General features: G+C 63.2%; 56 protein-coding genes, 1 tRNA gene and 2 pseudogenes (2 of these 59 only partly in view). 20 read left to right on the plus strand and 39 right to left on the minus strand.

Features of this window, described 5'->3' with window-relative positions; genetic code table 11:
- The 4 genes from LPA34_RS14095 to LPA34_RS14110 form a co-directional block, all read right to left on the minus strand.
- Positions 1-218: the start of a penicillin-binding protein activator LpoB gene (locus LPA34_RS14095; RefSeq protein ID WP_228979089.1), read on the minus strand. It extends 334 nt beyond the left edge of the window; 218 of the gene's 552 nt are visible here — the first part of the coding sequence; the start codon lies at positions 216-218; the stop codon falls past the left edge of the window.
- Between the two features lie 95 nt (positions 219-313).
- A complete protein-coding gene (locus LPA34_RS14100; protein ID WP_228979091.1) occupies positions 314-4288 on the minus strand; it encodes a tetratricopeptide repeat protein in 3975 nt (1324 codons plus the stop codon).
- A gap of 1 nt (position 4289) precedes the next feature.
- Positions 4290-6998 (minus strand): sugar ABC transporter, encoded by a 2709-nt coding sequence (locus LPA34_RS14105; protein WP_411178992.1) that lies wholly within the window; start codon positions 6996-6998, stop codon positions 4290-4292.
- A gap of 1009 nt (positions 6999-8007) precedes the next feature.
- Positions 8008-8424, minus strand: a complete 417-nt coding sequence (locus tag LPA34_RS14110; protein WP_228979095.1) for a hypothetical protein — start codon at positions 8422-8424, stop codon at positions 8008-8010.
- A 41-nt stretch (positions 8425-8465) separates the two neighbouring features.
- On the opposite strand from LPA34_RS14110, the gene LPA34_RS14115 reads away from it, so the two are divergent.
- The 5 genes from LPA34_RS14115 (at position 8466) to LPA34_RS14135 (ending at position 11831) form a co-directional block, all read left to right on the plus strand.
- Positions 8466-8627 (plus strand): DUF1328 family protein, encoded by a 162-nt coding sequence (locus LPA34_RS14115; protein WP_228979096.1) that lies wholly within the window; start codon positions 8466-8468, stop codon positions 8625-8627.
- 547 nt (positions 8628-9174) lie between these two features.
- Positions 9175-9507, plus strand: coding sequence for an ArsR/SmtB family transcription factor (locus LPA34_RS14120; protein ID WP_228979097.1), 333 nt, complete (start codon positions 9175-9177; stop codon positions 9505-9507).
- Positions 9497-10006: an arsenate reductase ArsC gene (locus LPA34_RS14125; RefSeq protein ID WP_228979098.1), complete on the plus strand. Its 510-nt coding sequence runs from the start codon at positions 9497-9499 to the stop codon at positions 10004-10006. The genes LPA34_RS14120 and LPA34_RS14125 overlap by 11 nt, the downstream gene beginning before the upstream one ends.
- Complete coding sequence (gene arsB, locus LPA34_RS14130; protein WP_228979262.1) at positions 9993-11060, plus strand: ACR3 family arsenite efflux transporter; 1068 nt, start codon at positions 9993-9995, stop codon at positions 11058-11060. Before LPA34_RS14125 ends, arsB begins: the two co-directional genes overlap by 14 nt.
- Before the next feature lie 384 nt (positions 11061-11444).
- Positions 11445-11831, plus strand: a complete 387-nt coding sequence (locus LPA34_RS14135) for a YybH family protein (protein ID WP_228979099.1) — start codon at positions 11445-11447, stop codon at positions 11829-11831.
- A gap of 112 nt (positions 11832-11943) precedes the next feature.
- Here the strand turns inward: LPA34_RS14135 and mctP are convergent, their stop codons facing one another.
- Both mctP and LPA34_RS14145 read right to left on the minus strand, forming a co-directional pair.
- On the minus strand, positions 11944-13437 hold the full coding sequence (gene mctP / locus LPA34_RS14140) for a monocarboxylate uptake permease MctP (protein ID WP_228979100.1): 1494 nt from the start codon (positions 13435-13437) through the stop codon (positions 11944-11946).
- The gene (locus LPA34_RS14145) at positions 13434-13631 is read right to left on the minus strand and encodes a DUF3311 domain-containing protein (RefSeq protein ID WP_324251738.1); all 198 of its coding nucleotides are present in this window, start codon (positions 13629-13631) and stop codon (positions 13434-13436) included. The genes mctP and LPA34_RS14145 overlap by 4 nt, the downstream gene beginning before the upstream one ends.
- A gap of 299 nt (positions 13632-13930) precedes the next feature.
- Between LPA34_RS14145 and LPA34_RS14150 the strand changes: the two genes are divergently transcribed.
- Positions 13931-16108 carry a malate synthase G gene (locus LPA34_RS14150; RefSeq protein ID WP_228979103.1) on the plus strand — a complete coding sequence of 726 codons (2178 nt, stop codon included), beginning with the start codon at positions 13931-13933 and terminating at the stop codon, positions 16106-16108.
- Positions 16105-16860 carry an SDR family oxidoreductase gene (locus tag LPA34_RS14155; protein ID WP_228979105.1) on the plus strand — a complete coding sequence of 252 codons (756 nt, stop codon included), beginning with the start codon at positions 16105-16107 and terminating at the stop codon, positions 16858-16860. Before LPA34_RS14150 ends, LPA34_RS14155 begins: the two co-directional genes overlap by 4 nt.
- Before the next feature lie 101 nt (positions 16861-16961).
- On the opposite strand, the gene LPA34_RS14160 is transcribed toward LPA34_RS14155, so the two are convergent.
- Complete coding sequence (locus LPA34_RS14160) at positions 16962-17270, minus strand: hypothetical protein (protein ID WP_228979107.1); 309 nt, start codon at positions 17268-17270, stop codon at positions 16962-16964.
- A gap of 96 nt (positions 17271-17366) precedes the next feature.
- Positions 17367-17747, minus strand: coding sequence for a DUF5594 family protein (locus tag LPA34_RS14165; protein WP_228979109.1), 381 nt, complete (start codon positions 17745-17747; stop codon positions 17367-17369).
- A gap of 168 nt (positions 17748-17915) precedes the next feature.
- On the opposite strand from LPA34_RS14165, the gene LPA34_RS14170 reads away from it, so the two are divergent.
- The 3 genes from LPA34_RS14170 to LPA34_RS14180 all read left to right on the plus strand — a co-directional run bounded on the left by LPA34_RS14170 (position 17916) and on the right by LPA34_RS14180 (position 21790).
- Positions 17916-18818, plus strand: coding sequence for a LysR family transcriptional regulator (locus LPA34_RS14170; protein ID WP_228979110.1), 903 nt, complete (start codon positions 17916-17918; stop codon positions 18816-18818).
- Between the two features lie 170 nt (positions 18819-18988).
- Positions 18989-19609, plus strand: coding sequence for a glutathione S-transferase family protein (locus tag LPA34_RS14175; protein ID WP_228979112.1), 621 nt, complete (start codon positions 18989-18991; stop codon positions 19607-19609).
- Between the two features lie 63 nt (positions 19610-19672).
- Positions 19673-21790 carry a 2Fe-2S iron-sulfur cluster-binding protein gene (locus LPA34_RS14180; RefSeq protein WP_228979113.1) on the plus strand — a complete coding sequence of 706 codons (2118 nt, stop codon included), beginning with the start codon at positions 19673-19675 and terminating at the stop codon, positions 21788-21790.
- Positions 21791-21984: 194 nt separating this feature from the next.
- Here LPA34_RS14180 and ahpF read toward each other — a convergent pair whose 3' ends face one another.
- Both ahpF and ahpC read right to left on the minus strand, forming a co-directional pair.
- Positions 21985-23580 (minus strand): alkyl hydroperoxide reductase subunit F, encoded by a 1596-nt coding sequence (gene ahpF, locus LPA34_RS14185; protein WP_228979264.1) that lies wholly within the window; start codon positions 23578-23580, stop codon positions 21985-21987.
- Between the two features lie 150 nt (positions 23581-23730).
- On the minus strand, positions 23731-24294 hold the full coding sequence (gene ahpC, locus LPA34_RS14190; protein ID WP_090533782.1) for an alkyl hydroperoxide reductase subunit C: 564 nt from the start codon (positions 24292-24294) through the stop codon (positions 23731-23733).
- A gap of 259 nt (positions 24295-24553) precedes the next feature.
- Here ahpC and LPA34_RS14195 point away from each other — a divergent pair, with 259 nt between their 5' ends.
- Entirely contained in the window at positions 24554-24976 is a 423-nt protein-coding gene (locus LPA34_RS14195) for a cupin domain-containing protein (protein WP_228979116.1), read from the plus strand.
- A gap of 112 nt (positions 24977-25088) precedes the next feature.
- On the opposite strand, the gene LPA34_RS14200 is transcribed toward LPA34_RS14195, so the two are convergent.
- Positions 25089-26039, minus strand: a complete 951-nt coding sequence (locus tag LPA34_RS14200) for a recombination-associated protein RdgC (protein ID WP_228979117.1) — start codon at positions 26037-26039, stop codon at positions 25089-25091.
- A gap of 44 nt (positions 26040-26083) precedes the next feature.
- Here LPA34_RS14200 and LPA34_RS27140 point away from each other — a divergent pair.
- Positions 26084-26532 (plus strand): annotated as a pseudogene (locus tag LPA34_RS27140) (IS30 family transposase); the annotation flags it as partial.
- Between the two features lie 91 nt (positions 26533-26623).
- Here the strand turns inward: LPA34_RS27140 and LPA34_RS14210 are convergent.
- On the minus strand, positions 26624-27037 hold the full coding sequence (locus tag LPA34_RS14210; protein WP_228979118.1) for a DoxX family protein: 414 nt from the start codon (positions 27035-27037) through the stop codon (positions 26624-26626).
- Positions 27038-27074: 37 nt separating this feature from the next.
- Complete coding sequence (locus LPA34_RS14215) at positions 27075-27947, minus strand: NmrA family NAD(P)-binding protein (RefSeq protein WP_228979119.1); 873 nt, start codon at positions 27945-27947, stop codon at positions 27075-27077.
- Between the two features lie 451 nt (positions 27948-28398).
- On the opposite strand from LPA34_RS14215, the gene LPA34_RS14220 reads away from it, so the two are divergent.
- The gene (locus tag LPA34_RS14220; RefSeq protein WP_228979120.1) at positions 28399-28818 is read left to right on the plus strand and encodes a winged helix-turn-helix transcriptional regulator; all 420 of its coding nucleotides are present in this window, start codon (positions 28399-28401) and stop codon (positions 28816-28818) included.
- Between the two features lie 204 nt (positions 28819-29022).
- On the opposite strand, the gene LPA34_RS14225 is transcribed toward LPA34_RS14220, so the two are convergent.
- The 3 genes from LPA34_RS14225 to LPA34_RS14235 all read right to left on the minus strand — a co-directional run bounded on the left by LPA34_RS14225 (position 29023) and on the right by LPA34_RS14235 (position 31916).
- Positions 29023-29811: an SDR family NAD(P)-dependent oxidoreductase gene (locus LPA34_RS14225; RefSeq protein WP_228979121.1), complete on the minus strand. Its 789-nt coding sequence runs from the start codon at positions 29809-29811 to the stop codon at positions 29023-29025.
- Between the two features lie 187 nt (positions 29812-29998).
- The gene (locus LPA34_RS14230) at positions 29999-30427 is read right to left on the minus strand and encodes a cupin domain-containing protein (protein ID WP_228979123.1); all 429 of its coding nucleotides are present in this window, start codon (positions 30425-30427) and stop codon (positions 29999-30001) included.
- A gap of 238 nt (positions 30428-30665) precedes the next feature.
- A complete protein-coding gene (locus LPA34_RS14235; protein ID WP_228979126.1) occupies positions 30666-31916 on the minus strand; it encodes a YbfB/YjiJ family MFS transporter in 1251 nt (416 codons plus the stop codon).
- A gap of 491 nt (positions 31917-32407) precedes the next feature.
- Between LPA34_RS14235 and LPA34_RS14240 the strand changes: the two genes are divergently transcribed.
- From LPA34_RS14240 to LPA34_RS14250, 3 genes are all read left to right on the plus strand, one after another.
- Positions 32408-33055, plus strand: a complete 648-nt coding sequence (locus LPA34_RS14240) for an FMN-dependent NADH-azoreductase (RefSeq protein ID WP_228979128.1) — start codon at positions 32408-32410, stop codon at positions 33053-33055.
- Between the two features lie 235 nt (positions 33056-33290).
- Positions 33291-33665, plus strand: coding sequence for a cupin domain-containing protein (locus LPA34_RS14245; RefSeq protein WP_411178993.1), 375 nt, complete (start codon positions 33291-33293; stop codon positions 33663-33665).
- 219 nt (positions 33666-33884) lie between these two features.
- Entirely contained in the window at positions 33885-34370 is a 486-nt protein-coding gene (locus LPA34_RS14250) for a DUF3331 domain-containing protein (protein ID WP_228979131.1), read from the plus strand.
- Positions 34371-34479: 109 nt separating this feature from the next.
- On the opposite strand, the gene LPA34_RS14255 is transcribed toward LPA34_RS14250, so the two are convergent.
- Positions 34480-35013, minus strand: coding sequence for an RrF2 family transcriptional regulator (locus tag LPA34_RS14255; protein WP_228979132.1), 534 nt, complete (start codon positions 35011-35013; stop codon positions 34480-34482).
- A gap of 352 nt (positions 35014-35365) precedes the next feature.
- Between LPA34_RS14255 and LPA34_RS14260 the strand changes: the two genes are divergently transcribed.
- The gene (locus LPA34_RS14260; RefSeq protein ID WP_228979139.1) at positions 35366-35518 is read left to right on the plus strand and encodes a hypothetical protein; all 153 of its coding nucleotides are present in this window, start codon (positions 35366-35368) and stop codon (positions 35516-35518) included.
- Positions 35519-35554: 36 nt separating this feature from the next.
- Here the strand turns inward: LPA34_RS14260 and LPA34_RS14265 are convergent, their stop codons facing one another.
- From LPA34_RS14265 to LPA34_RS14280, 5 genes and pseudogenes are all read right to left on the minus strand, one after another.
- Positions 35555-35833 carry an RNA recognition motif domain-containing protein gene (locus tag LPA34_RS14265; protein WP_407672532.1) on the minus strand — a complete coding sequence of 93 codons (279 nt, stop codon included), beginning with the start codon at positions 35831-35833 and terminating at the stop codon, positions 35555-35557.
- An 89-nt stretch (positions 35834-35922) separates the two neighbouring features.
- Positions 35923-36267 (minus strand): sodium-independent anion transporter, encoded by a 345-nt coding sequence (locus tag LPA34_RS26970; protein WP_407672535.1) that lies wholly within the window; start codon positions 36265-36267, stop codon positions 35923-35925.
- A gap of 49 nt (positions 36268-36316) precedes the next feature.
- Positions 36317-36937 (minus strand): annotated as a pseudogene (locus LPA34_RS27080) (SulP family inorganic anion transporter); the annotation flags it as partial.
- A 91-nt stretch (positions 36938-37028) separates the two neighbouring features.
- Positions 37029-37856, minus strand: coding sequence for a polyphosphate kinase 2 (gene ppk2, locus LPA34_RS14275; protein WP_228979142.1), 828 nt, complete (start codon positions 37854-37856; stop codon positions 37029-37031).
- 28 nt (positions 37857-37884) lie between these two features.
- On the minus strand, positions 37885-38130 hold the full coding sequence (locus tag LPA34_RS14280; RefSeq protein WP_228979144.1) for a hypothetical protein: 246 nt from the start codon (positions 38128-38130) through the stop codon (positions 37885-37887).
- A gap of 521 nt (positions 38131-38651) precedes the next feature.
- Between LPA34_RS14280 and aspT the strand changes: the two genes are divergently transcribed.
- Both aspT and LPA34_RS14290 read left to right on the plus strand, forming a co-directional pair.
- A complete protein-coding gene (aspT, locus tag LPA34_RS14285) occupies positions 38652-40343 on the plus strand; it encodes an aspartate-alanine antiporter (protein WP_228979145.1) in 1692 nt (563 codons plus the stop codon).
- Positions 40344-40382: 39 nt separating this feature from the next.
- Positions 40383-41762 (plus strand): glutamate decarboxylase, encoded by a 1380-nt coding sequence (locus tag LPA34_RS14290; protein ID WP_228979147.1) that lies wholly within the window; start codon positions 40383-40385, stop codon positions 41760-41762.
- On the opposite strand, the gene LPA34_RS26980 is transcribed toward LPA34_RS14290, so the two are convergent.
- Positions 41662-41955, minus strand: a complete 294-nt coding sequence (locus LPA34_RS26980; RefSeq protein WP_324251742.1) for a glutathione S-transferase N-terminal domain-containing protein — start codon at positions 41953-41955, stop codon at positions 41662-41664. The genes LPA34_RS14290 and LPA34_RS26980 overlap by 101 nt on opposite strands.
- Here LPA34_RS26980 and LPA34_RS14295 point away from each other — a divergent pair.
- Positions 41954-42298, plus strand: coding sequence for a hypothetical protein (locus LPA34_RS14295; protein ID WP_228979149.1), 345 nt, complete (start codon positions 41954-41956; stop codon positions 42296-42298). The two genes, LPA34_RS26980 and LPA34_RS14295, sit on opposite strands and share 2 nt — an antisense overlap.
- A gap of 42 nt (positions 42299-42340) precedes the next feature.
- On the opposite strand, the gene ccmI is transcribed toward LPA34_RS14295, so the two are convergent.
- From ccmI to LPA34_RS14375, 16 genes are all read right to left on the minus strand, one after another.
- The gene (ccmI, locus tag LPA34_RS14300; protein ID WP_228979151.1) at positions 42341-43216 is read right to left on the minus strand and encodes a c-type cytochrome biogenesis protein CcmI; all 876 of its coding nucleotides are present in this window, start codon (positions 43214-43216) and stop codon (positions 42341-42343) included.
- On the minus strand, positions 43213-43713 hold the full coding sequence (locus LPA34_RS14305; RefSeq protein WP_228979156.1) for a cytochrome c-type biogenesis protein: 501 nt from the start codon (positions 43711-43713) through the stop codon (positions 43213-43215). The genes ccmI and LPA34_RS14305 overlap by 4 nt, the downstream gene beginning before the upstream one ends.
- Entirely contained in the window at positions 43706-44245 is a 540-nt protein-coding gene (locus LPA34_RS14310) for a DsbE family thiol:disulfide interchange protein (protein WP_228979158.1), read from the minus strand. Before LPA34_RS14310 ends, LPA34_RS14305 begins: the two co-directional genes overlap by 8 nt.
- Positions 44242-46314, minus strand: coding sequence for a heme lyase CcmF/NrfE family subunit (locus LPA34_RS14315; protein WP_228979159.1), 2073 nt, complete (start codon positions 46312-46314; stop codon positions 44242-44244). Before LPA34_RS14315 ends, LPA34_RS14310 begins: the two co-directional genes overlap by 4 nt.
- Positions 46311-46778 carry a cytochrome c maturation protein CcmE gene (ccmE, locus tag LPA34_RS14320; RefSeq protein ID WP_228979161.1) on the minus strand — a complete coding sequence of 156 codons (468 nt, stop codon included), beginning with the start codon at positions 46776-46778 and terminating at the stop codon, positions 46311-46313. The genes LPA34_RS14315 and ccmE overlap by 4 nt, the downstream gene beginning before the upstream one ends.
- Entirely contained in the window at positions 46775-46975 is a 201-nt protein-coding gene (gene ccmD / locus LPA34_RS14325) for a heme exporter protein CcmD (RefSeq protein ID WP_228979162.1), read from the minus strand. Before ccmD ends, ccmE begins: the two co-directional genes overlap by 4 nt.
- Entirely contained in the window at positions 46972-47724 is a 753-nt protein-coding gene (ccmC, locus tag LPA34_RS14330) for a heme ABC transporter permease CcmC (RefSeq protein ID WP_228979164.1), read from the minus strand. The genes ccmD and ccmC overlap by 4 nt, the downstream gene beginning before the upstream one ends.
- Before the next feature lie 20 nt (positions 47725-47744).
- Complete coding sequence (ccmB, locus tag LPA34_RS14335) at positions 47745-48413, minus strand: heme exporter protein CcmB (protein ID WP_228979166.1); 669 nt, start codon at positions 48411-48413, stop codon at positions 47745-47747.
- On the minus strand, positions 48401-49090 hold the full coding sequence (ccmA, locus tag LPA34_RS14340) for a cytochrome c biogenesis heme-transporting ATPase CcmA (RefSeq protein WP_228979168.1): 690 nt from the start codon (positions 49088-49090) through the stop codon (positions 48401-48403). Before ccmA ends, ccmB begins: the two co-directional genes overlap by 13 nt.
- Positions 49091-49101: 11 nt before the next feature.
- Positions 49102-49716 (minus strand): NapC/NirT family cytochrome c, encoded by a 615-nt coding sequence (locus tag LPA34_RS14345; RefSeq protein ID WP_228979170.1) that lies wholly within the window; start codon positions 49714-49716, stop codon positions 49102-49104.
- Between the two features lie 9 nt (positions 49717-49725).
- Complete coding sequence (locus LPA34_RS14350; protein WP_228979171.1) at positions 49726-50220, minus strand: nitrate reductase cytochrome c-type subunit; 495 nt, start codon at positions 50218-50220, stop codon at positions 49726-49728.
- Between the two features lie 10 nt (positions 50221-50230).
- Positions 50231-52723: a periplasmic nitrate reductase subunit alpha gene (gene napA / locus LPA34_RS14355; protein WP_228979173.1), complete on the minus strand. Its 2493-nt coding sequence runs from the start codon at positions 52721-52723 to the stop codon at positions 50231-50233.
- The gene (locus tag LPA34_RS14360; RefSeq protein ID WP_228979175.1) at positions 52695-53030 is read right to left on the minus strand and encodes a chaperone NapD; all 336 of its coding nucleotides are present in this window, start codon (positions 53028-53030) and stop codon (positions 52695-52697) included. The genes napA and LPA34_RS14360 overlap by 29 nt, the downstream gene beginning before the upstream one ends.
- Positions 53031-53102: 72 nt before the next feature.
- A complete protein-coding gene (gene napE / locus LPA34_RS14365; RefSeq protein WP_228979176.1) occupies positions 53103-53261 on the minus strand; it encodes a periplasmic nitrate reductase, NapE protein in 159 nt (52 codons plus the stop codon).
- 865 nt (positions 53262-54126) lie between these two features.
- Positions 54127-54216, minus strand: a tRNA-Ser gene (locus tag LPA34_RS14370).
- Between the two features lie 95 nt (positions 54217-54311).
- Positions 54312-55561, minus strand: the 3' portion of a protein-coding gene (locus LPA34_RS14375) for a sodium:solute symporter family protein (protein WP_228979177.1). It continues 769 nt past the right edge of the window; 1250 of the gene's 2019 nt are visible here — the last part of the coding sequence; the start codon falls outside the window, past its right edge; the stop codon is at positions 54312-54314.

Below are 55561 nucleotides of genomic sequence, written 5' to 3' on the forward strand. Positions count from 1 at the left end.
CTGGCGCGCAGTGTGTTGGCGGCGATCGAACCGGCGCTGCGGCCGGCGTCGGGTGTTTCAGTGTAGTTGGCGATCGACGCCACGGCCACCGTATCCGCTGCAGACAGCGCCGGCGCCGCCGTCTGTCTCACCGTGCCGCAGGCGGTCACGAGCAGAACAGATGCGGCCGCTGTCGCGCACCACGTACCCAGACGGGCAAACCCCTTGATACCGATCATGGAACAGCTCCTCAAATAACGTCGAAATTGTCTGCTAGCCGGGCGCGTGCCTGCGGCTGTCTGCCGCCTGGCTCGCCCCGATGGTACGAACTTCTTCAATAGAACCAGCTGTAACGCGCGCCTATTTCCGTCACTGGCGTACCGACCCTCGTCACGCGGTCATGCTCCAGGAACATCGAGAGATGATCGCCGCCGAACACGGTGCCCGCCACGCCGACACTCAGCTGCGGACCCCAGCCCTGAATCGAGTCGTGCAGGATGCCGACGTCCATGAACGGACGCCAGCGGTGCGTGTACTGCTCGCGCAGATCGTTGCCGAAGCCGAAGTAAAGGCCGTACTGCGCGTACGTATCCGGAATGAACGCGCCGGCGAGCCCCGCCCCTGCCGGCACGATGCCCGAGATCAGCGCGTCCGGCTGGCCGCTTGCGCCATAGCTGCCGCGCGTGCCGACGAGCCGCAGCGTGAAGTCCGGATATACGGTGTGAAAGCGGTACGCGATTTCGCCGTTCGACAGGATGCCGCTGCCCAGATACGCGCGGGCCTGGCTATAGAAACGGTCCGCCTCGACGGTGCCCGATATCTGGATGCGTTCGGTCACGCGATACGTGAGCCCGGCGATCAGGTTGTCCTTCATGCCGCCGACCTGCAAGGTTTGCGTCTCCGTCGCCGTTTCGTTGCGGCCCGCGTGCGCGCTCAGCGTCAGCGGCGAATTGCGGCCGGTTTCGCCGTCGAGCGCGAGCGTGTAGAAGCTGTCGAGCGCCTCGCGGCGGCCCGCCGTCACCATCAACGCGGAATCGAGCGTCTGGCGCCGGGCGAAGAACTCGAACGAGCGGTCCACCGACGGCACGTTGATGAGCTGCGTCTCGTCCGTCGAATGCTGGAAGCGCTGGATGCCCGTCACGCCGACCATGTAACGCTCGGCGATCTTGCGGCTCCCCGACAGCGTCTGCTCGATGTAGTCGAGCGGATGCTCGACATAACTCGTCACGCTCGCGTCGATCGACTGCGGCCAGTCCAGCGCCGTCTCGACGACACGCGTATGCAGGTCGGTGTTGTCCGGCGCGCCTTCGAGCCCTCTGAACGCGAGCCGTTGCGCCGCATCGGGCCGGTCGACCGCGCTCAGCGCATCGATGCGGTTGTCGATCGGCAGCCGGCCGCCTTCGCGGTCGAGCACCTGATTCATCGTCGTCGTATCGCCGTCGGCGAGCGCGATCGCGAGTTGCGCATCGCCCGGCTGCAACAGCCGGCTCGCGTACTGTCGCGCCAGCCAGCGCTTCGCGAGCGGCAACGATTCGGTCGACAGCGCCCACGCCACCGCGACGTCCTTCGCCACTGCCGATTTCAGGCGGCCATCGTCGCGTGCGACGGCATCCTTCGATGCCACAGGCGGCAGGCCGTGCACATCGCCGAGCAGCGAGCGGCGTTCGAGCGGCGTTTTCTGACGGCTCGGGTCTTTCGCGAACAGGCTGTCGAGCAATGCCTTCGACACGTCGCCGTTCTCGAAGATCGTCGCAAGCGTCACAGTCTGGCCGGCGAGCTGTTCGCGGGTGTCCGCGTCACGGCCGGCGCGACGCTTCAGCGCCGCACTCGCGCCGCGACCACGCGTGGCGACCGCCTGCTCCTCGTTCTGCATCTGCACCCACACCTTGCGGCGGATCGACCACGCGAGATCCGGGCGGCCGGCCGCTTCCTGCGCGTCGGCATAAGCGAGCAGCCAGAGCGGATCGCGCGACATCGTGGCCGCTTCCAGCCGCAGATAGCCGAGCGCGGCAACCGGCCGGTCCAGACGCAGTTCGGCAGCCGCATACGGCTCCCACAGCGACGATGTGCGTTGCGCCGAGTCGCGCCACGTCGCGAGCGCCGCGCGCAGTTCGCTGTCGGTGCCATAGTCGACGAGCATCCACAGGAGCGCGGTGCGCAGGTCATTGGGCGCGCCCGGCAGCTTCATCGCGTGTTGCAGGTCGTGCAACGCGTCGAACGGCCGGTCGGTCAGGCGATAGTATTCGGCGCGTGCGCCGAGGAAACCCGGGTCCGCTTCGGCCGCCGCCAGTTGTGCCGGCGTCAGGCTCGCGAGCAGTGCGCGGACACGCTCGGGCGCCTGCGCTTCCGTGTAGTAGTAGAGCGCGTTCTGCAACGCGCGCGGCGTGCCGTCATGGCGGTACTGCAATTCCGACGTACGCGCGGCGTCGATCGGCCACGGGTCGTAGAAGTACGTCATGTCGCCGAGATCTTCGGGGGTGGCGACACCTGCCGCAAGCAGATGCGCGTAGCCATCGTTGGCCGCCGTGTCCTGTTGCAGCAGACGCGCGAGTTGCGCGTAGTTGCGCCAGAACGCCTCGTCGTCGTTTTTCGCGCCATTGCGTGCCTTCTGCAATGCATCGAAAGCGCCCTTGTAGTCGCCGTGGCGATACAGCAGGCTCGCCGTGCGCAGCGCGTACGTCGCGTTGCCCGGGCTGCGCATCTGCATCCTGTGATAGATCGCGAGCGCCGCATCGTCCTTGCCGGCCCGCTCGCTCAACGTGCCCATGCGGTCGTCGATCGCCTCGCCCTGCGTCCCGCGAGGCAGCGCGGCGAGGAACGCGAGTGCTTCGTCGGGCAGACCGAGGCGCTCGTAAGTCGCGACCACGTCGTCGACGAGCTTCAGGTTGTCCGGATTCGCCCGCGACGCATGCGTGAGCGCGGCGAGCCAGGCGTGATCGTCGTCCAGCATCGGCGCGATGCGCAGCACGTTGGCCCACGCCGCCGGATCGTTCGACATCTCCGCGTAGGCAAGCCATGACTTCAGCGCAAGCGGCGATGCATTGTTCCACTCGGCGATCTGCGCGAGGCGCTTGAGCCAGACGGCGGAATGCGGGTCTTTCGCGACCTGTTCCGACGCGATCTTCTGCGCGCTGGCAAGGTCGCCGGCTTCGACAAACGACTGGAACACAAGGCCGGCTACGTCGCCGTTAGCCGCGCTGTTCGCCGCGGGAGCCGATTTTGTGCCCGCGGGGTTGCCCGTTTTCGCACCTGAAGCGGCTGGCACATTCGCGGCCGGCGTCGTCGCCGCCACGCGTTGCACATGCACCGTGCCCCACCCTCGCGTGCCGGCAGCGAAGCGCCGGTGCGTGTAGCCATTCGCCTGTGGGCCGTCCATATACGCGTACGGCGTTTGCGGCCCGGCGGCCGTCGCGCGACGTGCCGGCCTGAACGACGCGTAACGGAGCATCGCGCGTGCTTCCGGCTGCACCGCTGCAAAACGTGCCAGCGCGGTCGCGTAGCGGCGCTCGAGATCCGGCCGGTTCGCGGCCCGCGCGAGGTTCAGCAGGACGATCAGCGTTTCCTTGTCTTCGGCCAGCACGCCGGCGTGCTGATCGGCGGCGGCGAGCGCCTCGTTCAGCATGTTGCCCGACTGCAGCGCGCGAATGCCGGCGAGAAAATCGCGGCGCTGCGCGTCGAGCGTCGTCGCCGCATCCTGCTCGCGGAACCACGCGGCGGCGGCGTGCGGATAGTCGCCGGTAAAGAGCGCGTAGCGCGACGCCTGCGTGTTCCATTGCGTGTGACGCGCCGGGTCCTGCGCGGCGAGACGTTCATATAGCTGCATCGCCAGTTGCGGCGCATCGGCGGCCGCCGCGCGCTGCGCGAGCATCTGCAGGTCGGGCGTCGGCCACGCAAGGCTCGCGACGGCCGCGAACTGCGCGCGCAGCTTCGCCGAAGCCGCGGCGCGAAGCGGATCGCTCGCCGGAATCGCGAACGTCTGCTGTTCGGCGACCGACAGCCGCAACAGGAGCGCCTTGCGACGCATCGGCTCGCTGTTCAGCGCGTCCATGCGCTGCGCGATATGCAGTGCATCGTCGAGACGGCCGAGGCGTGCATACTGCTCGCCCAGCAGCGCAAGAAATTCCGGACTCGTGGGTTTCGCACGCAGCCAGGCTTCGAGATACGCGACGCTCAGCTCGCTCGGCGCGGCGCTGAACATCATGCGTTCGCGCACGCCGCCGCGCGGCCACGCCGCGTAGAAGATCAGCAGCACGACGGCGGCGAGCAGCGTCACGAGCCACGGCGAGGCGATACGGGGACGCTGGTTCATGTTAGCGGCCACAGGCAACCTCGACTGACTGGTAGGCCACCGCCGCTCCGGCAACGCCCTGCGTGTCGAAACGCAGCGCGTTGCCGTCGCGATGCGCCGCAACCGCGCGACCGTCGACGCTCACGCGACACGTCTGCGCATTCGCCAGCTTCACGAACGGCTGGTAGTAGCCGCCAAAGTCGAAACGCATGCCGTCCGGCGTGCGCTCGAAGCGGCGCACGAAGCCGTTTGCCTCGGCGATGTACGGCAGTGTCGCGCTGGTTGTGTTTGCCGCTGCGGCAGCGAACGAAACCTGCGCGTTGCCGTTGTCGATATGGATATACGTGCCGTCCGGGCCGGGTGCGAAGCCCGTCACGCCAGGAGAGGCATCGAGCACTGGCGGCTGCGTCTTCGGCCAGTGCAGTTCACGCACCTCGCCGTTGCCGCGCACGACCCAGTCGGCGCCGTCGCGTCCCACGCCGCGCGCCACGGCGAACGAGCGCCAGTCGAGCACCTTGCGGATGTAGTCGGTAACATGCACTGGCAACACCGGTTGCTTCAGCACCGTCGAGAAGATCTGGTCCAGTGCGTGCAGCGAAGCGACCTTGGTGCCGCTGTACATGTGGTAGTACACATCGATCGGCTTGAAGCGGCGTGGTTTATCGGTCATGTCGAACGTTTCGAGCACGCGTGTGAAACCGTAGAACGGCCCGAGCCATTCGTTCGTGTAGACGTTCTCATCCTGGTTCGGCGCGTAGACCTGATAGGCGCCCGGCCCCTTGTCGACGCCAATCGGCGCGATGTTGGTCCAGCTGTTGTCCGTCTTCGTGATGACGGTGTCGCCGCCGTTGAAGTTGTAGACGCCCGCCTGATACACCTTGCGCACCACGATGCCCGGCGGCTGGCAGTCGCCCGACCATTGCAGCACCACCGTCTTCTTGCCCGGCGGAGCGAGGCGCTCGTTGATGTAGTCGATCGAACCGGTGATTTCGCGGTCGATGTTGAACGTGTAGCCAGGAATGTTCAGCGAGAACGCCGCGTCACCACCGCCACGGTCGGCGCGCCGCTCGCCCTTGTCGTCGACGTTGTCCCATTCGAACGGATGCGAATACGTGTGCGTGCCGATCTCGACATACGGCAGCGCGAACATCTTGCGTGCGATTTCCTCGAGACGCGGCGAGATATCCGGATGCAGGCCCTTCATGCCGACCTCGCCCTCGATCACGGAGAGCGTCATCGGCACCTTGTAGCGCGTGAAGATCTGCTGGTAAAGCGCCTCGCCCGAAAAGTCGGCACCGGGAAATTCGGCACGCGACGCGAAGCCGTCACCGTCCACGTGGGTCATGAAGAGGCGCCGGCCGTTTTCGGTCGTCACGCTCGGCGACGGCATCGTCTGCAGACGCAGCGCGGCCGTGAGAAATTTGATCGGCTCGATCGCCCAGCGCTCCTGATCGACGCCGAGGAGCGATGCCACCGTGTACGGGTTCAACGCATAGCCGCCCCACGGCGTGATCGCGACCTGATCGAGCAGTTCGCCGTTAGCCGACACGCGCAGCAGCGAGCGGCTCTTCGACCCGACGCGCACGCCGAGCAGATCGCGCGCATCCGGCTTCGGATTCGTTTCGAAGCCGATCATCGGATCCTGCGAGACGATGCTCACCGGCGCGGCCGGCGTACCCGGCACGGCTTCGAGATCGAGGGCTGCGCCGCCGTCTTCCGCGGCGTCGAAACCGAACTGGCCGAGAAACACGATCGGCACGTGATCGGCGATGCGACCCGCGACCCAGCGGCGCAACTGCTCCGCATCGGGCACCGCGTCACGCTGAAACCACGCGACGATGCCCGCATAACGGTCCGGCGTGATGCCGGAAGGCAGCGCGGAATCGAAGTCCGCGTACTCGACGTCGTAGCCGAGATAGTTGAGCGGCGTCGCGAGATCGCGCACGCCGGCGGTGCCATCGAGCGGCTCTTTGGTGTCGCGATCCTGCAGCACGAGAATCCTGCGCGGCAGCACTTCGATCGCACCGATGCCGACGACGTCGCGGGCGGCGTCCGTCACATACGGCACCATGCCGGCCGCAACCACTTTCGCCGCGGTCGCGCGCGCGCAATCGCGATCGTTGCCCGCACAGTATTCGAGCGAGACGACCGGCACGCCGGTCTGCTGCGTGAACGCGCGGGCAGCCGCGATGCGGCTTTCGCGCTGCGCGTCGGGCACGTCGACCATCTGCATGCGGGTTTCGTCGAAACCGCGCACGAGCGGATCGCCCACGACCGCGTACAGTGCCTTTGCGTGCGGCTGGGCAGCCTGCAGCGCATTCTGCCCGCCGACGACGAGGCGCGCGTCCGGATGCGCGGCGCGAATGGCATCGATCGCGGCGATCGCAGCCGGCGTCTCCAGCAGGAAGCCGCGATAGCCGCGCGTCCACAACGGCTCGATCTGTTGCGCAACGAAGTCCGCGGCCGGGCCCGTTGCAGCACCTTCCGTGCGGGCGAGCCACACGGTATGCGCGAGCGGATGAGCGGCCGGATCGAAGCCTTGCGTCGGGTCGAGCACCACGGCGTCGAACGCCTGCAACAGGTCGACAGGCACATTCGGGCCGTAGAAGAACGCGAGATTGCGCGATGCGGCGACGCGCGTCGCGCCGGGTACACCGGCGGCAGGCGGCGCTACGGTTGCGGCGTTGACGGCGACACTGGCGGTAGCAGCGGGCGCGGCCATCCACGGCATCGCGCCAATCGCGAGCGTAGCCAGCTTGCGTGCCCAGTTATTCCAGCCGGTCCTGCGTGTGGTCTTGAACGAATTCAATCCTGCAACGCCGCCCGATGGCGTCGTGATTCCTGACATCCTGTTCCCGTTCTATGGTTGCGGGACGCGCCAGAGGCGCGTCGATCACGGTGTTGCCGGTCGCACCGACCGGTCGTGTATCAACCCGGCGGCAAGGTTCGCCTTCGTCCGAAGACGAAACCTGAGCCGCTCTTATGCCGCCGACGCCGCCGTCACGTCACGGGGCGCGCGCATACGGCGCGACGCTTCAACGCATCGAGGGAGGCTCTGACAGGGAGGATTTCCGGCGGCGTGCCGGAAATAAAAGAAAGTGAAACAGACATGATTCTTTATTCGTTCTTTCAGATGAATTTCTAATTAAACGCAGGCATCTTCGCCCCACCGGTCCGAAGATAGTGATCCCGCGTCAGTCGAACTACCCGGTCACCGGCGCCCCGGAACATCAAGGCCATACGGTGACTGGATTCACCCAAAGTAACGAAACCCCGAACAGGCGAATCGAGGCGGATTCTAACTGTTCCTTCGCGTAAACGCATCAAGGTTTAGAAGAAAAAACCCTATGAAGAATACGATTGCAAAAATCGAATATGCCAGCCTGTTTGCCTCATGTCCGAATAATCGATTCACGCAAACGTTAGCGCATGACGAAACACACCGGAAACTGGGCGAACGGCACTGGTAACTGACTTGCCACGGTGATTCACAGGAATACTTCCGGGCGAAATTCGCCTGGGGATGAAGAAAATCCGCACTTCCGGACCGCAGGATTATCCCGTCGAGGCCCGTCCAGAAAGGCATGGCGACTATCTGAACATTCACCGCCCGGCATTCACCGATCATTATTCAATTGCTTTCGGCGTATACCCTGTACGAATTATCCCTGGTCCATATAACGAACGAACGTGCTGAATTCACCGGTTATGGGTTAATCCAGAAATCACAGGAAGGCGCTTTATTTTTCCCTGATGGTGGATGTCATTCTGCATGCCCTCTCACTCTTTTGCGTCGCAGGGCCGGTACAGCGCACGCCTTGATACACCGGACCCGCATCCCATAAGGGAAATTCATTTCCGGAAATTATTTTTTTGGCAATGGATGCAACGGAATTAACACCTGCTTTCACACTGCCATGACCCTGCTTCGTCTGTTGAAAAATGAACTGGGGTCGAATCTGGATATCGGCGTGACCTGTGCCGCCATTTCGCGGATAAAAAAGCGCGCAATCGCACGGTGGCTCGTCATATTGAATGACATCAACTGGGGCCCGCCTGAACGATGGTGCGGATTGGACAATATCGCCGCCGGGCACAGGTGTTGCTGTTCCCCATGCGGCGCCGGTTTCGCCGGCCTGCGGCACGACGCCACCCAACGACGTCAATCAATCCGGCAATTCAACGGTGGGAGGCCTTCATGCTTCGTTACGCTGCAATATTTTTCATCATCGCCATCATCGCCGCCGTCTTCGGTTTCGGTGGGATCGCCGCTGGCGCGGCTGAAATCGCGAAGGTGCTGTTCTTCATCTTCCTCGTGATCTTCCTCGTCACCCTGTTGATGGGCATCATCAGGCGATAGGGACGCGTTCGAGGTCTCCCGGTTCGCCCATCCATGGCGCCCCCTGGAAACGGATCGCGCGACACTGTCCATACAGTGTCGCGCGATCCGTTTTTCGTGCTTCCTGTGTGAGGATTGAACGCCCCGCCATTCTGGTTCCAGAGCGGTAAAGTCGGCCGCATGCCGCTTCGCCATGGTCACGGGTTGCAGGAATTGCCTGTCGACTTGCAAGAATTACCGCCTGCTTCCGGGGACTTCCCGGAACGGCGCGGCAGACGGCACGCGCGCCCTCTCCTGTGCGTTCTGCATGACTGCCGGTTGCCACGATTCATGAAAAGCCAACCTTTGAATTCAAGAGGTTTTCGGCAAAAGTGCCACCGGCGAATCAACCCGTGCCCCGGAAAGTGAAATATCCGTTCTGCTTTGTCGGGTCAAATGAAAAAAACCGGCGCTCGCGGAGTAACGACCACCAGGCCTTGTTGACACAGGTGGGCAGGTGGCACGGTTCAGTCGGTACAACATTTCTACAATACTTGAAATATGTAAATGACGAGTCTATGCTGCGGACATGGACTCGAACCTCGTCGTACGCGCCTTGAGCGCCCTTGCACATGAATCGCGGCTCGCGATTTTCCGAACGCTCGTCGTCGCCGGGCCCGATGGGATGCCGGCCGGCGAAATTGGACAACAGCTAGATCTCGCGCCATCCAGACTGTCTTTTCACCTGAAGGATCTGTCGCACGCGGACCTCGTGAAAGCGCGGCAGGAAGGACGCTTTATCTACTATTCGGCCAATTTCGACGCGATGAATGGCCTTGTCGGTTTTCTCACCGAGAACTGCTGCGCTGGCGCGACATGCGCGGCGAGCAGCCCTCCAGCCTGCTGCGGAGATGAATCATGAAGCGAATGCACGTCCACGTATCTGTCCAAAGCCTGACCTGGCCGAAGCGCTTTTCAACGTGCCAGGCAACGGTTGCTTCCGGGCGTACAGCGCGGGAAGTCACCCTGGTGGAAGGGTCAACCCTTTCGCTGTCGAGCGCTGCAAGTCACTCGGCTACGACGTTTCACAACTACGCAGCAAGAGCTGGGACGAATTTGCAACGCCTGATGCTCCGCATATGGATTTCGTCATCACCGTGTGCGACCAGGCCGCCGGCGAAGTCTGCCCTGTCTGGCCAGGCAAACCGATGACGGCGCATTGGGGTTTTGAGGACCCAGCCGCGTTCGAGGGCACGGATGACGAAAAGCGCCAGGTGTTCGGCAAGGTCTACCGGCAGATACTCGGCCGGGTGAGTCAGTTCGTGAACTTGCCGCTGCACGTACTGGACAGCAATGCCATTCAGCGCGAGTTACGCGCGATCGGTGAACGGGCAGCCGGGGGACCGGATGAGCAGCATTGAACACGCCAGTTCGGCATTGAAGCCCGTCATTGGCTTTTTCGAGCGGTACCTGACGGTGTGGGTGGCGTTGTGCATCATCGGCGGCATTGTGCTCGGCCAACTGCTACCGGGCGCGTTTCAAGCCATTGGCCGCATGGAGGTTGCCCACGTCAACCTGCCGGTGGCGGTGCTGATCTGGATCATGATTATCCCCATGCTCGTGAAAATCGACTTCGCGGCCATGACTCAGGTGAAGCGCCAATGGCGCGGCATTGGGGTGACGTTATTCGTCAACTGGTTCGTCAAGCCGTTCTCCATGGCTCTGCTCGGCTGGATTTTCATCCGCCACGTGTTCGCATCATGGTTGCCGGCGAACCAGCTCGACAGCTACATCGCCGGCCTGATCCTGCTGGCGGCCGCGCCATGTACGGCGATGGTGTTTGTCTGGTCGCAACTGTGCAAGGGCGATCCGTATTTCACACTGTCGCAAGTGGCGTTGAACGACTCCATCATGATCGTGGCTTTTGCACCGCTCGTAGCGCTTCTGCTGGGGCTATCGGCCATTACGGTGCCGTGGGATACGCTCATTGCCTCGGTCGGCCTTTACATCATCGTGCCGGTCATTTTCGCGCAGATAATCCGGCGCTCGTTGCTCGCGAAAGGCGACGCCCATTTTCAGCGGCTCGTGGGAAAGCTCGGTCCGTATTCGATTTCGGCGTTGCTCGCGACACTCGTGCTCCTGTTCGCTTTTCAGGGAGAGGCCATCGTTCACGAGCCGCTGATCATCGCCATGCTCGCGGTACCTGTCCTGATTCAGGTCTTCTTTAACTCGGGCCTGGCGTACCTGCTCAATCGCAGGCTAGGTGTTGCCCACTGCGTAGCCGGACCGTCGAGCCTGATTGGTGCAAGCAATTTCTTCGAACTGGCCGTGGCCACCGCGATCAGTCTCTTCGGATTCCACTCGGGCGCGGCGCTGGCCACAGTGGTCGGGGTGCTCATCGAAGTGCCGGTCATGTTGCTGGTGGTCGGCGTCGTCAATCGCTCGCAACGCTGGTATGAAGCCAGGGCGCTCTGATCCAGCGGCTTGCGAACAAGAGGCATAACCGGGATACGTCATGGCAAATGCTGACAGCAATCCCCGTTCGCTGTTGTCTGGTTCGGGCGGTCTGCACTGCAACTCGATGCAAGCCTTCATTGCGCGGCGGTTGAGTGCGGCCCGGGTTTCCGACGACATGAAAAATCTGGATGTCGGTGGACCGGATGCACCGTGTCGTTTGCCATCGTTTAGTCGCGATGCGATTCGCCCCTCGTCTGCGGGCCATCGCCCACCGTGTCGCGGACGGCCGCGTCCCGCAAGAAACCTGGGGCGCCCGGGTTTTTGCATGAACTGTGGCTTTAGTTTTTCACTTGCCTGACGCAGTTGTCACTTTCTGCGGCACCCGACTTGAGGAGTTCTGACATGAGCGATGACGAACAGGCAATCCGCACCCTGATCGACACGTGGATGACCGCGAGCCGAAGCGGCGACACAGCGACCGTGCTGAGCCTCATGACCGATGACGTGGTCTTCATGACGCCGGGCCATCCGCCCTTCGGGAAAGAGACGTTTGCGGCCATGTCCACGGCGATGCAGAACGTCCGGATGGAAGGCACGGCTGAGATCGAGGAGCTCCAGGTCGCCGGCGACTGGGCCTTCGTGCGCAACCATCTGGACATCACGATCAGAACGCCGGGCGGGGCCGCGCCGGTCCATCACGCCGGCCATACACTGACGATCCTGCGCAAGGACGCGAGCGGACGCTGGCTGCTCGCGCGAGACGCGAATCTGGTCGCGGCGAAAAGCTGAACGCCAGACGCTGGACGTAAAAGCGGAAAAGCCGGCACAGGGCCGGCTTTTCCGTAAAACGCAAGGCGGACATCGAGGCCCGCCCCAGCGCATCAACGCATCGACGCTGGCATCAGCCGCGTGCGACCGCATCCATCGGCGCACGCTTCGGCGAGATCGCCGACACGATAAACGTGACGACGATATTCGCGACGAGCGCGATCAGGCCGATGTACAGCGGCCACGTCGTGCCGCCGAGATGCAGCGGATACACCGGTTTGAGCCCCTGCACGGTCGCAAGCCCCGTCCCGATCACGATGCCGACCAGCCAGCCCGCGAGCAGCCCCACCGTCGACATGCGTCGCGTGTAGAGCGTGAACACGATCGCCGGGAAGATCTGCAGAATCCACACGCCGCCCAGCAACTGAAGATCGATCGCGTACTGTGTCGGCAGGAACACGATGAAGAGCAGCGCGCCGAACTTCACGACGAGCGATGCCAGCTTCGCGGTCGCCGCTTCCTTCGCCGGCGTGATGTCCGGATTCACCAGCGGACGCCACAGGTTGCGCGTGAACAGGTTCGCCGCGCCGATCGACATGATGGCCGCCGGCACCAGCGCGCTGATCGCGATCGCCGCCGCCGCGAAGCCCACGAACCACGACGGGAAGATCGTGCCGAAGAGCGCCGGCACGACGTCCGATGCCGACTTCACGTGAACGCCAGCGGCAATCGCCATATAGCCGAGCAACGCAATGAGACCCAGCAGCAGTGTGTACGCCGGCAGGAAAATCGCGTTCTTGCGCACCGTCTTCGCCGACGACGAGGACAGCACCGCCGTCATCGTGTGCGGATACATGAACGCGGCCAGCGCCGAACCGAGCGCAAGCGAAGCGTATGCGGTGAACTGCGTCGGCTTCAGGATGATGCCGGTCGCGCCGCCCTTCGCCTGAAAGAACTTGTCGGCCGAATCGAACACCGCGCCGTAGCCGCCGAGCTTCGCGGGAATCAGCCACACCGCCGCGATCACGACGATATAGATCATGATGTCCTTGACGAACGCGATCATCGCCGGCGCGCGCAGGCCGCTTGAATACGTGTACACCGCGAGAATCACGAATGCGGCGATGAGCGGCAGTTCGCCTTCCACGCCGAGACCCTTGATCACGACCTGCATGCCGACCAGCTGCAGCGCGATATACGGCATCGTCGCCACGATGCCTGTCAGCGCGACGGCCGCCGGTAGCAGCTTGCCGCCGTATTCGCCATGCACGTAATCGGCCGCGGTGATGTGGTTCTTCGCGTGCGCGATCTGCCAGAGCTTCGGCATCACGGCGAACACGAACGGATAGACGATGATCGTATACGGCAGCGCGAAAAAGCCATATGCGCCCACCGAATACACCAGCGCCGGCACCGCGATCACGGTGTACGCCGTATAGAAGTCGCCGCCGACGAGAAACCACGAAATCACGGTCCCGAACTGGCGGCCACCCAGACCCCACTCGTGCAACTGCGTCAGGTCGCCCCGTTTCCAGCGCGCGGCGACGAAGCCGAGCACCGTGACCAGTGCGAAGAACGCAATGAATACGCCCATCGCCACGCCATCAACTGGTTTCAGTTCGCTCATTTGAAGCTCCTGTAGACGACGTACAGCAGGAGCGACGTCACCGGCACCCACAGCAGTTGATACCAGTAGAAGAACGGAAAACCGAGCAGCGACGGTCGCACGTCGTTATAGAACGGCAGCCAGAGCAGCGCGATATAGGGGATCACCAGGAGAACCCTGGTCCAGGATCGACTTGATTGGTCGGATGAGCTCATGATAGTTATGTTATGCAACTGAAAGGAACTTCCGGGCACGGCGAAACGAGACGCCGCTGCACGCTGCTTGTGGCACCGTGTCGCCAGGAAATGGGTATGAAGGTTCCTGCGCGACGGAGCGTCTTCCAGTCCCGCCGCGGTCGGAATTATGGGCGATTCTTAAAAGATCTGCAGCGCCCGCCGCATGCACGGCTTTCCTCGGCACACCGCTTTCCGGTACCCTCGAAGGCGGCGTGCCGACGCTCACAATATCAACGCGTGAACGGGCAACAGGCCCATACAGACAGACGGAGCAGTTCATGACCCAGATGACCGACCAAGGCGGGCTGCGCATTGCAGCCGGACTCAAACAGTTTATCGACAGCGAAGCCCTGCCGGGCACCGGTGTCGATGCCACCCAGTTCTGGGCAGGTTTCGATGCCCTCGTGCACGAGCTCGCACCCAAAAACCGCGCACTGCTCGCCGAACGCGACCGGCTGCAAACGGAACTCGACGCGTGGCATCGCGCGAATCCGGGCCCGGTGCGCGATCTCGCCGCGTATCGCACGTTCCTCGAAGGCATCGGTTATATCGTGCCCGCGCCGGCGGCGTTCAAGGCGACGACCGCCAACGTCGACAGCGAAATCTCCACCCAGGCCGGCCCGCAACTCGTCGTGCCGCTGTCGAACCAGCGCTATGCGCTCAACGCCGCGAACGCGCGCTGGGGCAGCCTGTACGACGCGCTCTACGGCACCGACGCGATTCCCGAAACCGGTGGGGCCGAAAAGCAGAAGGCATTCAATCCAGTGCGCGGCGCACGCGTGATCGCCTTTGCGCGCGCGTTTCTCGACGAAGCCGCGCCGCTCGCGAGCGGCTCGCACGCGGACGCCACGCGTTACAGCATCGAAGGCAACGAACTCGTCGTCGTGTTGAAGAACGGCGCAACCGCGCTGAAAACACCGGCGCAGTTCGCCGGCTTCCAGGGCGTGACGAATGCCCCGTCGGCGATCCTGCTGAAGCACAACGGCCTGCATTTCGAAATCCAGATCAACGCCGACGACCCGATCGGCAAGACCGACGCCGCGCATGTGAAGGACGTGCTGATGGAAGCCGCGGTGAGCACGATCATCGATTGCGAGGATTCGGTGGCCGCCGTCGATGCCGACGACAAGGTCCAGCTGTACCGCAACTGGATCGGCCTGATGAAAGGCACGCTCACCGAGGAAGTCACGAAGAACGGCAAGACGTTCATACGCCGCCTGAACGCCGATCGCGAATACCGCCGCACCGACGGCTCGATGTTCAGGCTGCATGGCCGGTCGCTGCTTTTCGTGCGCAACGTCGGGCATCTGATGACGAACCCGGCCATCACCGACCGCGACGGCAACGAGATTCCCGAGGGCATTCTCGATGCGGTCGTCACGACGCTCTGCGCGATCCACGACCTGCGGAACAGGCTGAATTCGCGCACCGGCTCGATCTACATCGTGAAGCCGAAGATGCACGGGCCCGCCGAAGTCGCGTTTGCCTCCGAACTGTTCGCGCGCGTCGAGAAGCTGCTCGGCCTGCCGCACAACACGATCAAGATGGGCATCATGGACGAGGAGCGCCGCACGAGCGTGAATCTGCAGGCCTGTATCGCCGCCGCTTCCGAACGCGTCGCGTTCATCAACACGGGCTTTCTCGACCGCACCGGCGACGAGATGCATTCGGCGATGGAAGCCGGCGCGATGATCCGCAAGGGCGACATGAAGTCGTCGAGCTGGATTGCGTCGTACGAGCGCAATAACGTGCTCGCCGGCCTCGACGCCGGACTGCGTGGCCGCGCGCAGATCGGCAAGGGCATGTGGGCGATGCCCGACCTGATGCACGCGATGCTCGAACAGAAGATCGCGCATCCGAAGGCGGGCGCGAACACCGCGTGGGTGCCGTCGCCGACCGCGGCCACGCTGCACGCGCTGCACTATCACAAGATCGACGTGCAGGCCGTGCAGGAAGAGATGGAACGCATCGCTTACGCAAGCGAGCGCGACGTGTTGCTCAAGGGGTTGCTCACCATCCCGGTCGTCGACAAGGCGCAATGGTCGGACGACGAGATCCGCAGCGAAGTCGAGAACAACGCGCAGGGCATTCTGGGTTATGTGGTGCGCTGGATCGATCAGGGCGTCGGTTGTTCGAAGGTGCCGGACATTCACGACGTCGGCCTGATGGAAGACCGCGCGACGCTGCGCATTTCCAGCCAGCACATCGCGAACTGGCTGCGTCACGGCGTGGTGACGCCTGAGCTCGTGATGCAAACCATGCAGCGGATGGCGAAGGTCGTCGACAAGCAGAACGCCGGCGACCCGCACTATCACCCGATGGCGCCCGACTTCGACGCATCGCTTGCGTTCAAGGCCGCGTGCGCGCTCGTCTTCGAAGGGCGCGAGCAACCATCGGGCTACACCGAGCCGCTGCTGCACAAGTTCCGTCTCGAACTGAAGGAGGCCCGCGCATGACGACGCCACACACGAAGGCGGCGACCCGCGCGGTCGTCACCGGCCACACGCGGGGCATCGGCGACGCGCTCGCCACGGCGCTCCTCGAACGCGGCATTGCGGTGCTGGGCGTCGCGCGCTCGCTGAACGCTTCGCTCGCGCAACGCTATCCGCAGGCGCTCACCGAAGTCGAACTCGATCTGGCCGATACCGCACAGCTCGCGCAGTGGCTCGGCAGCGATGCGTTGCGCGGCTTTCTGGCGGGCGCGGCGCGCGTCGTGCTGATCAACAACGCGGGCATGGTGCAGCCGGTCGGCCCGCTCGACACGCAGGACGTTGCCGCGATCGCGGGCGCCGTCAGTCTGAACGTGGCCGCGCCGCTGATGATGGCAAGCGCGTTCGCCACGGCAAGTACGGACGCACCCGACCGGCGCATCGTGCATGTTTCGAGCGGCGCGGCGCGCAATGCGTATGCGGGCTGGAGCATCTATTGCGCGACGAAGGCAGCGCTCGATCATCACGCGCGCGCCGTTGCGCTCGACGAAACCCGCGCGCTGCGCATCTGCAGTCTGGCGCCGGGCGTGGTCGATACGGGGATGCAGGCGGAAATCCGCGGCGTGAGCACGGAGAAGTTTCCGTCACGCGGCAAGTTCGAAGACCTCAAGCGCAACGGGCAGCTGGCTTCGCCGGAAGCATCGGCGGCGAAGCTGGTCGACTACGTGTTGAGCGATGTGTTCGGGCAGGAACCGACCGCCGATATCCGCGAGCTTTGATCGTCGCGGCGAGCGGTTAACCGGGCAACCTACGGGTCGCGGGCGCACAACGCCCGCGGCCGGTAAATTGCTGTATGCAAGCGCGGAAGAACGCGAAAAACTCAGACGCGCGGTAAATCGTCGATCGATTTTTCGACGTGGCCGCCGGGAATATCCGTATCGATGCCGTCGTGGCCGTCCGTGTGCGAGACGGTCTTGATCTTCGGCCCGAGGAGCCGCATGCCGCCGAGCGTGTAGAGCGACCACACCAGGTTGCCCGCACGGATCACCTTGACGACTTCGTCCACTTCGACGATTTCATGCTGCGACAGCCACTCGTGGGTCTTCGGATTGATGAGCGCCCAGCGCACGTGCGTGACGCGGTCGTTAGCAGGGTTGATGCGTACAGCGTCAACAGCGTACGTAGCCATGGCCACCTCCATCGTCCTGACCGTCAGATCGTAGCATGACGGCCGCACCGCACCGCACAGGACGCGGCGCCGCCGCCCTGCATCACGCGTCGAAAATCACGCCTCGAAATCGAGCCCGCCGAGCAATATCGACGGTTCCGCCTGCGAGCGCGAGCCGAAATCGATCGCGCGCCCGCCCTGCCAGTTGTCGAGCTTGCGCGGCAGCGCGGCGAGATAGCGCGCGAAGCGCGCCTCGCCGCCCGGCGCCAGCAAGCCGTGAATCGCGTCGCTGTCCCACGTTAGCGCAACGTTGAGCGGATGCGCGTAACCGTGGCCGGCCGGAAGGATGTCCCCGGTGATGCGTACCCGCGTGGGATGCAGCGCGCCGCCATACGGAATCACGTCGATGTGTACGCGCTGGCTGAAAATACGTACGAGTGTGGCGGTGATGCGCGGCACGAAATCACGTTCGAAGCACGCGGCGGTCTCCTGGTTCATGGTCGTTCGCCGATGAGGTCAGGCTGGCAGTGTCGTTCATCGGCGCCCGGCGCGCAACGTGCTGCGTGCCAGGCCAGGGCGCGCAGCACCCCCGGCCTGGGATATCCTTTGTGGGGCCGCACCGGCCCTACCCTCGCCCATCACTCAACGCACCGTTACAGGAACCCCATGGACCGCCTGCAAGCCATGACTGCCTTTCTGACCGTGGTGGATACCGGCGGGTTCGCGTCGGCGGCCCGCAAGCTGAAGGTGTCGCCTTCCGTGGTGACGCGCATGGTGGGCGAACTCGAGGACGCGATGGGCGTACGGCTCCTCACCCGCACGACGCGCATGGTCCGCATGACCGACACCGGCGCCGATTATGCCGACCGGTGCCGGCGCATTCTCGCCGACATCGAGGAAGCCGAGCAGTCGGCCACCAGCATGCACGGCACGACGCGCGGCCTGCTGTCGATCACGTCGTCGATGCTGTTCGGCAAGTACTACGTGACGCCGATCGTCATCGACTATCTCGGCCGGTATCCGGAAGTCGACGTCAGCTGCTGGTTTCTCGATCGCATCGTGAACATCGTCGATGAAGGGATCGACATCGCGATCCGTCTCGGCGACCTGCCGGATTCGTCGATGCAGGCGGTGCGCGTCGGACAGGTTCGCCGCGTGGTATGCGCTTCGCCGGATTATCTGGCGCGGCACGGTGTTCCCCGCAATCCCGAGGACCTGGCCGGGCGCGCGATCGTCTCGGCAAGCGGTGTGTCGACGCTATCCGAATGGCGTTTTGGCAGTGACGAGCGCCGGCACGCGGTGCGCGTCAAACCGCGGATGACCACGACGACCAACGATTCGGCGATCAGCGCGGTCGCGGCGGGCCTGGGGCTGACGCAACTGCTGTCGTACCAGATCGCGCAGCAGTTGCGCGACGGCACGCTGCAGATCGTACTGGAGGCGTTCGAACCGCCGCCGCTGCCGATCCACGTGATGCACCGCGAAGGACGGCACGTCACGCGCAAGGTCCGCACGTTCGTCGATCTCGCGATCGAAACGCTGCGCTCGAACAGCTCGCTCAATCCATAGCGGCCAGGCCGCCACCCGGGCTGAAACACCCATGTGGCGGGCATTCCCCCACTCTTCTCGTTTCGCGAACGGTCAATTCTCCGCGCGACGGATTCAAACCCGTGACGACGACGCCTAGACTGCAATGGCTGTCCGATACGTCCCACCCGAATCCGTCCGAGGAGAAACGAATGAAGCTTTACTACCATCCGCTGTCCGGTCATGCGCATCGCGCGCGTCTCTTTCTTTCGCTGCTCGGCATCGAACACGAACTGGTCGAAGTCGACCTGACGAAGCGCGAACAGAAATCGCCCGAATTCCTGAAACTCAATGCGTTCGGCCAGATACCGGTGCTGGTGGATGGCGACACGGTGATCCCCGATTCGAACTCGATCCTGGTCTATCTCGCGAGCCGTTTCGGCAAGACCGACTGGTTGCCCGTCGAGCCGCGGCAAGCCGCCGCCGTGCAGCGCTGGCTGTCGGTCGCCGCTGGCGACCTCGCCTTCGGCCCCGCCGCCGCGCGTCTCGTCACGCTGTTCGGCGCGAAGCTCCACGCCGATGAAGTGATCGCCCGCGCGCACACGCTGCTCGCGCGCATCGAAATCCAGCTGGCGGGACGCGAATGGATCGCGCTCGCGCATCCGTCGATTGCCGACGTGGCGCTCTACAGCTACGTCGCCCGCGCGCCGGAAGGCAACGTCGATCTCAGCGCGTATCCGAACGTGATGGCATGGCTCGCCCGCGTCGAAGCATTGCCGGGATTCGTGCCGTTCGCGCAGTCGCCGGCCGGGCTCGCCGGGAAAGCCGCCTGATCGTTCGAGCCTTCCTGCGTGGGCGTATGCGTCCACGCAACGTCTGCCTTGCCGGGAGCCGCCATGATGATCGAAGCACCTGAGACGCTTGCACGCTCGCCGTGGCACGCAGGCGAGCTCGCCATCCAGCGCAAGGCCGGCGTCGACAGACGGATGGATGAAGTCGGCCGCCGTGTGCTGCGCGATTTTCTGCCGGAGCAGCATCGCGCGTTCTACCCGCTCCTGCCGTACGTCATGCTCGGCGCGGTCGATCCGGAGGGCGATGTATGGGCAACCGTGCGCGCGGGCCAGCCGGGTTTCATGCACGCGCCCGATGCGCTCACGCTGCACATCGGCAATGTCCGCGACGCGATGGACCCCGCCGACAGCGGCATGGAAGACGGCAACGCGATCGCGCTGCTCGGCATCGATCTCGCGACGCGCCGGCGCAACCGCTTGAACGGCACAGTGCATCGCGAGAACGCGAGCGGATTCGATCTGCTCGTCGGCACGAGCTTCGGCAATTGTCCGCAGTACATCACGCTGCGCGAGTACGCGTTCGTTCGCGACGCGGCGATTCCCGCCAGCGTCGCACCGCAGTATGCCGACCATCTCGACGAACGCGCCCGTGCACTGATTCGCGGCGCCGATGCGTTTTTCGTCGCCTCGTACGTGGATCGCGACGAAGACGGCGTGACGCAACGCCAGGTCGACGTCTCGCATCGCGGCGGCAAGCCCGGCTTCGTGCGCATCGGCGACGACGGCGTGCTGACGGTTCCCGATTTCGCCGGCAACCTGTTCTTCAACACGCTAGGCAATTTTCTCGTCAATCCGAAGGCCGGGCTCGTGTTCGCCGATTTCGAAACCGGCGATCTGCTGCAGCTCACGGGCGACGCGGAAGTCATTCTCGATTCGCCGGAAATCGCGGCGTTTCAGGGTGCCGAACGGCTCTGGCGCTTCACGACGCGGCGCGCGGTGTTTCGCGGCGGCGCGTTGCCGCTGCGCTGGACGAAGCGCCGCGACGGCGCCTCGCCGAGCGCGGCGCTCACGGGCGACTGGGACGCAGCCGCCAGCCGTCTGAAGGCCGCGTCGCTCGCCAGTACGTGGCGGCCAATGAAGATCGCGCGCACCGTCGACGAAAGCTCGACGATCCGTTCGTTTCATCTGGAACCAGCCGACGGTGCCGGGCTCGTGCCGCATGCCGCGGGTCAGCATCTGCCGGTCCGCGTGACGCTGCCCGGCGAAACCAGGCCGGTGCTACGCACCTACACGCTGTCGGTTGCGCCTTCCGACGGGCTCTACCGGATCAGCGTGAAGCGCGAAGGACGCGTGTCGTCGTATCTGCACGATGCGCTCTCCACCGGCGACGTGATCGAAGCGCGTAGCCCGGCTGGCCGCTTCACCATCGATGCGGCCGAACGCCGTCCGGCCGTGCTGCTTGCCGCGGGCGTTGGCATTACACCGATGCTCGCGATGTTGCGGCATATCGTCTATGAAGGCTTTCGCAAGCGCCGCATCCGCACGACGTACCTGTTTTATGCGACGCATTCGAAGGCGGAACGTGCATTCGACCGCGAGATCGCGGCGCTCGAACAGGCGGCCGGCGGTGCGGTGCGCGTGATCCGCGTGCTGAGCCAGACCGACGGCGCACTCGAATCGCAGGATTACGACGAAGCCGGCCGCATCGATATGGCGATGCTGAACCGCACGCTTCAGTTCAACGACTACGACTTCTATCTTTGCGGACCGGCGCCGTTCATGCAGAGCATCTATGACGGTCTGCGCGACCTGAATATCGCCGATGCACGCGTTCATGCGGAGGCGTTTGGGCCCGCGTCGCTGGTGCGCAAGGTGGATGTGGCTACGGCGGATGCGGCGGGGGCGGATGCAGTCAAACCGGCGGCGCGGCCCGCGCGGGCTGCCGTGCCGGTCGTGTTCATGAAGTCGGGCAAGGAAGCGCGCTGGACGCCCGAATCCGGGAGTCTGCTCGAACTCGCGGAAGCGCGCGGCCTCGCGCCGGAATTCAGCTGCCGCGGCGGCAGTTGTGGCACGTGCCGCACGCGGATTCTCGAAGGCGCGGTGGCGTATCCGGTCGCGCCGTCAACTGAAGTAGCCGCTGGCGAAGCATTGATCTGCTGCGCCGTGCCCGCAGCGGTTAAACCCGGCACGCAGGCACCGGCTCGTCTTCTACTGGATCTGTGACCCAGGGCTCTGGCAGGCGGGTTTTGGCTGGGCAGCGCGACCTGATCCGATAAACCACCGCCCTGCCCGGATTCGCCATAAGGCGGTGAGTGGACAGATCAGGCCGTTAGTTGCGTTCTTGAGTCTGCATGAATACCCGCCAGAACGCGACGACGTGGGCCGCCGCCGCGCTCAACATGCGTGCTACGCAATCATCATCCGGCGAGCGCGGCCTCCTCGTCGTCCACCGTTGCATCCTCTCCGACCGAATTCCGGATCAGATAGTCGAACGCGCCGAGCGACGCTTTCGCCCCCTCGCCGACCGCGATCACGATCTGCTTGAACGGCACGGTCGTCACGTCGCCGGCGGCGAATACGCCCGGCACCGACGTCGCGCCCTTCGCGTCCACCACGATCTCGCCGTGCTTCGACAGCTCGACCGTGCCCTTCAGCCATTCGGTATTCGGCACGAGGCCGATCTGCACGAACACGCCTTCGAGTTCGACGCGCTTCGGTTCGCCCGAGCGCAGGTCGTTGTAGACGAGGCCATTGACCTTCTTGCCGTCGCCCGTGATTTCCGTCGTTTGTGCGTGCGTCACGATCGTCACGTTCGCGAGGCTGCGCAGCTTGCGTTGCAGCACTTCGTCGGCACGCAGCTGCGTGCCGAATTCGATCAGCGTGACTTCGCGCACGATGCCGGCCAGATCGATCGCCGCTTCGACGCCCGAATTGCCACCGCCGATCACCGCGACGCGCTTGCCCTTGAAGAGCGGGCCGTCACAATGCGGACAGTAGGCCACGCCGTGATTGCGATACTCGCGCTCGCCCGGCACGTTGATTTCGCGCCACCGGGCGCCGGTCGCGAGCACGATCGTCCTCGCTTTCAACACCGCGCCGTTCGCAAGACGCACCGCGTGAATACGGCCCGGAACCAGTGCTTCGGCGCGCTGTACGTCCATGATGTCGACTTCGTAACTCTTCACGTGCTGCTCGAGCGCGGTGGCGAATTGCGGTCCTTCCGTTTCCTTCACCGAGACGAAATTCTCGATCGCGAGCGTATCGAGCACCTGGCCGCCGAAGCGTTCCGCGACGACGCCCGTCATGATGCCTTTACGCGCCGAGTAGATCGCCGCCGCCGCGCCCGCCGGGCCGCCGCCGACGATCAGGGTGTCGAATACCGGCTTCGTCTCCAGTTCCTTCGCGGCGCGTGCGCCCGCGCCGCTGTCGAGCTTCGCGAGGATTTCCTTCACGCCGCTGCGGCCCTGGCCGAACACTTCGCCGTTCATGAACATCGTCGGCACCGCCATGATCTGGCGTGCCTCGACTTCGTTCTGGAACAGCGCGCCGTCGATCGCAACGTGACGGATGCGCGGGTTGATCAGCGCCATCACGTTCAGCGCCTGCACGACTTCCGGGCAGTTCTGGCATGACAGCGAGAAATACGTTTCAAACTGATAGTTGCCTTCGAGGTTCCGGATCTGCTCGATCACGGGCTCGTCGAGCTTCACCGGATGGCCGCCGACCTGCAGCAACGCCAGCACCAGCGATGTGAACTCATGGCCCATCGGAATGCCCGCGAAACGGATACCGGTGTCCTTGCCCGGCTCACCGATCGAAAACGACGGCTTGCGCTCTGTATCGCCGCGACGTTCGGTCACCGACACGCGGTCCGACAGCGATGCGATGTCGTTCAGGAGCGCGATCAGTTCCTGCGATCTGGGGCTGTCGTCGAGCGAAGCGATGATCTCGATCGGCCGGCTGACCTTTTCGAGGTAGGTTTTCAACTGGGTCTTGAGATTGGCGTCGAGCATGGTCTGGCGGATTCCGTGACGAAGATGGCGGGCGGCGGGCGCTGCGGACAGCGAGGCGAAGATGGCCGGGCCGCTGCGTGCATCGACACGCAACGGCCCGCACAGATACACGCCATATCGCATATGGCGCGCTGCGGTGTGACGTGGGTTTTAGATCTTGCCGATCAGGTCGAGCGAAGGCGTCAGCGTTTCCGCACCCGGCGTCCACTTCGCGGGGCAGACTTCACCCGGATGCGCCGCGATGTATTGCGCAGCCTGCACCTTGCGCAGCAGTTCGCCGGCGTCGCGGCCAATACCGTTGTCATGGATTTCGCACAGCTTGATCTCGCCTTCCGGGTTGATCACGAACGTGCCGCGCAGCGCAAGGCCTTCTTCTTCGATCAGCACGTCGAAGTTGCGCGAGATCGCGAGCGTCGGATCGGCGATCATCGGATAGTTGATCTTTTCGATCGTGTCCGACGTGTCGTGCCATGCCTTGTGCGTGAAGTGCGTATCGGTCGACACGCTGTAGATTTCGACGCCGAGCTTCTGGAATTCGGCGTAACGATCGGCCAGATCGCCCAGTTCGGTCGGGCATACAAACGTGAAGTCGGCCGGGTAGAACACCACGACGGACCACTTGCCCTTGAACGATTCCTCCGTGACCGGAACGAATTCGCCCTTGTGATAGGCGGTTGCCTTGAACGGTTTAACCTGGCTGTTGATGATCGGCATCGTTGCGTCCTTTGTTTGCGTGGTGGAGAAAGTGATGCCATTGTGCCTGGAGCAGATACATAGTTAAAGTTGATTGTTTGTATCTGCGTGATTTGTATTTGCTATTGATCAGGCCAGACGTGCCGCGGGCGTAGAATTTCTGGCCGGAACGTGCATCCGCCGGGCTTTTCCCGGATCGGGTCTGGTACGCTCTGGCCGGCCGTCGGGCGTGAGACAGCCCTGAAACGCGCCGCGCACGCCAATTCCAGCAGGAGCGCACATGAGCGACGCCATTCAGCGCACGGCTACGTCACAGTCCGTCGTCAAGATCAGGCCCGACCGGGAAATTGCCACGCAGCAGCGGCTTCCGTACTTCGTGGGGTTGTCGGCACAGTCGGCCGGCACGCGCGAACTGTCGATGTATCTCATCGTCGTGCCGCCCGGCGGCCATGCGGAACCGCATTCGCATCGCGGCTACGAGACGGGAATCTATGTGCTGGAAGGTAGTGTGGAGACGCGCTACGGCGCCGGGCTGCGCGAATCGGTGATCACCGGGGCCGGCGATTTTCTGTTTATTCCACCGGGCGTGCCGCATCAGCCGTTCAATCTGAGCGAGACGACGCCCGCGAGAGCGATCGTCGCGCGCACGCTCGCGGACGAAACCGAGCAGATCGTGCCGTACGATCCGTCCGTCGACGGCTGAAGGCGGCCTCGTTTGCCGGGATGAAGGTGTCGATTCCTGAAGCGGGTTCGCGTGCTGCGGCCACGTCCGGGTTATCTCCGCTTATCCGGCTCCGCTTCCCGGTCGCTGCCGCTCAGGCCGCGGCCGCCTGCGGCATCGCGGCTTCGCTGTGTTCGCCGTGTTCGCCGCCCAGCGCGTCGGTGAGGTCCGCGAACATCTGCGCGAGTTCGCCCGTCATCAGCGCGAAGTCCGAGTCGAAACGTTCGTCGTCGTTCTGCGCGGTCGGATCCGACGCTTCCTTCACGACGTCGAGCGGCGTGACGCGCTTGATCACGAGCGAAGGCGTCATCACGAACGAAATGCGGTCGTTCCAGGTCATCGCGAGACGCATGCACTGCTTGCCTGCCTCGATGTGGCGACGCATGTCGTCGGCTTCAAGCGCGTGGCCAACGTAGCGCACGGTCGCGTTGCCCTCGCCTGCCGAGCGCAGTTCGGCATCCTGGTCGACGGTAAAGCCGCCGGGCGCATCGCCTGAAAGCAGCCAGTCGGTCATCGCCGCAACCGGCGACAGCGCGACACGCACGCTTGCGAGCGGCAACCCGTCGATGGATTTGACGAGCAGGCCGCGCACATCGTCGGCGAGTGCCTGCGCGGCGGCGTCGATGACGAGCCAGCCGCTGGCCGTATCGATCCACACGCGCGTGTCGCGACGGATGCTGAACGCGCGCGGCAGCAACTCGTCGGTGACCTGCTCCTTGATCTCCTTCATCTGCTTGCGGCCAGGCTTGTAGCCCTGCTGTTCCTCGATCTCGAGCGCGCGCGCCTTCGTGACCTGGTTCACCACCGACGCCGGCAGCAGCTTCTTTTCCGAGCGGAACGTGAGCAGCATCTGACGATGATTCGAGTAGACGAGCGCGCCGCTCTCGCCATTGTCGCTGCTACGCGACGGCGCCCAGCCGTGGCGCTGCATCTCGACACTGCTGCCGGGCTGGAACGCGTGCGCCGCGAGGGCGTCCTCGAGTTGCTCAGCAGTGATGGACCACGGGGACGAAAGACGGTGAAGCTGAAGATTCTTGAACCACATGTGGATGCGCCCGGCAAAGGGCAAGATTCTATACGAGCGCGCGCGGTTCACGCGCGGATGTCACCGTACGTGTTGAAGTGCGCTCAAGAAAGGGAGTTTTCGTACGCCAAGGCTACGCCACGGCCGCCCCGGCGCTGGCGGGCTTCCCGGCCAGCTCATTTCGATCGCCGCACCGCTGCGTCACAGCCTGACCTGCGATCAGGGCAAGGAGTTGACCCGTCACAAGGATTTCACCGTCAGAACCGGCGTGGCGGTCTACTTCCGTGACTCCCGCAGTCCCTGGCAGCGCGGCACCTGCGAGAACACCAACCGCCTGCTGCGCCAGTACCTGCCCAAAGGCACCGACCTGAGCACCTTCACCCAGGACGATCTCGATGCCCTTGCCGACAACCTCGACGCCCGGCCACGCGCCACTCACGCGTTCCATTCCCCTCCCGAAGTCTTTGCTCGAATACTCGCATTGACCCATCGACCGCCAGGCTCAATTCAATAACTCAACCCTGTTGCAACCGGGATTTGAAACCGGCAACTGATTGGTCATAGCATTTCCGGCAGGCTTTCAAATTCTTGAGGGCCGCTTAAAGTCAGGCCTGTGCCAGGGACCCGGCAGCGAGCCGTTGGCGCCAGGTGATCCAGCCGACAACAATCGATAGTGTCGCCACGACAAGTGGCGCCACCCCATGTCGGTATTCGCCGTGAAGTGTGACGGTCGCGAGCGCAGCCAGCATCACGGTGCAGCCGAGCGCCGAACCCCACAGCCGCGTCCTTGCCCGCGCCAGCAGAACGGCGGTCATGAGTTCCAGCGAACCGGTCACGAAATGGAACCAGTGCGGATATCCCCACTTCAGATATTCCTCAATGATGGATCGCGGGGCGACGATGTTGCTGAGCGATCCCACGACGAAAAAAGCGGCAAGAGCCAACGGTAATACCTGGCGCCAGGAAATCCGGGACATTCTTCCTTCCTTGTCTGATGCACCCAAAACAAAACCTTTCATGTTAGACCTCGATCTTTCCTGGTGTGAATGCCGCGGTTCATGCCGTAGCGGCCTTGTGGGCCGCCGCAAAGACATCGCGAGGGGACGTCGTGCCCGCGACATGCTCCGTACCCTCGACGCCGAGGTCCATCCAGCCCGCGTTGACGGCATCGAACATCGCTTCGGCCGGTCCAGTCTGGCCCTTCGGGATGCCGAGCTGTTCGAACGCTGCCGGCCAGCCGGCCCGCGGGATGGCAAAGGCCTTGACGTCGCGTTGCATGACTTCGCCCAGTTGGGCCGCGACTTCATCCGCGCTGACCATCGAGCCAAGCTCGACGACGCGATGCCCGGACCACGCCGGCCCGGTCAGCAGTGTCGCCACCTCGGCGCCGATATCGTCGGTCGCGACCATGGTCGATTTCCGGCTCGTCGGGTTGTAGTAGACGGGTAGCGTGCCGCCCTGGGCGACGTGCAGGCCGTAAAGGAAGTTTTCGAAAAACCCGCCGGCTCGCACACAGGCGACCGGCAATGTGAGGTGGCGAAATCCTTGCTCCAGAAGCGACAGCGCCGTGATCATCCCCAGCCCGCTGGTTCTGTTCGCACCCATCGACGAAAGCACAACCACCCGCGGCGGCGCTGCCCTGGTCAGCGCCTCGACAAAGTTCGCGATCACGCTCTTTGCTTCCCTGAAATCAGGCGAGGGTGCCCAGACAGCCGGCAGCATGACAAATGCACCTTCGACCCCTTCGAGCGCCCGCTCGACGGCCGCCGCATCATTCCAGTCGCCATCGACCAGTTCCACACCTTGATCCGCCCAATTTGTCGCCTTCTCGCGATTGCGGACCAGCGCGCGTACATTTTTGCCTTGCGCCAGCAGATGTCGGGCCGTTGCGCCGCCTGCGCGTCCTGTAATTCCCATGACCAAAAACATGTGTTTCTCCTGAAATCTGTATTGCCTTTAAACGCCAACTCGCGATCTGGAGATTCATCCTGATACGCTGTTGCTGGAAAGAATGTGTCGCCCAACCCATCGATGGAGATGATCAGCAGGCGCTCGACTCCGGCAAAGGCCACGGCGAGCGGGGCTGGATCGTTGAAATCTGCTTTGAGCTTCGCGGCGAAGCGGCTCAATTTCCGCGGGTTGCGGCGGGCTGCGGCTGGATGCGGTGATATCGGAATCTCCGGCTTCCATTCGCAACTCCACCACACGGCGGCCCGGATGTCCGCCAGAGCCTGGGTATGGAAGGCGGACGGGAACAGGGCCTGACATCTGAGCTCCTTGAGGAATAGTCTATGTTTGAGGGCAGGTCTATCATAGAGACCTATGCCTCGCTCCGGAAGGAGGCAGTTTTTTGTTACCAGAAGAGTTAAAGGGAACCTGAATGAGCACCGCACAGAATGCGATCGAGAGATTCAGCCGATATCAACGTCAATCAGGCGACGCCCAGCCCGCACATTGCGCGGTTCGTGACGTGCTCGACCGCATCGGCGACAAATGGAGCATGCTCATGATCATGGAGCTCGCGACGCGATCGCAGCGCTTCAGCGAGCTTCACCGAGCGATCCCGGACATTTCCAGGCGCATGCTTACCCAGACACTCCGCGATCTGGAGCGCGACGGACTCATCACCCGCCATGTTTTTCCCACCAGGCCGCCGACCGTCGAATATCGTCTGGCCCCGCTAGGCCAATCCCTGCTGGACCCGATGGCGGCCCTTATCGATTGGGCCGATCGTCGTTATTCCGACATCCATGCCGCGCGCGTCCGCTTTGACGGCGCATCCGGTGATGTCCCGCGCTAGATGTTGGTCCGATGTGAGGTGGTGGCGAAAGCCTGAAGCGGGCAGTTCATATGTCCAGGCTTTGCAGATGGCGTGGAAGGTAAAAAAATCCGCTTCTTGAGGGAGCCCCGCGTTGTCCGCTTCAGCCTGATAAAAAAACGGGCGCTCCTTCGAACGCCCGCCTCGTGACCGCGCCTGGCGCGAACAACTGTCGAAACAAACCGCCTAGAACGCCGATCTCACGACACCGCCATCCACGCGCAACGCCGCCCCATTCGTCGCAGCGGACGCTTCCGAGCACACATACACCACCATGTTCGCGACTTCTTCCGGCGTAGAGAAGCGCTTGAGCAGCGAACTCGGGCGCCCGGTTTCGAAGAAGCCCTTCTCGAACTCCTCGAACGATTTACCCGCAGCGAGCTTCGTTGCAAATTCAGCGACGCCATCGGACTTCGTCGGTCCCGGCAGCACCGCATTGACCGTGACGCCGGTGCCCGCGCAGCTCTCCGCAATGCCGCGCGACAGCCCGAGCTGGGCGGTCTTCGTCACGCCGTAGTGAATCATCTCGACCGGAATCTGGATGCCGCTCTCGCTGCTGATAAAGACAATGCGCCCCCAGTTCTTCTGCTTCATCTTCGACAGATACGCCCGCGAGAGCCGTACGCCCGACATCACGTTGGTGTCGAAAAAATGCTGCCAGTCTTCGTCAGGAATTTCCTCGAACGGCTTCGGATCGAAGATGCCCAGGTTGTTCACCAGCACATCGACGGCCGGATGCTTTTCGACGAGCGCGGCAATCTGCTTCGGGTCGGCGAGATTGCCGGCGAAGCCTTCGACACGCGCGTCGGGAACCTGCGCGCGCAGCTTTGCCAGCGCTTCGTCCACCGATTCCCGCGAACGTCCATTGACGATCACGCGCGCGCCTTCGCGTGCGAGACCGGTGGCGATTGCAAACCCGATACCTTTGGTCGAGCCGGTAACGAGCGCGAGTTTGTCCTTGAGATGCAGATCCATCGAAACGATTCCTCCAGAAAAATGCCGGCGCGCCCGCACGGTGCCATGCGCAAACTAAGTCCGGATCTGGCGCGCGACGCGCCAGGCAGGGTCCCATCCTAGCGCTGTCGCGGCTTTTTCGCTCGTGACGGTACCGTCGGTTTCCGCCACGTTGTAGATGCCCGGTGTGCCCTTCGTTATCGATGTTTCACTTTTTGTCGAAATTGACGAGGTTTTTCTCTTTCGTGTCGGCGATGAAAATGGCGAGCAGCTTTGCAGGCTCGGTATCGCTCGCGTTTTCGCTGATCGTGTGATGCACGCCCGGGGCTTCGGTCCACGTCTCGCCCGCGTGATACACCCTGGATTCGCCGTTGTTCACCTGGCTGCGAATGGCGCCCGCCAGCACATAGCCGACCACGAATGCCTGGCCGTGACGGTGCGGCACCGATTTGCCGCCGGGCGCGTAATCGACGACGAGCGCGGTGATCGTCTTGCCAGGCACGTTCGGCAATGCATACGCGAACGCGGGGGTGATGGTTTCGTGCGGTGCTTCATCTGCGGCGAACGCAGCGGGAACTGCCGCGAGCGTCGCCAGGGACAGCAATGCTGCGATACGAACGGAGGTTCGGATGCTCATGGCGGGTTTCCTTTGACGGCGCGACATATCAGGCGAAAACGTCGAAGACCTGCCTGCCGGACCGATGCGTTCATCAGGGGAACCGCAGGTTAGCACCGGCCCCGAATGCTTTCAACGCAGGGGCCTGAAAGACGCAGCTTGCAACACGGTCTGTTCGTGACTCCTTCACAGCCGCGAGCGGGTGCCCTGTGCGGGCGGCGACGGCACTGCCAATACTCCGCTGCGTCACCGTCCGCTATTACCGCGCGCCCGCCTGTGCGCCCTGATCGCGCGACTGGCGCGAAACGAGCGGCGCGATGAAATCGACACCCAGCGTGATCACAAGCGCAGCCGCGCCGATGACGAACAGCAGGCGATGGTTTCCACCGCTACCGTTGAAGATCGCCGAATAGCTGTAGCCCGCCAGCGCCTGAAACGCGGCGAACGCGGTCGTGACGCGGCTCCAGATCACGTTTTGCTTCGCGGCGTTGCCCGGCGCGGCTTCATGCACACGGGCCAGCATGAGCGGAACGATGCCGGGCGGAAACGTGCCGATCACCACTGTCAACAGACCAATCACAACGTGATTGCTCGAAACCGCGAGCCATGCCACCGCGATCGCCTGCACCAGCACGAGCACACGCAGCGCGAAACGTGAACCGAAACGGTCCGCGAAAACGCCGTACACCGGCGGCCCGAAAATCGCGCCGACGCCGTACAGTATCCAGAACAGCGACCCGAGGTGCGCGCCCGCGCCGAGTCCGCGTGCAATGAAGTCGACGAGAAACACCATCGTCGGCACGAGCCCAATCGCCATCAATGCGTATTCGACGTACAGCGCGTTGATCTCCACACCGGACGTGACAGGCGCCGCGCCCGACGCGTCGATTCCGGCTGGCTTTGCTGCGGGCGCGTCCTGCGTCGGCCAGCCGGTCCAGCTTGCGGCGGTCAGCACGGCGGACAGCACCGCGAGACCGATCCACGCTTCGCGCAGACCGAATTTCAGCAGCAACGGCACGATCGTGCCCGACGCCGCGATGCCAAGCCCAAGCCCGAGAAACACCGCACCACTCGCGAGGCCCTTGCGATCGCCCGGCACGTGCGGCAACACAGTCGCCGCGACCAGCACCATGATCGCCCCACCCGCGACCCCGGACAGCAGACGCCATGCAAAGAACCAGCCGACCGAAACCGGAAACGCGCAGGCCAGAAAGGCCAGCGTGACCAGCACCTTCATGCCGCGCAACGTATGGACGTTCGACACGCGGCTCCCCAATGGACGACCGATGAGCGCGCCGATCAGATAGCCGGCCAGGTTCGCCGCGCCAAGGTAGACGACATCGGATGCTGAAAACCAGTGCGCCTGGATCAGCGAAGGGATCAGCGGCGTGTAAGCGAACCGCGCAAGGCCGATGCTGATGAGACTGGCGCTCAGGCCAGCAAAAATATGCCGCCAGACCGCGGCGTTACTCGCCGCCGATGGCGTTTCGAGAAGTGCTGGACTCGACATGAATCGGGTGCTCCGCAAAAGAACTGCACGACGTGCAGGCGTGCCTAAAGGACGGAATGTCGCTTCGCCGTCATTTTTGACATGAATGACAATGTTTGCATCGTAGTAGTCGTTGACATTGATGTCAATGATTGTGTGCGCCAACACTGTGTTCACGAAAACATGCAAGTGATGCGATGCACGCATATCCGGCGTGTCCATCGGCGACACGCATCGCCCGTCGTATAAGGCATTGCGCGTTTTCCGATGTTTCGTTGCCCTCTTTCTGAACGCTTCCTGCGGACCCGACCCGCGACGACCCCTCCCTTGCAACGCCGCACGAAAGTGTTTATTCTTCAACTACGATACATTGAGTCGTAGTTAAAACGATTCTTCAGACACATGTTCTTGACTGCGTCGGCAGAAGGCACGTGTATCGATCCCGCCGCTTCAGGCTCACCGGATGACCTCGTTCGATCTGCGGAGCCACACATTTGATATGGAGAGCAGAAATGAAGGTGATGCATGTCGATTCGAGCGCGAAACGCGAATGGTCGAACTCACGGGCGCTCGCCCGACATTTCATCGATGAACTACGTGCGCAGGGCGTCGATGTCGAAGTGGACTATCTGGATCTGACGGTCGATACGCCGCGTCACGTCGACGAAGCGTTCGCGATCGCCACGTACCGCCCCGCCGAAGAGCGCACGGATGAAATGAAGGCCACGCTCGCCGCTTCCGACGCGCTGTGCAAGCGCCTCTTCGAAGCCGACGCGTTTGTGTTCGCGATGCCGATGTACAACTGGTCGATGCCGTCGGTCTTCAAGGCGTTCGTCGACAGCGTGACGCGCCCTGGCCTCACCTATCTCGCGCAACCGGATGGCCGCATCGCCGGTCAGTTCAATCGCCAGAAGACGCTTTTCATCACCACGCGCGGCGCGGATCTGCGTCCGGGCGGCATGTTCTCCTCAATGGATGCGTTGACACCCGCGCTCAAGGCCGCCTTCGGTTTTATCGGCGTGGCCGGGCCTACCTTCGTCGACGCGCAACCGCTGCAGTTCTCCGACCAGGAAGCCCGTACGGCCGCGCTGGCTCGCGCGAGATCCGAACTCTCGAACATTGCCGTGCAGTGGGCGATTCACGAAGCCGTAGCGGCCTGAGCGATAGGCCTCTAACCCGTGACCTGCGCGCATCACGCGAAACCGCGGACCTGTGCGTGGTTCATGCCGGCCAGCCGATCCAGATTCGTTTGCATTTGCATTTGACCAACACGCAGCGGTGGACATCGACCCGATTTCGCCTCGACCGTTGCACCTTTTTTCTGACTGGAGAAACAGCATGAGCACCTTGAAGATGATCCTCGCTTCCACCGTTGTCGCGCTTGCCACCTCGGCGATGCCTCCGCTCGTTCACGCGCACGGCACCGACGATGTACGCGACAACATCACCCCGGCCTTCGGGACCGCGATCGCGAACGTGCCGGGCAAGACGATGACCGCCATCGTCGTCGATTACAAACCCGGGCAGAAATCGCCGCCGCATCGCCACGGTCAGGCGTTCGTCGTCGGCTACGTGTTGTCGGGCGCGATCCGCAGCCAGTTGAACGACGGTGAAACGCGCGTGTATCACGCGGGTGAGAGCTGGACCGAAGTGCCGGGCGTGCATCACACGATCAGCGAGAACGCGAGCTCGACAGAGCCCGCGAAGCTGCTCGCCATCTTCGTCGCCGACGACAGTGACAGGAATCTCGTCACATGGGACAAGCATTAGGCGCTTGACGCTGCGTGCAAACAGGGGCTAGCGCCTGCGCGACGACAGCGGCCCCTGATATATCCCGCATTCAACGGGGCGAAATCCGGCTTAACGGCGAGCGTTAACAACGCTTAACTTGTTTCAGGCCCTCGCAGCAACAAAAATGAAAGCACGGAAAGATGCGGCTCCTGACACGACATCGGTCCAGCTTCGCCAGTTATCCAACGAAGGTGAAACATGACGCGTATTCTCGAACCCGATTTTTTTGAGTGGACACTCGCGTGGCTTTCGGCACCGGCGCATGAGGAAAGCGAACGTACCGCGAAGGTGCGGGCAGCGAGGAAAAAGAAGTTTCGACTGACAAAGCGCCTCCTGTCCGGCAACAGGAATCAGCCTGACGAAGGATTGCCGCCCGAGGCGCTGCGCGCGCATGTGACGATCCTCGACCAGCCTTCGTCGAAAACGTTGAGTGTCTGCTGGAGCGACCCCACATCCGGCTATTACGGCGACCAGATCTGGCGCATCGGTCTCGCGCGACACGCTTCGTTCTGCGTGCTGACGGGGCGCCCGATCCGGTACGGCGACGCGGTGTTCCGGCCTCGCTCGTGCGACATTCACTGTCCGGCAAATCGCGACCGCATGATTCTCGCCGCGGCCATACCGGCCTGTTCGCCCGACGCAGAACACGAATCCGCAGACGAACAGGCGGGCGCGCTGGCGTGAAGATCGCGCCGCCACGCGCTTGCATACGCACCTGATGCCGGCTTTTCATGATGTCGAGTGAACCCGCCTCGTTCACGCCATGGGCGCGTATGTCACGCGCCCGTTTCGCCTACTCCGCGGTGCCGCGATCGCGCCGACGGTTCGCCACCCGGTCATCGAGCCATCGCACGACGTGGGTGCCATAGCTGCGTGGCGCTTTCGCCGCCGTACGCATCGCGAGATCCTTGAGCGTATGGCTCGCGAGCGTTTCGCGCATATGCCGCTCTGCACTTTGCATCACCGCGTGAATCGAACACACGCCATTGGTGGCCCATGCCGGCGGCGCGTCTTCGAATACCGCACAACGGCCGCGTATTTCGCGGCAGTCAAACAGCGGCTTGTCACCATCGATTGCAATGACGACGTCGAGCACCGAAATCTTCCCCGCCGGACGTGCAAGCGCGAAGCCGCCCTTCGCGCCTTCAGTCGCGACCACGAGACCCGCCTTGTGCAGCTTCGTGAAAAGTTTCGCGACGTAATCGGCCGGCACGCCCTGCAGTTCGGCCAGATCGCGAACGCTCGCTTCAGGAACGCCAGGCGCCGGCTCCGTTAGATAAATCAGGCAATGCAGGCCGTATTCGACGCCCGTGCTGATGTGAGACATACTCCACTCCGACATATCGTATCGGAGTTAAGAGTACGCGGTTTTGTGGTGTTTATCAACGTGAGGGCCGGCATCTGCCCTGAGTGCGCAGGCCGATGGGTACTGTTTTCACGGCAGATTTTCTTCAAAGGCGCCTGGGTTCGTCGCGCTGTCTGAGCGATACCCGACATGCTGGCAGACCAGCCATCCACGCAGGATCGTGTGCTCGACCCGGTAGACCGCGTGTCGGAAATCGTATCCGGCGTGCTCATGGCGCTCACATTCACCGCGAAGCGCACCGGTTGATCGCCGGCGCGCTCCCGTCGCTCATCGCTGAAAACACAGAACCTGTTGCGCCAGAGGCAATGTACCGGTGTCCGCGTATCGCGCGCGTCCCTCCGCACGTCTCGACTCGCGCGATCTTTACGCTGCATTGGGTGTGCTCGTGCTGGTGGTGCTTGCGACGTTTCCCGTCGTCGGCCCATTTATCTTCTTCACGCAGACGGCGTTCGCGCTGGGCGGGTAAGACCCGGTTTCCCCATCGCCCGGTCGCGCGAGGTGGTCAGTACCCGTGCTCTCTCATGATCATCGCGTTGATCGTGCGGTCCTTCCAGAATACGTTCTGTATGCGCGGCTGCAATATGCGCAGCGCCTCCGTGTCGAGATCGTTGAACGTCAGCAACACCGCAGGGCGCGGTCCCGCGCCGGGCACATGCTCGATCTTGTCGAACGGTGGAAAACCATAGCGGCTCAGAAATTCACTGATCTCGTCATCGGTCGTGCCATCTTCGATGTTGCCTATCAGGAGGTCAGCCATCATCTTCTCCAGTTGCCAGACCACGTTTCATCGACACTGCGATGATCGAACGCCGTCGATACATTGCAAGGACCGTGCGCGCCACGCAAACCGTGCTACGTCCAGCGCGACGGTTACCGGACGGAGTCGTGCCGGATGGTTTCGCGGTATCGCACCACCACCTGTTCGAGGTTGTAGAACATGCGCTCGCGGCCTGACGCCGCGCCGAGCGGCGAGCGCTGCATCATGGCGAGCACGCCGGGGTTGAGACCCGCCACCCAGAGTGCAATGCCCGCGTCGCGCATTTTCTTCCCGGCATCGTTCAGCATCTTGAGCGCGGTGTATTCGATGTCGAATACACCGCCCAGATCGAGCACGACGATCTGAGGCTTTGTCGCGGCGATCTTCTCCCGAATCTTCTGCGCGACGTTGTCTGCGTTGGCAAAGAAGATGCGCCCTTCCGGCCGCAACAGCAACATGCGCGGAAACGATTCGTCGTCCGCGTGATCCGCGGAAGCGGGACGGAACACGTTCGAATCGCAGCAGCGCGCACAACGTCACGACACCTGTGACGATCGTCACGATCGACGCATGCGGCAGACCCTGGACGATTTCCAGCACGTTGTGAACGAATGGGCCCTTGGGAAAGTGAATGCCGAGCAGCTTTGGAATCTGGTCGACCACGATGACGATCGCGATCCCGGCCTTGAATCCGGTCAGCACCGGCCCGGAAATGAAATTCGCGAGAAAGCCCAGTCGCAACACGGATGCGAGCACCAGGATCACGCCCACCATCAACGTCAGCGTCGCGGTGGCGATCATCAGTTCCGCGGGACTGCCGTCCGGCGCGGCGCGCCCGAGCGCGGCCGCTACCAGAATGGCAAGTGTCGTGGTCGTGCTGACGCCAAGCGGACGCGATGTGCCGGTAAACGCGTAAATCACCATCGGCAGGAACGCCGTGTAGAGACCGACCTGCACCGGCAAGCCGGCTACCGTGGCATACGCAAGCGCTTTCGGAATGACGACCGCCGCCGCGGTCAGTCCCGCGACGGCGTCGGGCCTGATCCACGATTTCCGGTAATGACGAATCCATTCGGGAACCGGACCGCGCCCGGCACCCGCAACGGGATGTGATGTGTCGTCAGACATGGTTTCGAGTCGCAAGCGATGAAGATGTCCCGCGCTGCCATGAGCCCCGGTCACGAATCCAGATCGACGGATCCACCCCGGCGGTCGACGTTCAGAACGCCTCGGGAACGAACCGGTACGGGTAATCCGGTTCGACGTAACCCGCTGCTTTCTGCCGCTTCGGCAACATGACTCTCTCGCGCGGCAGCGTCTCGTACGGAATCTGGCTGAGCAGATGACTGATGATGTTCAGCCGCACACGCTTCTTGTTGTTCGAGCGTGCGACGAACCAGGGTGCGAGATCCGTGTCGGTTGCCTTGAACATGTCGTCACGGGCGCGTGAATAGTCGTACCAGCGGCTGTACGAATCGAGATCCATCCGCGACAGCTTCCAGGTTTTGCGTGCGTCGCGAATGCGCGCTTCGAGCCTGCGCGTCTGCTCTTCCTCGCTGACTTCGAGCCAGTACTTCAGCAGGATGATGCCGGATTCGATGATCGCCCGCTCCACCAGCGGCACCGCCTTGAGAAATGCGTGCACCTGCTCTTCGGTGCAAAAGCCCATGACCCGTTCGACGCCCGCCCGGTTGTACCAGCTACGGTCGAACAGCACGACTTCACCGGCTGCCGGCAGATGCGGCAGATAGCGCTGCACGTACATCTGGGTTTTCTCGCGGTCCGTGGGCGTCGGCAACGCGACGACACGAAACACGCGAGGACTCACACGCTCCGTGATCGCCTTGATGGTGCCGCCTTTGCCCGCGCCATCCCGTCCTTCGAAGAGAACGCATACCGTGCTGCCGGAGCGTACGACCGATTCCTGAAGCTTCACCAGTTCGACATGAAGACGCGCCAGTTCCTTTTCATACGTCTTGTTCGAAAGACGATCCTGCGCAGCTGGACTGGAGGTCTCTTTACCGGTCTTTTTCCTGTGTTCAGCCATCGTGTTCTGCTCCCAGGGAAAGCACCGCTCACGCTTGCTGTTTCGGCGCAGGCGTGCCAGATTCCGCGCCCGTCGGCGGCAGCACTCCCCGCCTCGCCTTTTCTCCCGCTGCGATGAAGAGATCGTTGTGCTTGCCAGTCCGGTACGCCGCCCGGTAAGGCGGCCGGGTGAACGCCCACAGCCACACGAGCGGCCACGGCAGGCCGCCGAATACAAGCGAAAGAAAGCGCAGGGTCTGGAGATGGGTCGACGCCCATCGTTGAGCGGCCGACATGCGCCGCCCCTACCGGAACTGCAAAGGCAACAACCTGGATTGCCCGTGGCGCACCACGCGCCCGTCATACCGTCAGCCTGTTACACGTCCTCGCATGGCGCGATGCAGCGTGATTCGGGCTGCGTCCGCGACTGCGGCTGCCGGACCATGTCTTTTCCAGAATATGCGAAAACGTGACGCATGGCGCATCAATCGATGCGATTCCTGCTTGATGAATCAACCCGTCAAATGAATCCGGAAGGATACCGGCTGCGAAATCGACGGCGCCTATAAGGAAATGGTAATTAAAAGAGATCGCCGCCCGAAAATTCGCGCACTACACCACATTGTGTAACGGACGTTCCAAAAGCAATGGCTTTTTGCGTTGTATATCCTAGACTGATAGCGAAAATCGCTTATTCCGTTTGCAGCGATTTTGTCTCGGCCGGCCGTCGCGCCGGCAGTGACTGGATGCTTTCGCCAGAACCGTAACGCGCTTTTAATATTCCCCTTAAATCGCTCAGTGCAGATAAGGAGTGCGTATGTCCTGGTTCACCGCAACATTGCGCAGTTATCCGGAAATCGCCATTTTTCTTTCACTGGGCATCGGATATTGGGTCGGGGGCAAGAGTTATCGTGGGTTTAGCCTCGGCGCTGTCACAGCGACACTGCTCGCCGCTATCGCGATTGGACAGCTGGGCATTACGGTCTCGCCTAACGTCAAATCGGTGTTCTTCCTGATGTTCCTGTTCGCCGTCGGTTACGGCGTCGGGCCGCAGTTCGTTCGCGGTATCGCCAGGGACGGGCTGCCGCAGGCCATCTTCTCGGTCGTTCAATGCGTGCTGTGTCTGGCGGTGCCCTATGTCGCCGCAAAGCTCGCGGGCTATACGGTCGGCTCGGCCGCGGGGCTCCTCGCCGGCTCGCAGACCATCTCGGCATCGATGGGTCTTGCCACCGACGCGATCAACCGCCTCGGCCTGCCTCCCGACCAGACGAAGGAACTGCTGGACGCAATGCCAACTGCATATGCGGTCACCTACATATTCGGCACGATCGGCTCGGCACTGATACTCGCGATGCTCGGTCCGAAGCTCCTCGGCATCGATCTCGAAGCCGCGTGCAAGGAATACGAGGCGCAGTTCGGCGGCGAGAAGGAGATGGGCGGCACGGGTCAGGCGTGGCACCAGTACGAGTTGCGCGCGTACCGTATCGCGGAGGGCGGCACGGCCGTCGGCATGACGGTCGGCCAGGCGGAAGCGCATTCGCCCGAAGGCACGCGGCTTTACATCGACCGTATCCGGCACGGCGGCGTCGTGCAGGACGCGAAGATCGACGACGTGTTGCAGGCCGGCGACGTGGTCGCGATCGTCGGACGCCGGGAGCAGCTCGTGCAGGTGCTCGGGCCACGTGGCGCCGAAGTGGACGACCCCGAGCTGCTGGCGGTGCCGGCGGAAGGCGTCGACGTGTACGTCACGTCAAAGGACGTGGAAGGCAAAACGCTGGCGGAACTTGGGCGCCTCCCTGCCGCCCGCGGGGTCTTTCTGCGCAAGATCAGGCGTGGCGCGACGGAAACGCAGATTCCCGTGCTTCCCGGCACGAAACTGCATCGCGGCGACACGGTGACGCTCGTCGGGCGCACGCAGGACACCACGGCGGCCGCGAAAGCGCTCGGCGTGCTGGACCGCCCGACGAACTCCGCGGACATCGCGTTCACGGGCCTCGCGATCACGGCCGGCGCGCTGATCGGCGCAATCGTCATCAAGTTCGGCGCCGTGCCGGTCACGCTGTCGACGGCAGGCGGCGTGCTGATTGCCGGCATCGTCTTCGGCTGGTACCGCGCGATCCACCCGACCTTCGGACGCATTCCGGATCCGACGATCTGGTTCATGAACTCCGTCGGCTTGAACGTGTTCATCGCGGTGGTCGGCATTACCGCCGGTCCCGGGTTCGTGAAAGGTCTCCAGCAACTGGGCATCAGCCTGTTTCTGTGGGGCATCTTCGCGACCGCCGTGCCGCTGATCATCGGCATGTTCATCGCGAAGTACATCTTCAAGTTTCATCCGGCACTCCTGCTCGGCATCTGCGCGGGTTCGAGAACGACCACCGCCGCGCTCGGCATGATCTGCGATGCCGCGAAAAGCCAGGTGCCAGGCCTCGGCTACACGGTCACCTACGCGGTCGGCAATACGTTGTTGACGATCTGGGGGATGGTCATCGTCATGCTGCTGACCTGAGCGCCGCATCAATCGATTCGTGCACTGGAGAGATGAGCCATGGCCACACCCGCCGAAAAAGTCACGCCGTACGATGAATTCAACTACGACATACCAGAAGACGAATTTCCGAAGTCCGGCATCTCGGCGCGCGCCGCCGAAGCGCTCGTGTCGAGCGACGAATGGACCGACACCAATCCGATGCTGAACATGTCGTCGTTCGTGACGACGTATGCGGAGCCCGAAGCCGTCGCGACAGCCAGCCGCAACATGTACAAGAACTACATCGACCACGACATGTATCCGCAAACCTTCGCGATGGAAACGCGCATGGTGCGATGGCTGCATCAGTTGTGGAACGGCCCGAAGGGCGTAGAACCGTATGGAACGGCTACAGTCGGTTCATCGGAAGCGTGCATGCTGGCAGGTCTCGCGCACAAGTGGAACTGGCGGCAGGCGCGCGAAAAGGCCGGCAAGGACGCGACCCGTCCGAACATGGTGACGGGCGGCAACGTGCAGATCGTGTGGAAGAAGTTTCTGCGCTATTTCGACGTGGAACCGCGCATCGTGCCGCTCAAACCCGGCAATTACCGGCTGACGGCGGAGCATCTGGACAAGTATGTCGACGAGAACACGATCGCCGTCGTTGCGATTGCGGGCCAGACGTTCACCGGCGAAGACGACGACATCCAGGAAATCCACGACTGGCTCGACGCCTACGAAAAGAAGACGGGTATTTCGATTCCGATGCATATCGACGGCGCGTCGGGTGGCTTCGTGAATCCGTTCCTCTATCCGGATTACAAATGGGACTTCCGTTTGCCGCCCGTGCAGTCGATCAACGCTTCAGGACACAAGTTCGGCTTGACGCCGCCGGGCCTTGGCTGGGTCGTCTTCCGCGAACGCAAGGTGTTCAACGAAGACCTGATCTTCTACGTGAATTACCTGGGCGGCGAAATGCCGACCGCGACGCTGAATTTCAGCCGCAACGCGGCGCCCATCGCGGTGCAGTACTACCAGTTCCTGCGACTCGGGTTCGACGGCTACAAGCGCGTCATGACCCACACGCTGAAGAACGCGGTTGCACTGCGCGATGAACTCGTGAAAAGCGGCTACTTCACGATCATGAACGAGACGCAGCGCATTCCGGTGGTGGCCGTCACGCTCGATCCGAAGATCAAGAAGTTCAACGAATTCGATGTTTCGAACAAGGTGCGGGAAAAGGGCTGGGTGTTGTCGGCCTATTCGATGCCGCCGGATGCACAGGAAGTCATGAGTCTGCGCGTGGTCGTGCGTCCGCACATCAACCATAACGTCGCGATGATGCTGAGCCGCGACATCATCGGCGCGTGCAGATTCCTGGAAGAACACGGCGGCAACGCGACACCGCCGAAGCTGCATGCACACGCCGGGGAAAAATCGTCACCGGCGAAGTGTTGAAACCCGCGGCACCGGCGCTGGCGGGAAACGGGAGGCGCCTGGCGGGCAGGTTGCCCGCTTCGCCAGTGTCAGAGAATACGTCGACTTCGACCTGCTCGTAAGGGGCCTCTTTTTCCTCCAGGGCAAGACGCGCGATCCGGACGTATACGCTCCAGGCCGCGCCGTAGAGCGTCACGAGGCTGGTATTCGTCATGAAGTGTTTCCTCTTTGATTGCGCCTCGCCTCCATCACAGAGAGGCGACAAACCCGGTTACATCAACGTGGGGGGGGGTCGCGAGACGTCCAGCGCGTACGGATACTTCGATGAGCATCAAGCCAGCGTTGCCCGCGCAAATATTGCCCTCATCCAGTCGGCCAGGGAATTCACGGTGACATCCAGGCGTATTGATGTAAAAGAATTCGCGCAAAATCGCGATGAATGCTTCAAGCGACTGCTTTTGCTTTTCGGGCACCCGCGGCCGGCCGTTGAAACCCATGGCATCGAAAAGCTTACGAAGCAGTGTGGCCGCCAGGAAAAGCGGGGCATCAAGTACTGACCGGGGCGCGGAGGCGTCCTGAAGCGGCGGCCAGTGATCGCGTCACTTCACTTGCGCCTGACGCCCGATCAGCGCCTGCATCTCTGCGATATTCATGCGCGCCTGCTGCGCCGCCGGCGAATCCGGCGCGAGCGCCACTTCGAGCCTTTGCCAATATTCGATCGCGGCTGCGTAATCGTGGCGATCCTGCGCAGCCGATCCGGCCAGCGCAAGCGCCTTCGGATTGGCCGGATCGATGGCAAGCGCTGTCTGGATCTGCGCCGACGCCTCCCCGTCAAGACTGCCGTTGCGCGCGCTCGCAATGGCATCGGCGTAGTCGGCTCGCAACTGGGCGTCGCCCGGCATGAGCGCAACCGCTTTTGCGTAAGCCGCCGTCGCGTCCTCCACGCGACCGAGCTCGAAATACGAGTGGGCGAGCATAGCCCAGCCATCGGCGTCGGTGGGCTGCTCTCGCAGGCGTATCGCGAGACGCGACACCACCAGTTCCAGCGGACCCGAATCGATCCCGTGCTGCCCGGCGTATGCGCGATCGAGCGTCAGCGCGGCGGGCTCGCCGAGATGCAGATACATCGCAAACGCGGCGGCAGGAATGAGCGCGATGAAAAGCGCGGCTGTGCCAGCCCGCGTTGCGACACCGCGCGCCGCAGCGGTCTGCGGCGCGCTGGCCGATTCGGCAGATGCCACGTCGTCGAGCAGGCGTGTTTCGATCTCGTTTCGTGTTGCCTCATGCAGCGCCTTCGAAAGCGTGCCCGCGCGGAACTCGGCGTCGACACGCGCCAGTTCGTCGTGATACAGCGCGACGAGGAGCGGGCGGCTGTCGCGTGCACCGCGTGTGCCGGTGCGGCGTGTAAGAGGCCAGGCCACGCACAGCACGGCGAACGCGAGCATCGAGCCGGCAGTCAGCCAGAACCCGGTCATGGCGCTATGTCCCTCGATGCATGGGAGAGCAGCGCGTCGACACGGCGTCGCTCATCGCCGGTCAGCGGACGGGCGCGCATGGCCCGGCGGCGTGCGACGATGCGCACAAGCGCGAAAGCGCCAAGCCCGAGGAGCGCGAACGGCCCGAACCAGAGAAGCCACGTAAGCGGCTTGACCGGCGGCTTGTACAACACGAAGTCGCCGTAACGCTGGACCATGTAGTCGCGCACCTGCGCATCGGTTGCGCCGCGCTCGACCTGCTCGACGATCTTGCCGCGCAGGTCGCCGGCAAGCTCGGCGTTGGAGTCGGCCAGAGTCTGGTTCTGGCACACGACGCAGCGAAAGCCCTCTTCCAGTTCGCGAATACGAGCGGCGTTGTCATGCGCACCGGCGCCCGCATCGACTGGAACTGGGGCCGCCGGTGCAGCCTGCCCCGCGAGGGTGACGCACAGCACCGCGACAACGAGCCATCCGCGCGAGTGACCGATCCTATTCATCGGTACGCTCGCCTTGCAGTTGCCGTACGAGCGGCAGGATCGTCGAATCGAGCGACACCTCGCTGAGCGGCCCCGCATGCCGGTAGCGAATCACGCCGTGCCTGTCGATCACGAAGGTCTCGGGCACGCCGTACACGCCGTAGTCGATACCCACCTGCCCTGTCCTGTCGACGAGCGACGCGACATAGGGATTGCCCGCGCGCGAAATCCACTCGAGAGCCGCCCCGCGTTCGTCCTTGTAGTTGAGGCCATAGATCGGCACGACCTTGCGGCGCGCGAATTCGACAAGCAGCGCGTGCTCATCGCGGCAAGACTCGCACCACGACGCCCACACGTTGAGGATCCATACCTGTCCGCGCAGCGCCGCCGGCGAAAGACGCGCACCCGACGTTTGCAGTTGCGGCAGGTCGAACGCTGGAGCAGGCTTGCCGATCAATGCCGAAGGCAACCGGCGCGGGTCGTGCGACAGGGCCGCCGCGAGAAAAACGCCCAGCACGGCGAATACGATCAGAGGCGCGAGAAAGCGTTTCATCTGTCCACCTCGCCCGCCTGTTGTGCCACGGTGGTCTCGCGCACGACGATGCCAGGCGCGAGACGATCCGCATCATGCGCCACGCCACGCGCGGCCTTTGCCGCGTGACGCGTGCGCGACGCAAGCCGGTAACGGCGATCGCTCGCCGCGAGCGCTCCACCCAGCGCCATCAACAGGCAGCCCGCCCAGATCCAGCTCACGAACGGCTTGATGTGAATGCGCATCGTCCATGCGTCGCGGCTCGGGCCGGCGCTTCCGCGCTCACCAACCTGTTCGCCGAGCGCAACGTACAGATCGCGAAACACGCCGCGGTCGATCGCGGCTTCAGTCATCGGCGTCTGCTGCACGATGAAAAACCGCTTCTCCGGATACATCGTTGCGATCGGGCGCTCGCCGCGGCTTACCGCGATACGCGCGCGTGCCGCGTGATAGTTCGGCCCGTCGAGCTCGTGCGTGCCATCGAAACGAAACGTATAGCCGCCCTCGGTCACCGACTGCCCGGCTTCCAGGCGCACGTCGCGCTCGGTCTCGTATCCCTTCACGAACGTCACGCCGATGATGAACACGCCGATTCCGGCGTGCGCGACCAGCATGCCGTAAAACGCACGCGGCAAGCGCGCAAAGCGCGCCATGAACGGGCCCTGCTGTTTCTCGATGCGCTCCCACAACGCAACGGCAGATGCGCTCATGCTCCAGGCGGCAAGCAGAACGCCGAGACCGACGAGCGGTCTGAATCCACCGACGAGCCAGGGCAGACCGAGCGCCGTCACGACGCTCGCCGCAGCGGCCCAGCGCAGCCGCACCGCCAGTTCGGGCAGGCGCGCCGCCTTCCAGCGCGCGATCGGTCCGACACCCATCAGGAACACGGCAGGCGTCATCAGCGGCACGAAGACGGTGTCGAAATACGGCGCACCCACCGATATCTTGCCGAGCCCCAGCACGTCCAGACAGAGCGGATAGAGCGTGCCGATCAGCACCGAGGCCGCGGCCACCATGAGCAGGACGTTGTTCGACAGCAAAAGCGTTTCGCGCGACACCGCCTCGAAGCCCGCGCCGAGTCCGACCTTCGGCGCACGCCAGGCGAACAGCAGCAACGCGCCACCCGTCACGATCGAGAGAAACACGAGAATGAAGATGCCGCGTGCGGGATCGGAAGCGAACGAATGAACCGACGTGATCACACCCGAGCGCACTAGAAAAGTGCCCAGCAGACTCAGCGAAAACGTGCAGATCGCGAGCAGCACGGTCCAACTGCGGAAACACCCGCGCTTTTCCGTGACGGCGAGCGAATGGATCAGCGCCGTGCCCGCGAGCCACGGCATGAACGATGCGTTTTCCACCGGATCCCAGAACCACCAGCCGCCCCAGCCGAGCTCGTAATACGCCCAGCCGCTGCCGAGCATGATGCCGAGCGTGAGAAAGATCCACGCGGCCGTCGTCCACGGACGCGACCAGCGCGCCCACGCGGCGTTCAGCTCGCCCGAGAGCAGCGCCGCAATGGCAAACGCGAAGGCGACGGCAAAGCCGACGTAGCCCATGTAGAGGATCGGCGGATGCGACACCATGCCGGGGTCCTGCAACAGCGCGTTCAGGTCGCGTCCGTCCATCGCGGGCGGAAGGAGCCGCAGGAATGGATTCGACGTGAACAGCAGGAAGAGCAGGAAGCCCGCGGCGATCCAGCTCATCACGCCCAGCACGCGCGCGACCATCGCCATCGGCAACTGCCTGCTGAAGATCGAAACAGCGGCCATCCAGAGCGTCAGGAGCAAGATCCAGAGCAGCAGCGACCCTTCATGCCCGCCCCAGACCGCGGTGAACCGGTAGATCAGCGGCAGCATGGAGTTCGAGTTGCTCGCGACGTAGACGACCGAGAAATCGTTGTTGATGAACGACGCCGCAAGGCAGCCGAACGCGATGGCGACCAGCACGAACTGCGCGCGCGCCACGGGCCACGCAACGCGCATCCATCCGTCGATGCCGCGCGCCGCGCCGACGACCGGCAGCACGCCGTTCACGGCGGCGAGGAGGAACGCGACGATCAGCGCGAACTGGCCGACTTCGGGAATCATCGCCCCGTCTCCTTCGGTGGATGGTCAGCGACCCGCATGGTCGCGCGCGCCTTGTTGACCGCGTCGGCGGCATCGGGCGGCATGTAGTTCTCGTCATGTTTGGCGAGCACCTGATCCGCGACGAAAGTACCGTCCGGCATTAGCGTGCCTTGCGCGACGACGCCCTTGCCCTCACGAAAGAGATCGGGCAGCACGCCATGGTAGGTGACAGGGATATCGCGGGCCGTATCGGTGACGAGAAAGCGCACGTTCAGACCTTGCGCATCACGCGTGAGCGAGCCCTTCTCGACCAGTCCGCCGACACGCAGCCGCGTGCCGCTCGCGACCCGGCCTTCGATCACCTGCGTCGGGGTCACGAAGAACATGACGTTCGAGCGGAACGCATTGAGTGTCAGCGCCGACACCGCGCCGAGCGCGGCCAGTCCGCCCGTGACCCACAGAAGGCGGCGCGCGCGCGGCTTCATGAATCCCGGTCCGCGAGCGTGCTGCGCGATACCAGGCGCAGCGACGCGGGTTCCTGCACGCGTGGGCGCCCGGGCTCACGCGCCACCCTGCGGCTCGCGAGCCACACGAGCGCCACTTCGAACGCGAGCAAAACGAATGCGACGCCAAACGCGGCCCATATGAAGGGCGCATGAGCGAGACCTGCCGATCCGTTCATTGTGCGAAGCCTCCCGCATGATTCGACACGGGTCCGCCCGCGCGTGCCCGAATGATCACGCGCACACGCGCGAGCACGATCCCGATGGCGTAGCACCAGAAGGCCAGCGTCATCACGACGATCCCCCACACCATCGACGGCGCCATGGAGACGCCGCTGCCAAAGCTGAGCGACGCCCCCTGATGCAGCGTGTACCACCATTGCACGGAAAAATAGATGACCGGAATGTTCACGACACCCACGAGTGCCAGCACCGCGGAGGCGCGATCGGCGCGCAGCGGATCGTCGATGGCGGCGTTGAGCGTGATGAAGCCGAGATACAGAAAGAGCAGAATCAGTTCCGACGTAAGCCGCGCATCCCAGACCCACCATGCGCCCCATGTCGGTCGGCCCCAGAGCGCGCCGGTCCAGAGCGCAATGAACGTGAAGAGCGCACCCGTGGGCGCGAGCGCGCGCGCCATCATCGCCGGGAGGCGTGCGTTGAAGATCAGCCCCAGCGCGGCGTAGCCCGCCATGACGACGTAGATCAGCATCGACATCCACGCCGCCGGCACGTGAACGAACATGATGCGGTAGACGTCGCCCTGCACGGCATCGGTGGGCGCGACCACGAGGCCGATGTAAAGCCCGAGTGCGGCCAGCACCAGCGCCGACAGTGCGAAGCCCGCGATCAGCCGGCCCGCCAGCGCATGGAACGTTTTCGGCGACGCATAGCGAAACCAGTTGACGCGTGTGCCGTGCCTGCTCATGTGCCTCCCTTCTTTCGCGTTCATTCCGCCGAGATCCGCAATGCCGCGGCGGTCGCGGCCGGACAGAGCAGCAGCGCGGCGATCAGTCCTGCGCCCAGCAGCGAGAAGTTGGCCTCGCTCCACGCGCCCGCGCGCAACGGATCTGCCGCGCCGACGCCGAAGATCAGCACCGGAAGTTCGAGCGGCAGGACGAGCACCGCAAGCAGCACCCCGCCGCCACGCACGCCGATTGTCAGCGCCGCGCCGATCGATCCGATCAGGCTCAGCACCGGCGTGCCGATCAGAAGTGATGCGGTGAGAAGCAGGACGGCGTCCGCCGCGAGGTCGTATTGCAGCGCAACCACAGGCGTGAGCAGTACAAGCGCAAAGCCACCCGTCAACCAGTGCGCGGCGATCTTCGCGTACACCACGGCGAAGAGCGACTGCGGCGTGAGCAGCATCTGGTCGAGCGACCCGTCGTCGAAGTCCTGCGAGAAGAGCCGCGTGAGCGAGAGCATCGTCGCGAAGAGCGCCGTGACCCACAGCACACCCGGCGCCATGGCATGCAGGAGCCTGGGGTCGGAGCCGACCGCGATCGGGAACAGGCTCGTCGCGATGACGAAGAACAGCAGGCAGCCGAGCGCGTCGGTGCGGCGCCGCCATGTGAGCGCGAGTTCCCGACGCATCACGCACGCCATCAGATCGAGCATGACGCGGCCCGCTCGAAACAGAGGTAGCGCGTCGCATCCGGCGCCGTATCGATTGGCAGGTGCGTCGTCATGACCGCGATGCCGCCACGCTCGACATGCTCTGCGATGCATGCGCCGATGAGCCGCGTCGATTCCGCATCGAGTGCGGCGGCAGGCTCATCGAGCAGCCACAGCGGCTTGCATTCCATCAGCAGGCGGGCCATCGCGATACGCCTTTGCTGTCCCTGCGAGAGCGTGCCCGCGAGGCGGTTTTCACAGCCTGCGAGCCCGAGCCGCCCGAGCACCTCCCGTTCGGGGCAGGCCGCGGTTGCGTCATGCGCGCTCGCCGCGCCGAGGCGCGCCGCGAAGCGCACGTTCTCGATCACCGTCAGGTCACGGCTCACCGCATTTGCGTGGCCGACGTACGCGAGCGTGCGGCGCCATGTTTCGGACTGTCTGCGCGTATCGAGGCCGCGCCAGCGTATCGTGCCCGCGGCCGGGCGCAGGAGCCCCGCCAGCAGCCGCAGAAGCGTGGTTTTACCGCTGCCGTTCGCGCCGTGAATCTGCAGCACCTCTCCCGCATCGGCTTCGAAACTGACGTCACTGAAGATCGTTTCCCCGCCACGGCAAAACGCGAGCGACGCGACCGACAACAGCGCGGGCGCCGCTTCGCCTTCAGGTCTGCTCGTTGCACGCATGGCCGCCCGCCTCAATTTCCCTTCGCCTGTCGCGCCTGTTCGTCGCGCATCGCCTGTGTCATGTCCGGCAAGTGATGCGCGATGCCCTTGTGGCAATCGATGCAGGTTTTCTCTCCGGTGACGAGGTAGGTCTGATGCGCGTTCTGGGCTCTTACGCTCTGACGCGTAAAGTCCATCGACTCGAACGAGTGGCAGTTGCGGCACTCCAGCGAGTCGTTTGCCTTCATGCGCGTCCATTCGTGCTCGGCGAGTTCGAGCCGTTTGTCGAGGAATTTCTCGCGCGTATCGACCGTGCCGAAAACCTTGGCCCACACCTCCTTCGAAGCCTGCATCTTTCTGGCGATCTTGTCGGTCCAGTTGTGGGGCACGTGACAATCCGAGCATTTCGCGCGCACCCCGCTACGGTTGGTGTAGTGGATGGTGGTCTTCAACTCGGCAAACGTGTTGTCGCGCATCTCGTGGCAGCCCGTGCAGAACGCTTCCGTGCTGGTGAATTCGAGCGCCGTGTTGAACGCGCCCCAGAACACCACGCCCGCGACGAAGCCGCCCAGCGTGAGAAAGCCGAGGCTGAAATACGCGCTTGGCCGGTTGATCGTGCGCCAGTAGCGCTTCACCAGGTCGAGCATCGCGCGCCCCTAGTTCTTGTGGCTCGAAGCCGGCTTCGAGCCGGGTGCCAGCCGGATATCCTCGAGGTCCGTGAAGGTGTTGCTCACAAGCGGTTTCGTATCGGCTTGCGGAACATGACACTGCGTGCAGAAATAGCGGCGCGGGGCGAGGCTGCCGAGCGTCACGCCCGCGCGATCCGTGTAATGCGAGACGCCGACAGGTACCGCGCCGCTCTCCGCCGCGCGGCTGCGGGCGTGACAGGCGAGACAGCGGTTCGCGTTCTTGTCGACCTGATAGCCGTCGATCTTGTGGGGGATCGTCGGCGGCTGCTGCGCATAGGCACGGCCACGGATCACATCCTTGTTCTCGGTCGGGTAAATCAGGGGCGGCTTTGTTTCCTCATCGAGCGGCGTCGTGCCGCGCAGGCTGTCATGGAACGGCACGTCGGGCACCGCCGGCTGCGCGGAAGCGCCGAACGGGCTCAAAAATCCACAGAGGGCGGCAAGTACGATCCACTGGCGCATGACATCTCCCCTAGACCCTGACGATCTTTACCGCGCACTTCTTGTAGTCTGTCTGGAACGAGATCGGATCGGTCGCGTCGAGCGTCACCTTGTTGATCAACTGGCTCGAGTCGAACCACGGCACGAACACCAGCCCGCGTGGCGGCTTGTCGCGTCCGCGCGTCTCCACCCGCGTGCGGATGTAGCCGCGCCGCGACATGACCTTCACTTCGACGCCGCGGCTGAGTCCGAGCGCCTTCGCGTCGTCCGGATGCATGAAGCAGACGGCGTTCGGAAACGCGCGATACAACTCCGGCACGCGTCGCGTCATCGACCCCGAGTGCCAGTGTTCGAGCACGCGCCCGGTCGACAGCCAGAACGGGTATTCCTTGTCCGGCATTTCGGGCGGCGGCTCGTAAGGCAGCGCCCAGATCACGGCGCGGCCGTCCTTGTTGCCGTAGAACTCCCAGCCGGTGCCCGCCTTCACGTAGGGATCGGAGCCTTCCTTGTAGCGCCAGAGCGTTTCCTTGCCATTGACGACCGGCCAGCGCAGTCCGCGCGCCTTGTGATAATCGTCGAACGGGGCAAGGTCGTGGCCGTGGCCACGGCCAAACGAAGCGTATTCCTCGAACAGGCCCTTCTGGATGTAGAAGCCGAACGCTTTGGCTTCGTCGTTGCGAAAGGCCACGTCGACTTGCGATGCAGGAAATTTATTCACCTGACCGTTGCGAAACAGCACGTCATAAAGTGTCTTGCCCTTCAGTTCCGGCTTCTTCGCGATCAGTTCCGCCGGCCACACCTCATCGACGGTGAAGCGCTTCGAAAACTCGACGATCTGCCACAGGTCCGAGCGCGCGCCCTCGGGCGGCGGCACGAGCTGATGCCAGAACTGCGTGCGACGCTCCGCGTTGCCATACGCGCCCTCCTTCTCGACCCACATCGCCGAAGGCAGGATGAGATCGGCAGCGACCGCGGTGACAGTCGGATAGACATCGGAGACGACGATGAAGTTATCGGGGTTGCGATAGCCGGGCAGGGTTTCCTGCATCATGTTGGCCGCGGCCTGCATGTTGTTGTTGACCATCACCCAGTACGCGTTGAGCTTGCTGTCCTTCAGCATGCGATTCTGGAGCACGGCGTGATAGCCCGGCTTGTCGGGAATCGTACCTGGCGGAATCTTCCAGATTTCCTCGGCATGCTTGCGGTGCTCGGGGTTGGCCACGAGCATGTCGGCCGGCAGGCGGTGCGAGAAGGTGCCCACTTCGCGCGCCGTGCCACAGGCGGACGGTTGACCCGTCAGCGAAAACGGACTGTTGCCCGGCGTGGAGATCTTGCCCGTCAGCAGGTGCAGGTTGTAGACCATGTTGTTGGCCCACGTGCCGCGCGTGTGCTGGTTGAAGCCCATTGTCCAGAACGAAACCACCTTGATGTTGGGATCGGCGTACAGCTCGGCAAGCTGGTCCAGCTTGACCTTCGAGATGCCCGAGAGCTTCGTCACATAGGCCGCATCGTATTTCGACACGAACTTCGCGAAGGCGTCGAAGTCCATCGGCTTCGAACCGTTCGCATCGCCGGCGTTCTTCGCGGCTTTCTGCAACGGATTGTCCGGCCGCAGTCCGTAGCCGATATCTGTATTGCCTTCCTTGAACACGGTGTGCTTCGTCACGAAGTCACGGTTCACGCGATTCGTCTTGATGATGTAGTTCGCGATGTAGTTCATGATCGCAAGGTCGGATTGCGGCGCGAAGACCATCTGCATATCCGCAAGATCGAAAGAGCGATGTTCGAACACCGACAGCACGGCCACTCTGGTCTTCGGTACGCTCAGCTTGCGATCCGTCACCCGCGTCCATAGCACCGGGTGCATCTCCGCCATGTTCGACCCCCACAGCACGAAGGCATCGGTCTGCTCGATATCGTCGTAGCAGCCCATCGGCTCGTCCATGCCAAACGAGCGCATGAAACCGGTCACCGCCGAGGCCATGCAGTGCCGCGCATTCGGATCGATGTTATTGCTGCGAAAGCCCGCCTTCATCAGCTTGACCGCCGCATACCCTTCGAACACAGTCCACTGGCCGGAGCCGAACATGCCGATTGCCGTCGGACCCTTTGCCTTCAACACCTGCCTGAACTGCTGCTCCATCACGTCGAACGCCTTATCCCACGACACCGGTGTGAATTCGCCGTTCTTGTCGTATTTGCCGTCCTTCATGCGCAGGAGCGGCGCATTCAGACGGTCTCCCCCGTACATGATCTTCGAGAGGAAGTAGCCCTTGACGCAGTTCAGCCCGCGATTGACCTCCGCCTGCGGATCGCCCTGCGTCGCGACAACCTTGCCGGCCTTCACGCCAACAATGACCCCGCAGCCGGTGCCGCAAAAGCGGCATGGCGCTTTCGACCAGGTCAGGTCGTTGCCGCCCGCGCCCGCCGCCTGCGCTTCCAGGCCTGGCAGCGTGATACCGGCGGCGGAGGCGGCCGTGGCCGCGGCGGTTTGCTTAATAAACGCCCGGCGCGTCAGTTTCATCGCCTGTCTCCTCATCGAGCGATTCGACATCTTCGTGGTGCTGGTATATGAGCGACGCGGAATAGACGCCCGGCAAGGCGTGAATCGCATTCAGTTGCGCGATGATGTCTTCCGACTCCTGCGCTTCCAGCGTGACCACCAGTTTTCCGGCGGGGCTGACTGCGTGAATCTCCGCGCCGGGAAGTATCGAAACGGCGTGCCGGATGGCCTCTATCTGCCTGTTATCCGCATGAACGACGATGCCGGCAATATGGGCTTGCGGAACGTCGACAACGTTTATCACCAGCTTTTGCGCGTGTGAAGCCATCTGACGACTCCCGGCACAGCGTTTTAATAAACAGGCGAATAAGACTGCACGGAGACTTTGCAGGAACGGCTGTCAATGCGGTGGACCGCCAACCAGAATCTGATAGAACCAGACAACAAACCCATATGCGGCAATAAACATCACGGTCAATACGGGCACCATGACGGCCGTGAGAAACAGGAAGCTGCGAAGTTCCTCGGTTTTGCGAAGGCCTTCTTTAGCGTCGGTCATGGCATTGGGGTATGTCTCGGGTTACGCGATTTTGATGTTTGGTATCACTGATTGTTGTCGCCGGTCTTCCATTCGTCAAGGCTATTAATTGAAATTTGAAATGACTGTGATGTTGATATGCCCTGGAACATTGGAACAGCGGGCTTGCCGGAGACAAGAAAGCCGACGGACCCCGCGAATGCAGGGAGCGGACGCATTGAATCAGGAAGCCACCCTGGATATCGACACGGGCACATCAGGCGGTATCTCATGAGTGAGGTTTTTTTGTCTGCATTCGCTCTCGCGCACCGGGTTGCTGCGCCGCACACTTATTGACCACTTCGCACCTGGTCAACGAGAACGCGCCCGAATCCGGTCTGCGCAGTGACCTCTTGTGCGTAATGCGTTTTGTGTTGCTGGCCGGCCGGGTCAGAATTGTGACGTAGCCCCTCTATCGCCATGAACTGTGCCGGCCCAAGGTGGTTGCGGGGGTGCCCGCTTTAATTGCGCCACTACTACTATGGTGTCTCACGCGATTGAACGATCCGCTTTGATACGTCGAACGGCCACCGAAGACGGATGTCACTGGACGACCCAGAGTACGTGGAGACTCCAGTTTTGCCGCCTGGCGGGCGATCGCCGGTCAGGTCGATCAAGTTTGATACGGGAGCTTGGACCCATCGAACATCACGACCGGATTTTTCAACTGTATCGGCCGCATCCGGAAGTTCGGCGCCTGCGCACTCATCGGACGTCCGCTTCTTCGCGACCTTTTCGACGTGACCTCAAATGTTGCGGCGCCCTTATCATTTGATAGTCAAATCGTGAGTTGAAAAAACAAAAAGCCGTTGAATCCTTTTAGATTCAACGGCTTATCATTCATATCTGGCGGAGAGACGGGGATTCGAACCCCGGATAGGTATTAACCTATACACGCTTTCCAGGCGTGCGACTTAAACCGCTCATCCATCTCTCCGGCGGGAGGCAGATTATAGCAAACTCTGGGGCCCGCGCCACACCCTCTTGCGCGGCGCGTGAAATACCCGCAAAAAGCATCGCGAGGCAACGCACTCAGGGATGCCGGATATAGTCCACGAGCGCCCGCGTCCATGCGTCCGGTTTGCGGTCCACGAGACTCACGCCGATCGCCACGAGAAACCCCGCCGGCACGCCGAACACGCCCGAACTGATCGGCTCGATGCCGAACCAGCGCGCGCCCGTGAAACCCGTCAGCTGCGTGAAAAACGGATACGTCGACACGATGTAGTAGATGCACACCACGAGCCCCGCCACCATTCCCGCCACCGCACCACGACGCGTCGTGCGCTTCCAGAACACGCCCAGCACCAGCACCGGAAACAGACTCGAAGCCGCGATCGAAAAAGCGGCGCCCACCAGAAACAGGATATTCCCTGTATTCAGCGAAGCCACGTACGAAGCAAACAGCGCAACCCCAAGCAGCAGGATCTTCGAGATGGTCACCCGCCGCTGGCTCGATGCCGATGGATCGACCATGTGATAGTAGACATCGTGCGATAACGCGTTCGCGATCGTCAGCAGCAGACCATCGGCGGTGGAAAGCGCAGCGGCCAGCGCGCCCGCTGCGATCAGCCCCGACATCACGTACGGCAGCCTCGCGATTTCCGGCGCCGCGAGCACGACCATGTCGGGCTGCATCTGGATCTCGCTCCAGCGCACAATGCCGTCGCCGTTCATGTCCGAAATACCGATCAGATACGGCTCGATCCGCCGCCACTGCATCACCCATTGCGGCAGATCGGCAAATCGATGCCCGACGAGACTCGACAGGATCTCGTACTTGATCAGCACCGCAAGCACCGGCACCGTCAGATAGAACAGCGCGACGAAAAACAGCGTCCACCCCACCGACCTGCGCGCCGACGCCACCGATGTCGTCGTGTTATAGCGCGTCAGAATATGCGGCAGACTCGCCGTCCCCAGCGAAAGACACAGCAGCAGAGAGAGAAAATTGCGTCGGTGAAGGTTGCTGTCTTCTCCGCTCACGGCAGGAAACGCCTCGGACATCGGCACAGGTGCCGACGCGCGCAGCAGCATCTCGTCGCGCTGCTGCGTCCATATGCTGTGCGCGGCCACGGCGTCGCGCGGAAACGCCGCCAGCGTGCGCTCGCGCTCGTTGATGTCGCGCAGCGGTCCGTTGTGCCGGCGCAGATCGGCGATTTCCTGTGTCAGCCGGCTCTTCTCGTCGACGAAAGATTGAGGCAGTGCGTCGAGCCGCGCCTGCATGGTAGCCGCGCGCTGCCGGAAGTTGTCGCGGACCCTCTGCTCGGGTGGCGCGTCGC

It is taken from the genome of Paraburkholderia gardini (genome assembly GCF_907164575.1).
In the GTDB taxonomy this organism is placed as follows: Bacteria; Pseudomonadota; Gammaproteobacteria; order Burkholderiales; family Burkholderiaceae; genus Paraburkholderia; species Paraburkholderia gardini.

What these genes read in the sequence shown, in the direction of transcription:
- LPA34_RS14100 (WP_228979091.1), bottom strand. Translation starts at nt 4,288, where the DNA reads ATGAACCAGCGTCCCCGTATCGCCTCGCCGTGGCTCGTGACGCTGCTC.
- LPA34_RS14105 (WP_411178992.1), bottom strand. Translation starts at nt 6,998, where the DNA reads ATGCCGTGGATGGCCGCGCCCGCTGCTACCGCCAGTGTCGCCGTCAAC.
- LPA34_RS14115 (WP_228979096.1), top strand. Translation starts at nt 8,466, where the DNA reads ATGCTTCGTTACGCTGCAATATTTTTCATCATCGCCATCATCGCCGCC.
- LPA34_RS14120 (WP_228979097.1), top strand. Translation starts at nt 9,175, where the DNA reads ATGGACTCGAACCTCGTCGTACGCGCCTTGAGCGCCCTTGCACATGAA.
- LPA34_RS14125 (WP_228979098.1), top strand. Translation starts at nt 9,497, where the DNA reads ATGAATCATGAAGCGAATGCACGTCCACGTATCTGTCCAAAGCCTGAC.
- arsB (WP_228979262.1), top strand. Translation starts at nt 9,993, where the DNA reads ATGAGCAGCATTGAACACGCCAGTTCGGCATTGAAGCCCGTCATTGGC.
- LPA34_RS14135 (WP_228979099.1), top strand. Translation starts at nt 11,445, where the DNA reads ATGAGCGATGACGAACAGGCAATCCGCACCCTGATCGACACGTGGATG.
- mctP (WP_228979100.1), bottom strand. Translation starts at nt 13,437, where the DNA reads ATGAGCGAACTGAAACCAGTTGATGGCGTGGCGATGGGCGTATTCATT.
- LPA34_RS14145 (WP_324251738.1), bottom strand. Translation starts at nt 13,631, where the DNA reads ATGAGCTCATCCGACCAATCAAGTCGATCCTGGACCAGGGTTCTCCTG.
- LPA34_RS14150 (WP_228979103.1), top strand. Translation starts at nt 13,931, where the DNA reads ATGACCCAGATGACCGACCAAGGCGGGCTGCGCATTGCAGCCGGACTC.
- LPA34_RS14155 (WP_228979105.1), top strand. Translation starts at nt 16,105, where the DNA reads ATGACGACGCCACACACGAAGGCGGCGACCCGCGCGGTCGTCACCGGC.
- LPA34_RS14160 (WP_228979107.1), bottom strand. Translation starts at nt 17,270, where the DNA reads ATGGCTACGTACGCTGTTGACGCTGTACGCATCAACCCTGCTAACGAC.
- LPA34_RS14165 (WP_228979109.1), bottom strand. Translation starts at nt 17,747, where the DNA reads ATGAACCAGGAGACCGCCGCGTGCTTCGAACGTGATTTCGTGCCGCGC.
- LPA34_RS14170 (WP_228979110.1), top strand. Translation starts at nt 17,916, where the DNA reads ATGGACCGCCTGCAAGCCATGACTGCCTTTCTGACCGTGGTGGATACC.
- LPA34_RS14175 (WP_228979112.1), top strand. Translation starts at nt 18,989, where the DNA reads ATGAAGCTTTACTACCATCCGCTGTCCGGTCATGCGCATCGCGCGCGT.
- LPA34_RS14180 (WP_228979113.1), top strand. Translation starts at nt 19,673, where the DNA reads ATGATGATCGAAGCACCTGAGACGCTTGCACGCTCGCCGTGGCACGCA.
- ahpF (WP_228979264.1), bottom strand. Translation starts at nt 23,580, where the DNA reads ATGCTCGACGCCAATCTCAAGACCCAGTTGAAAACCTACCTCGAAAAG.
- ahpC (WP_090533782.1), bottom strand. Translation starts at nt 24,294, where the DNA reads ATGCCGATCATCAACAGCCAGGTTAAACCGTTCAAGGCAACCGCCTAT.
- LPA34_RS14195 (WP_228979116.1), top strand. Translation starts at nt 24,554, where the DNA reads ATGAGCGACGCCATTCAGCGCACGGCTACGTCACAGTCCGTCGTCAAG.
- LPA34_RS14200 (WP_228979117.1), bottom strand. Translation starts at nt 26,039, where the DNA reads ATGTGGTTCAAGAATCTTCAGCTTCACCGTCTTTCGTCCCCGTGGTCC.
- LPA34_RS14210 (WP_228979118.1), bottom strand. Translation starts at nt 27,037, where the DNA reads ATGAAAGGTTTTGTTTTGGGTGCATCAGACAAGGAAGGAAGAATGTCC.
- LPA34_RS14215 (WP_228979119.1), bottom strand. Translation starts at nt 27,947, where the DNA reads ATGTTTTTGGTCATGGGAATTACAGGACGCGCAGGCGGCGCAACGGCC.
- LPA34_RS14220 (WP_228979120.1), top strand. Translation starts at nt 28,399, where the DNA reads ATGAGCACCGCACAGAATGCGATCGAGAGATTCAGCCGATATCAACGT.
- LPA34_RS14225 (WP_228979121.1), bottom strand. Translation starts at nt 29,811, where the DNA reads ATGGATCTGCATCTCAAGGACAAACTCGCGCTCGTTACCGGCTCGACC.
- LPA34_RS14230 (WP_228979123.1), bottom strand. Translation starts at nt 30,427, where the DNA reads ATGAGCATCCGAACCTCCGTTCGTATCGCAGCATTGCTGTCCCTGGCG.
- LPA34_RS14235 (WP_228979126.1), bottom strand. Translation starts at nt 31,916, where the DNA reads ATGTCGAGTCCAGCACTTCTCGAAACGCCATCGGCGGCGAGTAACGCC.
- LPA34_RS14240 (WP_228979128.1), top strand. Translation starts at nt 32,408, where the DNA reads ATGAAGGTGATGCATGTCGATTCGAGCGCGAAACGCGAATGGTCGAAC.
- LPA34_RS14245 (WP_411178993.1), top strand. Translation starts at nt 33,291, where the DNA reads ATGCCTCCGCTCGTTCACGCGCACGGCACCGACGATGTACGCGACAAC.
- LPA34_RS14250 (WP_228979131.1), top strand. Translation starts at nt 33,885, where the DNA reads ATGACGCGTATTCTCGAACCCGATTTTTTTGAGTGGACACTCGCGTGG.
- LPA34_RS14255 (WP_228979132.1), bottom strand. Translation starts at nt 35,013, where the DNA reads ATGTCTCACATCAGCACGGGCGTCGAATACGGCCTGCATTGCCTGATT.
- LPA34_RS26970 (WP_407672535.1), bottom strand. Translation starts at nt 36,267, where the DNA reads ATGTTGCTGTTGCGGCCGGAAGGGCGCATCTTCTTTGCCAACGCAGAC.
- ppk2 (WP_228979142.1), bottom strand. Translation starts at nt 37,856, where the DNA reads ATGGCTGAACACAGGAAAAAGACCGGTAAAGAGACCTCCAGTCCAGCT.
- LPA34_RS14280 (WP_228979144.1), bottom strand. Translation starts at nt 38,130, where the DNA reads ATGTCGGCCGCTCAACGATGGGCGTCGACCCATCTCCAGACCCTGCGC.
- aspT (WP_228979145.1), top strand. Translation starts at nt 38,652, where the DNA reads ATGTCCTGGTTCACCGCAACATTGCGCAGTTATCCGGAAATCGCCATT.
- LPA34_RS14290 (WP_228979147.1), top strand. Translation starts at nt 40,383, where the DNA reads ATGGCCACACCCGCCGAAAAAGTCACGCCGTACGATGAATTCAACTAC.
- LPA34_RS14295 (WP_228979149.1), top strand. Translation starts at nt 41,954, where the DNA reads ATGAAGTGTTTCCTCTTTGATTGCGCCTCGCCTCCATCACAGAGAGGC.
- LPA34_RS26980 (WP_324251742.1), bottom strand. Translation starts at nt 41,955, where the DNA reads ATGACGAATACCAGCCTCGTGACGCTCTACGGCGCGGCCTGGAGCGTA.
- ccmI (WP_228979151.1), bottom strand. Translation starts at nt 43,216, where the DNA reads ATGACCGGGTTCTGGCTGACTGCCGGCTCGATGCTCGCGTTCGCCGTG.
- LPA34_RS14305 (WP_228979156.1), bottom strand. Translation starts at nt 43,713, where the DNA reads ATGAATAGGATCGGTCACTCGCGCGGATGGCTCGTTGTCGCGGTGCTG.
- LPA34_RS14310 (WP_228979158.1), bottom strand. Translation starts at nt 44,245, where the DNA reads ATGAAACGCTTTCTCGCGCCTCTGATCGTATTCGCCGTGCTGGGCGTT.
- LPA34_RS14315 (WP_228979159.1), bottom strand. Translation starts at nt 46,314, where the DNA reads ATGATTCCCGAAGTCGGCCAGTTCGCGCTGATCGTCGCGTTCCTCCTC.
- ccmE (WP_228979161.1), bottom strand. Translation starts at nt 46,778, where the DNA reads ATGAAGCCGCGCGCGCGCCGCCTTCTGTGGGTCACGGGCGGACTGGCC.
- ccmD (WP_228979162.1), bottom strand. Translation starts at nt 46,975, where the DNA reads ATGAACGGATCGGCAGGTCTCGCTCATGCGCCCTTCATATGGGCCGCG.
- ccmC (WP_228979164.1), bottom strand. Translation starts at nt 47,724, where the DNA reads ATGAGCAGGCACGGCACACGCGTCAACTGGTTTCGCTATGCGTCGCCG.
- ccmB (WP_228979166.1), bottom strand. Translation starts at nt 48,413, where the DNA reads ATGCTCGATCTGATGGCGTGCGTGATGCGTCGGGAACTCGCGCTCACA.
- ccmA (WP_228979168.1), bottom strand. Translation starts at nt 49,090, where the DNA reads ATGCGTGCAACGAGCAGACCTGAAGGCGAAGCGGCGCCCGCGCTGTTG.
- LPA34_RS14345 (WP_228979170.1), bottom strand. Translation starts at nt 49,716, where the DNA reads ATGCTCGACCTGGTGAAGCGCTACTGGCGCACGATCAACCGGCCAAGC.
- LPA34_RS14350 (WP_228979171.1), bottom strand. Translation starts at nt 50,220, where the DNA reads ATGCGCCAGTGGATCGTACTTGCCGCCCTCTGTGGATTTTTGAGCCCG.
- napA (WP_228979173.1), bottom strand. Translation starts at nt 52,723, where the DNA reads ATGAAACTGACGCGCCGGGCGTTTATTAAGCAAACCGCCGCGGCCACG.
- LPA34_RS14360 (WP_228979175.1), bottom strand. Translation starts at nt 53,030, where the DNA reads ATGGCTTCACACGCGCAAAAGCTGGTGATAAACGTTGTCGACGTTCCG.
- napE (WP_228979176.1), bottom strand. Translation starts at nt 53,261, where the DNA reads ATGACCGACGCTAAAGAAGGCCTTCGCAAAACCGAGGAACTTCGCAGC.